The sequence below is a fragment of the Clostridium disporicum genome (assembly GCF_001405015.1).
GTDB classification, from domain to species: Bacteria; Bacillota; Clostridia; order Clostridiales; family Clostridiaceae; genus Clostridium; species Clostridium disporicum_B.
Window position 1 is genome coordinate 57,672 of sequence record NZ_CYZX01000012.1, and the last position, 49,188, is coordinate 106,859.

Annotated in this window: 46 protein-coding genes and 1 pseudogene (1 of these 47 cut by a window edge); 38 read left to right on the top strand and 9 right to left on the bottom strand. The window is 29.1% G+C overall.

The genetic code is table 11. The annotated features are described in order from the left end of the window. From ARA56_RS09540 to ARA56_RS09580, 9 genes and pseudogenes are all read left to right on the top strand, one after another. Positions 1-692, top strand: the 3' portion of a protein-coding gene (locus ARA56_RS09540) for a glycosyltransferase (RefSeq protein WP_055266100.1). Its footprint begins 319 nt before the window's first position; the window shows 692 of its 1,011 coding nt (coding positions 320-1,011); its start codon lies off the left edge, out of view; the stop codon is at positions 690-692. 19 nt (positions 693-711) lie between these two features. After that, positions 712-1,737 carry a glycosyltransferase family 2 protein gene (locus tag ARA56_RS09545; RefSeq protein ID WP_055266102.1) on the top strand — a complete coding sequence of 342 codons (1,026 nt, stop codon included), beginning with the start codon at positions 712-714 and terminating at the stop codon, positions 1,735-1,737. A gap of 8 nt (positions 1,738-1,745) precedes the next feature. Next, complete coding sequence (locus tag ARA56_RS09550; protein ID WP_055266104.1) at positions 1,746-2,762, top strand: glycosyltransferase family 2 protein; 1,017 nt, start codon at positions 1,746-1,748, stop codon at positions 2,760-2,762. Positions 2,763-2,777: 15 nt separating this feature from the next. Beyond that, a pseudogene (locus ARA56_RS09555) lies at positions 2,778-4,115 on the top strand (UDP-glucose dehydrogenase family protein). Between the two features lie 36 nt (positions 4,116-4,151). Then, a complete protein-coding gene (locus ARA56_RS09560) occupies positions 4,152-5,300 on the top strand; it encodes a CDP-glycerol glycerophosphotransferase family protein (RefSeq protein WP_055266106.1) in 1,149 nt (382 codons plus the stop codon). Between the two features lie 33 nt (positions 5,301-5,333). Beyond that, positions 5,334-6,881, top strand: coding sequence for a lipopolysaccharide biosynthesis protein (locus ARA56_RS09565; protein WP_055266108.1), 1,548 nt, complete (start codon positions 5,334-5,336; stop codon positions 6,879-6,881). A gap of 14 nt (positions 6,882-6,895) precedes the next feature. Next, positions 6,896-7,909 (top strand): acyltransferase family protein, encoded by a 1,014-nt coding sequence (locus ARA56_RS09570; protein ID WP_055266110.1) that lies wholly within the window; start codon positions 6,896-6,898, stop codon positions 7,907-7,909. Between the two features lie 9 nt (positions 7,910-7,918). After that, complete coding sequence (locus ARA56_RS09575) at positions 7,919-9,004, top strand: glycosyltransferase family 4 protein (RefSeq protein ID WP_055266112.1); 1,086 nt, start codon at positions 7,919-7,921, stop codon at positions 9,002-9,004. A gap of 228 nt (positions 9,005-9,232) precedes the next feature. Next, complete coding sequence (locus tag ARA56_RS09580; protein WP_055266114.1) at positions 9,233-11,275, top strand: right-handed parallel beta-helix repeat-containing protein; 2,043 nt, start codon at positions 9,233-9,235, stop codon at positions 11,273-11,275. A 328-nt stretch (positions 11,276-11,603) separates the two neighbouring features. Here the strand turns inward: ARA56_RS09580 and ARA56_RS09585 are convergent, their stop codons facing one another. Further along, the gene (locus ARA56_RS09585) at positions 11,604-11,903 is read right to left on the bottom strand and encodes a hypothetical protein (RefSeq protein WP_055266116.1); all 300 of its coding nucleotides are present in this window, start codon (positions 11,901-11,903) and stop codon (positions 11,604-11,606) included. Positions 11,904-12,035: 132 nt separating this feature from the next. Here ARA56_RS09585 and ARA56_RS09590 point away from each other — a divergent pair, with 132 nt between their 5' ends. The 10 genes from ARA56_RS09590 (at position 12,036) to ARA56_RS09635 (ending at position 20,003) form a co-directional block, all read left to right on the top strand. Next, positions 12,036-12,464, top strand: a complete 429-nt coding sequence (locus tag ARA56_RS09590; protein ID WP_278336516.1) for a DnaB-like helicase C-terminal domain-containing protein — start codon at positions 12,036-12,038, stop codon at positions 12,462-12,464. 226 nt (positions 12,465-12,690) lie between these two features. After that, the gene (locus tag ARA56_RS09595) at positions 12,691-13,920 is read left to right on the top strand and encodes a nucleotidyltransferase domain-containing protein (RefSeq protein ID WP_055266120.1); all 1,230 of its coding nucleotides are present in this window, start codon (positions 12,691-12,693) and stop codon (positions 13,918-13,920) included. 24 nt (positions 13,921-13,944) lie between these two features. Beyond that, complete coding sequence (locus tag ARA56_RS09600) at positions 13,945-15,036, top strand: nucleotidyltransferase domain-containing protein (RefSeq protein WP_055266122.1); 1,092 nt, start codon at positions 13,945-13,947, stop codon at positions 15,034-15,036. A 183-nt stretch (positions 15,037-15,219) separates the two neighbouring features. Next, complete coding sequence (locus ARA56_RS09605; RefSeq protein ID WP_055266124.1) at positions 15,220-15,819, top strand: YdcF family protein; 600 nt, start codon at positions 15,220-15,222, stop codon at positions 15,817-15,819. A gap of 266 nt (positions 15,820-16,085) precedes the next feature. Then, positions 16,086-16,343: a hypothetical protein gene (locus ARA56_RS09610; RefSeq protein WP_055266126.1), complete on the top strand. Its 258-nt coding sequence runs from the start codon at positions 16,086-16,088 to the stop codon at positions 16,341-16,343. A gap of 577 nt (positions 16,344-16,920) precedes the next feature. Next, a complete protein-coding gene (locus ARA56_RS09615) occupies positions 16,921-17,835 on the top strand; it encodes a phosphoenolpyruvate carboxykinase (ATP) (RefSeq protein ID WP_055266128.1) in 915 nt (304 codons plus the stop codon). Between the two features lie 24 nt (positions 17,836-17,859). Then, the gene (locus ARA56_RS09620; RefSeq protein WP_070205683.1) at positions 17,860-18,156 is read left to right on the top strand and encodes a lasso peptide biosynthesis PqqD family chaperone; all 297 of its coding nucleotides are present in this window, start codon (positions 17,860-17,862) and stop codon (positions 18,154-18,156) included. A gap of 78 nt (positions 18,157-18,234) precedes the next feature. Beyond that, entirely contained in the window at positions 18,235-18,693 is a 459-nt protein-coding gene (locus ARA56_RS09625; RefSeq protein ID WP_055266131.1) for a lasso peptide biosynthesis B2 protein, read from the top strand. Between the two features lie 33 nt (positions 18,694-18,726). Then, a complete protein-coding gene (locus tag ARA56_RS09630; protein ID WP_055266133.1) occupies positions 18,727-19,668 on the top strand; it encodes a hypothetical protein in 942 nt (313 codons plus the stop codon). Between the two features lie 62 nt (positions 19,669-19,730). Beyond that, complete coding sequence (locus ARA56_RS09635; protein WP_055266135.1) at positions 19,731-20,003, top strand: hypothetical protein; 273 nt, start codon at positions 19,731-19,733, stop codon at positions 20,001-20,003. Positions 20,004-20,681: 678 nt separating this feature from the next. On the opposite strand, the gene ARA56_RS09640 is transcribed toward ARA56_RS09635, so the two are convergent. Next, positions 20,682-22,406, bottom strand: coding sequence for an ABC transporter ATP-binding protein (locus ARA56_RS09640; protein ID WP_055266137.1), 1,725 nt, complete (start codon positions 22,404-22,406; stop codon positions 20,682-20,684). Between the two features lie 176 nt (positions 22,407-22,582). On the opposite strand from ARA56_RS09640, the gene ARA56_RS09645 reads away from it, so the two are divergent. Continuing rightward, on the top strand, positions 22,583-23,533 hold the full coding sequence (locus ARA56_RS09645) for a metallophosphoesterase (RefSeq protein WP_055266139.1): 951 nt from the start codon (positions 22,583-22,585) through the stop codon (positions 23,531-23,533). A gap of 90 nt (positions 23,534-23,623) precedes the next feature. Here ARA56_RS09645 and ARA56_RS16670 read toward each other — a convergent pair whose 3' ends face one another. Both ARA56_RS16670 and ARA56_RS09650 read right to left on the bottom strand, forming a co-directional pair. After that, the gene (locus tag ARA56_RS16670; protein ID WP_156334262.1) at positions 23,624-23,788 is read right to left on the bottom strand and encodes a hypothetical protein; all 165 of its coding nucleotides are present in this window, start codon (positions 23,786-23,788) and stop codon (positions 23,624-23,626) included. Between the two features lie 222 nt (positions 23,789-24,010). Beyond that, entirely contained in the window at positions 24,011-24,268 is a 258-nt protein-coding gene (locus tag ARA56_RS09650) for a hypothetical protein (RefSeq protein WP_055266141.1), read from the bottom strand. 167 nt (positions 24,269-24,435) lie between these two features. On the opposite strand from ARA56_RS09650, the gene ARA56_RS09655 reads away from it, so the two are divergent. The 4 genes from ARA56_RS09655 (at position 24,436) to manA (ending at position 27,859) form a co-directional block, all read left to right on the top strand. Then, positions 24,436-25,242, top strand: coding sequence for an HAD-IIB family hydrolase (locus ARA56_RS09655; RefSeq protein WP_055266143.1), 807 nt, complete (start codon positions 24,436-24,438; stop codon positions 25,240-25,242). Positions 25,243-25,360: 118 nt separating this feature from the next. Beyond that, complete coding sequence (locus ARA56_RS09660) at positions 25,361-26,185, top strand: HAD-IIB family hydrolase (RefSeq protein WP_055266145.1); 825 nt, start codon at positions 25,361-25,363, stop codon at positions 26,183-26,185. Between the two features lie 55 nt (positions 26,186-26,240). Then, positions 26,241-26,876: a YczE/YyaS/YitT family protein gene (locus tag ARA56_RS09665; RefSeq protein ID WP_055266147.1), complete on the top strand. Its 636-nt coding sequence runs from the start codon at positions 26,241-26,243 to the stop codon at positions 26,874-26,876. 47 nt (positions 26,877-26,923) lie between these two features. Continuing rightward, entirely contained in the window at positions 26,924-27,859 is a 936-nt protein-coding gene (gene manA, locus ARA56_RS09670; RefSeq protein ID WP_055266149.1) for a mannose-6-phosphate isomerase, class I, read from the top strand. A gap of 87 nt (positions 27,860-27,946) precedes the next feature. Here the strand turns inward: manA and ARA56_RS09675 are convergent, their stop codons facing one another. Beyond that, positions 27,947-28,582 (bottom strand): hypothetical protein, encoded by a 636-nt coding sequence (locus tag ARA56_RS09675; protein ID WP_055266151.1) that lies wholly within the window; start codon positions 28,580-28,582, stop codon positions 27,947-27,949. Between the two features lie 90 nt (positions 28,583-28,672). Next, a complete protein-coding gene (locus ARA56_RS09680) occupies positions 28,673-29,479 on the bottom strand; it encodes a Cof-type HAD-IIB family hydrolase (protein ID WP_055266153.1) in 807 nt (268 codons plus the stop codon). 509 nt (positions 29,480-29,988) lie between these two features. Between ARA56_RS09680 and ARA56_RS09685 the strand changes: the two genes are divergently transcribed. Next, a complete protein-coding gene (locus ARA56_RS09685; protein WP_055266155.1) occupies positions 29,989-31,584 on the top strand; it encodes a peptide chain release factor 3 in 1,596 nt (531 codons plus the stop codon). Between the two features lie 741 nt (positions 31,585-32,325). On the opposite strand, the gene ARA56_RS09690 is transcribed toward ARA56_RS09685, so the two are convergent. Beyond that, positions 32,326-32,751 (bottom strand): RbsD/FucU family protein, encoded by a 426-nt coding sequence (locus tag ARA56_RS09690; RefSeq protein ID WP_055266157.1) that lies wholly within the window; start codon positions 32,749-32,751, stop codon positions 32,326-32,328. 183 nt (positions 32,752-32,934) lie between these two features. Between ARA56_RS09690 and ARA56_RS09695 the strand changes: the two genes are divergently transcribed. From ARA56_RS09695 to ARA56_RS09710, 4 genes are all read left to right on the top strand, one after another. Further along, positions 32,935-34,422 carry a sugar ABC transporter ATP-binding protein gene (locus tag ARA56_RS09695; protein ID WP_055266159.1) on the top strand — a complete coding sequence of 496 codons (1,488 nt, stop codon included), beginning with the start codon at positions 32,935-32,937 and terminating at the stop codon, positions 34,420-34,422. 16 nt (positions 34,423-34,438) lie between these two features. After that, positions 34,439-35,491, top strand: a complete 1,053-nt coding sequence (locus ARA56_RS09700) for an ABC transporter permease (protein ID WP_055266161.1) — start codon at positions 34,439-34,441, stop codon at positions 35,489-35,491. Between the two features lie 45 nt (positions 35,492-35,536). After that, complete coding sequence (locus ARA56_RS09705) at positions 35,537-36,673, top strand: ABC transporter substrate-binding protein (protein ID WP_055266163.1); 1,137 nt, start codon at positions 35,537-35,539, stop codon at positions 36,671-36,673. A 614-nt stretch (positions 36,674-37,287) separates the two neighbouring features. Further along, positions 37,288-37,644: a four helix bundle protein gene (locus ARA56_RS09710; protein ID WP_070205687.1), complete on the top strand. Its 357-nt coding sequence runs from the start codon at positions 37,288-37,290 to the stop codon at positions 37,642-37,644. A 194-nt stretch (positions 37,645-37,838) separates the two neighbouring features. Here ARA56_RS09710 and ARA56_RS09715 read toward each other — a convergent pair whose 3' ends face one another. Then, positions 37,839-39,617, bottom strand: a complete 1,779-nt coding sequence (locus ARA56_RS09715) for an L-fucose isomerase (protein WP_055266167.1) — start codon at positions 39,615-39,617, stop codon at positions 37,839-37,841. Between the two features lie 214 nt (positions 39,618-39,831). On the opposite strand from ARA56_RS09715, the gene ARA56_RS09720 reads away from it, so the two are divergent. Together ARA56_RS09720 and ARA56_RS09725 are read left to right on the top strand one after the other, a co-directional pair. Next, the gene (locus ARA56_RS09720) at positions 39,832-41,259 is read left to right on the top strand and encodes a rhamnulokinase (protein ID WP_055266169.1); all 1,428 of its coding nucleotides are present in this window, start codon (positions 39,832-39,834) and stop codon (positions 41,257-41,259) included. Between the two features lie 124 nt (positions 41,260-41,383). Beyond that, positions 41,384-42,163, top strand: a complete 780-nt coding sequence (locus ARA56_RS09725) for a DeoR/GlpR family DNA-binding transcription regulator (RefSeq protein ID WP_055266171.1) — start codon at positions 41,384-41,386, stop codon at positions 42,161-42,163. A gap of 177 nt (positions 42,164-42,340) precedes the next feature. On the opposite strand, the gene ARA56_RS09730 is transcribed toward ARA56_RS09725, so the two are convergent. Then, on the bottom strand, positions 42,341-42,442 hold the full coding sequence (locus tag ARA56_RS09730; RefSeq protein WP_055266173.1) for a putative holin-like toxin: 102 nt from the start codon (positions 42,440-42,442) through the stop codon (positions 42,341-42,343). Between the two features lie 563 nt (positions 42,443-43,005). On the opposite strand from ARA56_RS09730, the gene ARA56_RS09735 reads away from it, so the two are divergent. The 7 genes from ARA56_RS09735 to ARA56_RS17150 all read left to right on the top strand — a co-directional run. Further along, positions 43,006-43,785, top strand: a complete 780-nt coding sequence (locus ARA56_RS09735; protein ID WP_055266175.1) for a class II aldolase/adducin family protein — start codon at positions 43,006-43,008, stop codon at positions 43,783-43,785. Positions 43,786-43,791: 6 nt separating this feature from the next. Beyond that, on the top strand, positions 43,792-45,453 hold the full coding sequence (locus ARA56_RS09740) for a propanediol/glycerol family dehydratase large subunit (protein ID WP_055266177.1): 1,662 nt from the start codon (positions 43,792-43,794) through the stop codon (positions 45,451-45,453). A 16-nt stretch (positions 45,454-45,469) separates the two neighbouring features. Further along, entirely contained in the window at positions 45,470-46,105 is a 636-nt protein-coding gene (locus tag ARA56_RS09745; RefSeq protein ID WP_055266179.1) for a propanediol/glycerol family dehydratase medium subunit, read from the top strand. Continuing rightward, positions 46,102-46,491 carry a diol dehydratase small subunit gene (locus ARA56_RS09750; protein ID WP_055266181.1) on the top strand — a complete coding sequence of 130 codons (390 nt, stop codon included), beginning with the start codon at positions 46,102-46,104 and terminating at the stop codon, positions 46,489-46,491. Before ARA56_RS09745 ends, ARA56_RS09750 begins: the two co-directional genes overlap by 4 nt. A gap of 254 nt (positions 46,492-46,745) precedes the next feature. Then, on the top strand, positions 46,746-48,407 hold the full coding sequence (locus ARA56_RS09755) for a diol dehydratase reactivase subunit alpha (protein WP_242855913.1): 1,662 nt from the start codon (positions 46,746-46,748) through the stop codon (positions 48,405-48,407). Positions 48,408-48,666: 259 nt separating this feature from the next. After that, the gene (locus tag ARA56_RS09760; protein ID WP_055266185.1) at positions 48,667-49,035 is read left to right on the top strand and encodes a hypothetical protein; all 369 of its coding nucleotides are present in this window, start codon (positions 48,667-48,669) and stop codon (positions 49,033-49,035) included. After that, on the top strand, positions 49,028-49,188 hold a 161-nt coding region (locus ARA56_RS17150), incomplete at its 3' end, for a heme-binding protein (RefSeq protein ID WP_148315764.1). The genes ARA56_RS09760 and ARA56_RS17150, both read left to right, overlap by 8 nt.

Genomic DNA, 49,188 nt, shown 5'->3' on the forward strand with positions numbered 1-49,188 from the left:
CGAATAAAAAAGAAGTCGAAGTGGCAATGTGCGGATATAATGAAATAAATACTAGAGATAATAGTAAATTTATTGTTACAACGAACTTAGAGAATAATAAAGTTTATAATAAAGATGAAATAAAAGATAATATAATAAAAACTTTTACTAAAAGCAAAAATTATGGTTTCTTTTCTTTGTGTAATAAAATTTATTTAAGAGAATGGATATTAGATAAAAATATATTAATGGATGAAAAAAGATTTCATGGTGAAGACTGGCTATTCAACATAAATGTATTTTTAAATTTAAATTCCTTTATATGCACAGACAAAATTTTATATAATTACATTCATGTAAATAATGAAAGCTTAATGGTTAAGTATAGGGAAAATCAGTTTGATTTATTTTTAGATGGAAGACTAAAAGTTTTAGAGTTAATACCAAATGAATTAATTGATTATGAAAATTTCAATAGAAATTTTGTAATAGAGTTTTCATCATACATTCTAAATACGTACAAAAACGTTAAGGATAATAAAAAAAGAAGAGAATTATTAAAAAATGTTATTAATAATAATGAAGTTCTAAAAGCATCTAAAGAAGCCAGTGGATTGCCAATACATTTTAAAACAACAACATTCTTTATAAGAAATAATATGAAATGGTTAGCTTTACCTACATATAAATTTATGAGTATGTTAATAAATTAAGCTTATAAAGGAGAAGTATATGAAAGTAAGTGTGATTATTCCTGTATATAATAGTGAAAAGTATTTAGATAGATGCTTAAATTCTTTAATAAAACAATCATATTCAGATATAGAAGTAATTATAATTGATAATGGATCTAAAGATAATAGTATTAATATAATAAAAGAATATTCTAAAAATGATAATAGAATTAAGATGTATACTTGCAATACTAGTGGGGCATCATCGGCTAGAAATTTAGGTTTAAATAATGCAAGTGGAGAATATGCATTATTTGTTGATTCTGATGATTATATAAGTGAAGATTATGTAGAGAAAATGATTAGCTATGTAAAAAGTAAAAAGACTATGGTTTTATGTAACAATCAAGAAATATGGGAAGATAGAATTGATGAAAGACAGCTATTTGAAAATGTAGATGATGAAATATTATCTAAAGAAGAAGTAATTAAAGAAATAGCTAGTGGTAAGGCAGGATTGGTATGTAGTAAGCTTATTGATTTAAGTATAGTAAAGGAAAATAATATACAGTTTGATACTAATGTAAAGTTAAGTGAAGATTTATTGTTCTTTTTAGAAATAGCTAAATATACCGAAGAGTTTATTCATATAAATGAAAGTTTATATTTTTATGACAGAAGAAATGAAAATAGTATAACTAGAAGATATTTAGAAAATGCATGGGAAAATCAGATATATGTATTAAATAAAGTTGAGCAGATATTATCACAGCTAAATATTAAGGAAGAGGATAAAGATTTAATATTATGTAACAAACTGAAAAATTGTATTAATTTTTCTATTATAAATGAGTTAGATGATATTAATTTCAAGAATTTTAAACATAAGGTAAGAAATATTAAAGAAATACTAAATAAAAAAATAAATGTGGAAAAAATTGAGAAAAAGAGTTATAATAGTTTTCAAGAGAGAGTAATATTATCGGGAATAAAAGCTTATAGCAAGAGCATGTGGATTATCCAATTGCTTTTTATTTTTAAAGTTTTAATTCCAATAAAATACAAAATTGAAACTATAAGGTAGGTGAGAAAGTGAAACCTTTAGTAAGTGTAATAGTACCTGTATATAATGTTGAAAAATATCTTAATAAATGTGTTGATTCAATAATAAATCAAACTTTAAAAGATATTGAAATAATATTAGTGAATGATGGTTCAACTGATAACTGTCCATCAATTATTGATGAATATGCTAAAAGTGATAATAGAATAATAGCCATACATAAAGAAAATGGAGGACAAGGCTCTGCTAGAAATGCAGGATTAGATATTGCTAGGGGAGAGTATATAGGATTCGTTGATTCAGATGACTGGATAGATTTAAATATGTATGAAGAGCTATACGAATCTTTGCTTAATAATAATGCAGATATAGCTATATGTAGTAGACAGGTTTATTATGAAGATTACTCTATAAAATATAGTATTAAGGTAAACAATCATGTGTATAAAAATATAGATAAGAATATTATAAATTATATTACAAGTGATATGATTTATCCTAATGCCTTACTGGTTACTAATAAATTATATAAAGCAAAATTAATTAAATATAAATTGATAAATTTTGAAAATATTAAAGAAATTGGGAGTGAAGATACTTTATTTAATTATAAATTATTATTAGATACTAAAAAAATAGTATCTAATAATAAAGTAAACTATAATCAATTATTCAGAAATGGATCTACAATGAGAACCTATAATAAGGGATATCTACTAAGGTTATCTAACTTAATAGATAAAATTATTGAGATATCTGATGATTATAGAGTGGCAACGATTTTTTATATTCATTTTATGGGTAGATATTCAAAACTTATAATAGAATTTTCAAAGAATAAACAAAAAGATTTGATTTATGAATATAAAGATGCAATGGAGAAAAAGACATTTATAGAATGTACTAAAAATGTTTTAGTTAATAAAGATAAAATACTAAATAAACTAGGGTATAGGAGTAATGGAATAATAATAATGAAAATTAAAGCATTATTATTGCTACTTAGATGTTATGGTATAAGAGCAAAATTAGAGCAAATGATTTAAAAGAGGTGAATGAAAGTGAATATAGTTATAGCAGGTACTGGATATGTTGGATTAGTTACAGGAGCATGTCTTTCAGAAATAGGACATAAAGTAACGTGTATAGATATAGATTAAAAAAAAGTTGAAATAATGAAACAAGGAATTTCACCTATATATGAACCAGGGCTAGATGAATTATTAAGTAAAAATTATAAAAAAGGTAGATTAAATTTTACAAGTGATTATAAGAATGCATATAAAAATGCAGATATTATTTTTATTGGTGTTGGAACCCCTGAAAGAGAAGATGGATCTGCTAATTTAGATTATGTGTTTAGTGTATGTAAACAGATTGCAAATAATATAAAAAATGATTGTTTAGTCGTAGTGAAATCAACAGTACCAATTGGAACTAATGATAAAGTAGAAGAGTTTTTAAAAGAGAATTTGATTAATGATGTGAATGTTGAAGTTGCATCAAATCCAGAATTCTTATCTCAAGGAACAGCAGTAACAGATACGTTATATGCATCAAGAATAGTTATAGGTGTAGAGTCAAAAAATGCCGAAAATATATTAAGACAAGTATACGAAAAATTTGGACAACCTATAATAGTTACAAATAGAAGAAGTGCTGAAATGATTAAATATGCCTCTAATGACTTTTTAGCTTTAAAGATTTCATTCATAAATGAAATGGCAAATTTTTGTGAAATAGTTGGAGCAGATATCCAGGAAGTTGCAAGAGGGATGAGTTATGACTCAAGAATAGGAAGTAAATTTTTAAATGCTGGTTTAGGCTACGGTGGTTCTTGTTTTCCTAAAGATACAAAAGCTCTTCATTGGCTATCAAATGATCATGGATATGAGATTAAAACTATTAAAGCAGCCATTGAAGTAAATGAAAATCAGAAGTTTAAACTTTTTAGGAAAGCAAAGCAACTCTTTGGATCTTTGAAAGGAAAGAGAGTAGCTATACTTGGATTGACTTTTAAACCAGGAACTGATGATTTAAGAGAAGCACCGTCAATACCTAATATAAGGAGACTATTAGATGAAGGATGTGAGGTTATTGCATATGACCCGATTGGAATTAATAATTTTAAGAAATTGTTTGGAGATAAGATTTTATATGCAGATACAATTAGGGATTCATTAATAAATTCTGATATGGTTTTTATTTTTACAGAATGGAAAGAAATAAAAGAGTTCGATTTATTTGAATATGTGAATTTAATGAATACACCAATAGTATTTGATGGAAGGAATTGCTATAGTATTTCTCAGGTAAAAAATTATAATATTAACTATTATTCTATAGGAAGAGAAGAAGTATTAAACCTTGAAAAGGCTGATGTTACTATAACTGTATAAGAAGATAATTATAGAATAAATTTTAAAGAGGGTTTTATGAGAATTATTAAATATGGAATTGATATTAGTAAAATAATATTATGCAAAGCAATTTCAATTGTAATGAAAGTTAATAGGAATAATAGAGATATATGGTTAATTGGGGAACGAAAAGATGAAGCAAAGGATAATGGATACCATCTATTTAAATATGTAAGAGAAAAACATCCAGAACAGAAAATATATTATGTAATAGACAAAAATTCAAATGACATTAGGAAAATAGAAAAATATAATAATATAATATATCATGGAACATTTAAACATTATTTATATTACGTATTAGCAACAAAATTAATTTGTGCACATCAATCAAGTACTATACCAGATTCTCCTGTTTGTTGGAAATTGGGACAATATGGATTTTTAAAAAAGAAAAAAATATATATAAAACATGGAATAATAAAGGAAAAAATAAAGTCTCATATGTATGAAAACACTAAATTTGATATGATAATTTGTGGTGCAAAACCAGAATATGATTTTGTTAAATCTGAATTGGGATATCCAGAAGAAAATGTTAAATATTTAGGATTATGTAGATTTGATAATTTACATAATTTCAAAGTTAAAAATCAAATATTGGTTATGCCAACATGGAGAGCTTGGTTTGGTAGTACATGGGGTAAAGAAAGTGATGATGATTTCTTAAAGTCAGAGTATTTTAAAAACTATGAGGATTTAATTACAAGTAGAGAGCTAGAGAAATATTTAAAAAAAAATGGTGTAAATTTAATATTCTATCCTCATTATGAAATGCAAAGATACTTGAAATATTTTACTACCAATAGTGAGCGAATAATTATTGCAGATTCAAAACAATATGATGTTCAGACCTTATTGAAGGAATCTAAATTGTTAATTACAGATTATTCAAGTATAGCTTTTGATTTTGCTTATATGAAAAAGCCTATTATATATTATCAATTTGACAAGGATGAATATGATAAAAGGCATTATTCAAAAGGATATTTCGATTATAAAAGAGATGGGTTTGGTCCTGTAACTAGCAATGTAGATGAACTTGTTAGAAATATAAAAGTAATAGATAATGAAGAAAAATATATATATAAGGTTAGTAAATTTTTTGAAATTTATGATAACCAAAATTGTATGAGAACATATAAGGAAGTATGCAGCTTATAAATAAATATGCTGTATTATAGTTGAGGATTAATTATGAGAACAAAAAATTCAATGATAAATATGTTAATAAGCATACTTGCTCAAATTGTAACAGTGCTTTTAGGATTTGTATCTAGAAAAGTTTTTATTAATAGTTTAGGAACTGAGTATTTAGGTCTAAATGGCTTTCTGACAAATGTTTTGTCATTGTTAGGATTAGTAGAAGGTGGAATAGGAACAAGTATAGTTTATAATCTATATAAACCATTGGCGGATAGAGATGAAGAAAAAGTTATAGCATTAGTACAATTATATAAAAAGTTGTATTTTTATATAGCCATAGGAGTTATGGCATTAAGTTTATGTTTATATCCATTTTTAGGAGCATTTATTAAAGATGGAGAGAACTTATCGTATGTTCCACTTGTATATTTTATATTTGTGGCAAGAAATGTTATTAGTTATTTTAATGCACATAAATGGTCTTTAATAAATGCTGACCAAAAAGGATATTTATTAGCTCGTGTTAGTATAATATTTAATATAGTAACAACAATTACAAAAATAGTAGTATTAAAAAGTACTAACAATTATATATTATTTTTAGTTATTGATATATTAATTTTTACAATACAAAATATTTATAATGGAAGAATTGTTGTTAAAAGATATCCGTATATAAATACAAAGAAAAAATATAAGGTTGATAAAGATATTGAAGATAACTTAGTTACAAATGTAAAGGCTTTATTTTGGCATAATATAGGGGGGTACTGTGTATATGGTACTGATAATATACTAATTTCTTCATTAATAAGCATTAAAACTGTAGGATTATATTCAAATTATACAATGATAATAGATCAGTTAGGTAATTTGGTGAATCCTATTATTAATTCTATTGGAGATAGCGTTGGGAATCTAATTGCTAGTGAAGATTCAGACAAAAGTTATATAGTATTTAAAGTGGCATACTTAGTTAATTTCTGGGTTTACTCATTTGCTGTAATATTTCTATATAATTTAGTTGAACCATTCATTACTTGGTACTTTGGCAAGGGATTATTATTAGATAGGCTAACTTTTATAGTGGTATTAATAAATTTTTATATTAAGGGATTAAGGGGAAGTATAGCAATATTCAAAAACAAAGGTGGAATTTTTACTCAAGATAAGTATATCCCAATTATTGAATCAATAATTAACTTAGGAGCATCATTAATATTAGTTAAATATTTAGGATTAGCAGGAGTATTTATTGGAACTACTATAAGCTCGATAGCAATTCCACTTTGGAATAGACCAAGATTAGTTTATAAATATATATTTAATAAGGATTTTAAAGAATATATGCATAGATATGTGGTTTACGCTTTGCTAACTTTAGCAACGGGAATTTTTACAAGTTACTTTGCTTCATTATTTAGTCAAATAACTTTTTTAACTTTAGTTATTAGGGGAATGATATGTGTAATAATTCCTAATAGTATTTATTTAGCTGTTTTTTATAAGACAGAAGAATTTAAATACTTATTAGGAATAATAAATCCAATTATAATAAAAGCAAAAAGTAAATTTAACACTGTATCAAATAATGTATAGAGGTTATTTAGAAAATGGATAGGTATTTAAGTAATAAAATAAAAAATATATCATTAGTTTTGACTTTTTTAGTTGTAATTTTACATGCATATAATTTAGAAGATTCAGAAACTGTTTTATCAATAAACTTTCTTATTCAAAATGTTATTTCATATGGAATATGTACGATAGCGGTGCCTATGTTTTTCATGATATCAGGATATCTATTCTTTTATAAGTTTAACCCAACATTACAGGAATGGATTAATAAATATAAGAAAAGATTTAAATCATTAATGATTCCATTTGTGATATGGTGTGTAGGATGGATGGTAGTTTTATATTTAGTTCAGTTAACTCCGTTTGGACAAACTTTTTTTAGTAATATGATTGTGAGTAAATTTACTTTGAAGCAATTATTTGACTATACATTTAAATATCCAATTCCCTTTCAATTATGGTATATATCAGATTTAATAAAATTAGTTATAATATCACCAGTTATTTATTATATAATTAAATTAATAGGGAAAATATATGCTCCAATAATAATAGTATTATGGTTTATTAATATTGTTAAATTTCCAGTAACATTTTTCTCTTTAGGATGCTACTTAGCTATATACTATTCTAAATTAGATTTTAAAGTAAAAAAAAGTATAACAATATTTATTATGATAGAATTTCTTTTAATGTGTTTAATTAGAAGTTTAATTCCAGTTACAATGGTTAATGTTTCAGAAATAATATTAAATATAATAAGAATTATTGGGATATTAAGTATATGGTTTGGATATGATTTATTAAACAAAAATGAAAGTAATATATTTAGATTTTCAGAGTATGGGATATTTGTATACTTTTTTCATGAACCACTTCAAAGTTTTTTGTATAGAATTATTTTTAAGTTTATGAGTAGGTCGAATTTAACTGAAATTATTTTATATATAATTATACCGATTATAACTATAAGTATATGTATTATTACAGGAATAATATTGAAAAGATATTCACAAAAAATATATTATATTTTAACTGGAGGACGATAGGAATTTATTATGAAAATTGCATTTTTTACTATTAATATAGACCAGATAGGCGGAATTGAGTCAGTTATAACAAGTTTATCTAATTATTTTATTAATAAGTTAAATTATCAGGTTGACGTTATATCTTTATTTGGAAAGGAAAAAGATATAATGAACAGAAAACTAACAGAAAAAGTAAATAGAATATATCTGAATATGGATTATTTAGAAGAAAAAGATAGATTTAGCCAATTGATAAATTCTTATAAATATGGAAAACAACTAAAAGAATATTTAGGTAATATACAGTATGATTTTATAATAGGAACTCATTTTAATACTAATATGATTTGTATATTAAATAAGAAGGATATTAAAGGAAAAATAATAGGAAGTGAACACTCAGAATATTATCAAGCTGGAAGATTAACTAGACTAATTAGAGCGCTTTATTATAGAAAATTAGATAAATTCATAGTGTTAACTAATGAACAAAAAGAGTTATATGGACGATATTTAAAAAATGTAAAGGTAATTAATAATCCAATATCATTTAAAAGTAATGAAATATCGAATTGTGAAAATAAAAGAATTATAACAGCTGGAAGACTATCACATGAAAAAGGATTTGACAGAATAATAGATATATTTAGTGTAATTTCAAAAAAATATAGCGATTGGGTTTTAGATATATTTGGAGAAGGACAACAGAAAGAATTATTACAGAAAAAGATAAAAGATTACAACTTAGAAGATAAAATAAGAATTTTGCCTTTTACAAATGATATAAAACAAGAGTTTTTAAAATCAGGTATATACGTGTTACCATCTAGAAATGAAGCATTTTCATTAGTATTATTAGAAGCAATGGAATGTGGTTTGCCTTCAGTTAGTTTTGACACATCTGGACCAAAAGAAATAATAACAAATAATGTTGATGGGATTATTATAAAAAATGATGATCTTAACAAATTTATAGAAGAATTGGAACAGGTAATTATGGATATAGATATTAGAAAAAAGTATGGGAGAGAGGCTAAGAAACAAGTAAAGAGGTTTTATATAGAAAATATAGCTAAAGAGTGGAATGGTTTATTTGAAGAAGTATTATTTTAGAATATTGGAGTGGATAATATAATGATAATTAGATTTATATGATTATGTATAGCAGCATCATATAATATTAATTTAGGATATAAATTTGTTTTGTTTACTTTGAAAATTAGAAAGAGTATTATTGAAATCAAACAAAATTAAAATGGAATATTATTACTAGAAAGCTATTCAAAAATAAAAGTTAGAATAGCTTTTATTAATTTATTTGTTAATTAAGGAGTGAAGGTTTTGAGAATAAAAAAAAGATATATATTAATAATAGGAATTATAGTAATAGCAGCATTGTGGGCTAAGAGTAAGGTTAATTTTGCAAGTGAAAATGTTGATTATATAATAGAACTTGATAGATTTGGGATTGAAAATAATAATTCTAATGCTACGCAAACTACAGAAGGAATAAATAAAGCATTAGAATATGCTAAAAACGAAGGATATGAAACAGTAAAATTACCAGAAGGTCATTATGCAATAGATACTTCGGTTATAAATTCAATAGTTTTATCAGATGGAGAAAATGAATGGACACATAGCAGACAAGGTATTGTTATGCAAAGTGATATAGAACTAATATTAACAGATGTAATATTAGAAATGATTCCAACAGATGATCCGTATTATTCTATTTTCACTATAAGTAACTGTGATAATAGTAAAGTTACTGGAGGAACTATATTAGGAGATAGGGAAGAACATAATTATGGAATGAGAATAAATAATGATGGTAATGAATTAGAATCAGGAAGCATTGATGATAATACAGGACTTCCAATTGATGATGATACGAAAGTTAGAACAAAAGATTTTATTGATAATTTTAATGGACAGAGTTTTCCAGAGAACTTTGTATTATCAGTATTAGAAAATACAACTAGAAATACTGTTGATGGAGGCGTTAGATATATTTATTGTTATGATGAGAATGAAAAGTATTTAGGTATGGCAGAAGGAGGGAATGGATTTTTATCAAGGACAATATTGTTACCTAATACATCTAAAATTAAGGTTGCTTTTAAAGATGAAACGAGATTAGATGCAAAATACTATATGACTACAGAAGATATATATCCTACCCATGAATTTGGTACAGGTATAACTATTACTGATTCAAACAACATTGAAATAAATGGTGTAACGATAAAAAATACCATAGGAGATTGTATAGGGACTATAGCTCCACCTATAAATGTAACAGTTGATAATTTAAATATTATAGACTGTACCTTAGAAAATGCAAGGAGACAAGGTATATCTTTTGTTGCTACAGGAGAAAATTATTTAATTAAAGGTTGTAATATAGGAAGAATAAATGGAACAGACCCGCAATGTGGAATAGATATAGAACATTATGATTATGTTAAAAATGTCGTTATTGAAGAAAGTAATTTTTATGATAATAAAAAATGGGACATAATTAATTATAATGGATGGGATATAGAGATTAAAAACTCAAATTTCACAGGAGGAATAGGTTCAACTTATGGATATAATATGGATATCCATGATAATAAATTTGTTTATAGTGATGAAGAATGGTTAGATAAAACCTTTAAAGGTACACTTTTTGCTCTAAATACTGATAATAAAGAAGGGTATTTTAAAATTTATAATAATGAAATAGAGGGCTATAATGCAGCCGGTGGAAACAGAACATCTACTTTGAGTAAATCAGAGTTTAAAAATAATATTGTAAAAAATAGCATTATGGTTATTGGAGTTAATGCAGAAGGAAATTATTATGAAGATTCAACTGTAAGATATAGTTTATATGATTATGAGTATAAAGATGAAAGGTTTTTAAATTGCATTATAGGTGGAGAAAACAATGGAGATAATAGTCGAATAAGATATTACACTAATTTTGAAATGAATAATTGTGAATTTATGAGTGGAAGTCCGACAATTAAAGATACTGTTCTTACTAACTGTAAAATATACAATAGTGATAAGAGCTTCTGTAAGATATGGAGTGGAAAGTATACATTAAATAATTGTGAAATAACAACAGAATATACAACTAATATTCCATTTATAGAAAGCCAAGGAGTAGATGCAACTTATAATAATTGTAATATGAATTTATCAGCAACTCCATTTGTTGGATTAAATTATGGTAATTTTGTGATGAAAAACTCTACTATTAAATTTAATGATAGTTATAAAGGAAATGATGAAAAGATAGATTTCTTTACTAATGTTTATGGGACAAGTAATTTTGAAAACAATAGTTTTGATACAAGCTTAATTAATAGAACTATAATTTTGCCAAATTAAGTTATTACTAATTAAGATAAAATTATATTAATAAGGGAAGAGGGATAATGGAGGGAAATAGGAATAAAAGATAATATTAAATTACGGCCTAAAAACAACTATTATCCAAAGAATATATTTATTAAATTAATAGTAAGAGTTTTGTATTTTTTAGAATCTTACCGTATCTACAGAAATCGTTCTTAAGATGATAAAATAGATTTTATAAAATCTACGTTTAATTAAGTAAGAAAAAATAGATTAAGTGATTCATTAGAAGAAGAGCACATTAAAAAGAATAAAATAAATTTTAAAAGAAAACATTGCAATAATATGCAGTGTTTTTTATTTACTCCTTTTTATTATCATCAAAACTTATATCCTTAGAAATCATTGAAGGAGTTAAACCGCAAAACTCATCATCTTCATTATTTTCATAATCTTTTAAATAGTTTTCTTTAGTAAGCTCTGCCAAGTTATATGAATGAGTATATGAATCCTGATCATTATATTTAAAGTAAGCCCAATTATTATAAAATTTTATTACTTCAATTATGTCGTCTTTAATTAGTATACCTAATGGTTTAGAGATTAATTTAGGTTTGTCCGTAATAAGTGCAAAGGTTGTTGTAACTTTGTATAGAGACATAACGGGTTCCTCCTTAGTTTTTTTATTTATCAAATATAATTTTTTTAATACATAATATGAGGAAATGTTATCTAATGTTACTGTGGGATTTAGTGAATATCAATTACATGTTTAGACGAATTTGTTGATTATATTAATAAATATGTAAATTATGATGATAGAGAATTGATGACAAACAGGATTGGAAGAATAACTGGGAAGTTTAAGGATTTAGCTTTAGAGGAAGACATTTGTGTAGTATTAGTAGCTCAAGCCAATAGAGGTGTAGATAAAAAAAGTGGGGAAATACTTCTAGATAGATTAAGTACAAGTGATATTCAAGACAGTGTTAGGATTGAACAAGATAGTGACCAAGTCATTGGATTATATAGAGATTTAAAGCTTGATGATAAAGCTTATAGAGATTTTATGCTTAAAAAAGGTAAGATAGATTATTATTCAATGGATGCGGATAAAAATCCTAACTGCATAAATGCTATTATAATGAAAAATAGACACGGGGAAATAGGAACTAGTGCGTTGAAGTGGGAAGGTAAATGTTCAATGGTAAGTAATTTTTAATGATATTAAATAGAAAGAAAATTAGGAAGTTGTTAGATTTGGGTATGGTAATTATATATCCAAATCTTTTTTTATATCAGTATTTAGTAACTAAAAATTTAATTGAAAGAGTTATAAGCTTATAAATAAAAAATGTAGAAATATGACTTATTGAAAACAATGTAAATGAATAAAAAAACTGGTATAATATGTAAATAAGAGTTATGTATGGTATGGGGGGGAAAGTATGAATAATACACAAAAACAAATCATATACATGTTAAGTGCGGCAATTAGAAAGAAAAATGTTAAGTTTAGAAGTGATGAAAAGATAAATTGGAATGAAGTATTAGAAGAATCAGAAGCTCATAAAGTAACACCGCTTATATATTCAAGCATAAATAGAGCAGAAGCATTAAATATAATGGATGAAAGTACATTAAATACATTAAAAAAGAATGTATTTAAATCTAGTATTACACAGTCATCACATATAAAAAATGTAGCTTCAGTTCTAGAAAGGTTTAATAATGCAGGAATTCCTATAATAGTTTTAAAGGGGTTAGTGGTTAGAGATTATTATCCAATACCTGACCTTAGAACTATGTGTGATGCAGATGTACTTGTTCATGAAGAGGATTTAGAAAAAGTAAGCGCTCTTATGATTTCTTTGGGCTTTAATCAAATTAAGGAAAAGGATGATCATGGCGCACATATAGTTTTTTATAAAGGTAGTACTGTGTTTGAAGTTCATTGGACTTTAATAAATGATAGGTTCTTCAAAGGCGATAAGTCATTCGAAGACAAACTATGGGATGATGCTATGGATGTTACTGTTGGTGGAGTAAAAACTAAATCACTTTCATTAGAAGATTTAGCAGTTCATTTATGTACACATATGGCAGTTCACCTTGCTTATAGTGGATTTGGAGTAAGACAATTAACAGATTTAGTAGTATTAGTTGAGAAAAAAGGTCACTTGATAGATTGGAAAGCATTCTTAAATAAATCAAAGGAATGTGGAGTATATACTTTTGCTATAGCTATTTTTAATATATGTAACAGGCTATTTGATATGGAAATGCCTAAAGAGATAAAAGGTGAAAAGAATATAAAAAATAAATATATTGAACAGCTTATACAAGATATATTTGATAGTGGAGTTCATGGTAAGAAGAGCAATGATAGAGTTTTTGCAGCAGAATTTGCATTTGATCAGGGAGAAGGTGCAGCAGATGGAAGTGTAAGCATAATTAAAAAGTTCATGAAATTATTATTTCCACCAATAAGACAAATGAGCGATAAATATAACTACGCAAAGAAATTTATACTTTTAGCTCCAATAGCTTGGATACATCACTTAATAGAGGGTATTTTAAATAAGGACTATAATTTTAGCAGTAAGATGAAGATGGCTACATCAACTGTATCTGTAGCTAATAAGAGGAATAAATTACTAAAAGAATTAGAATTATAAAATTTAGTGAATGAGAGGTTAATAATGGAAGATATACAAAATCAGTTTGTAAGGATACTTTCAGATTCACTTAAAGAAGAAAAACCTAGTATATATACAGATATTAAATGGGAACAAGTATTAGAGTTAATAGAGAGGTATAAAGTAGAAGGAATAGTATACGAAAATATAAAAAATAATGATTTGACAACAATAGTATCAGAAGAGATACTAAATAGATTAAAAATAAAGGTAAATCTAATTGAGGAAGACCAAAAGAAAGTTATAGTACAACTAGATAAAATATCAAAAGCTTTTAATAATAATGAGATTTCATTTATTGTTTTAGGAAATCTAGCTACTAAAGAATTATATTATTATCCAGAAATGAGAGAATGTAATAAGATTGAACTGCTAATCCAAGAGGAAGATACTGAAAGTGTTAAAGCATTGTTGTTTGCATCAAATTATAAAATATTAGAAGAAAATAAAGATGAATATAAAATTACTTTTATTGACGATAAAGAAAGTGAATTAATTATTTATTATCATTTATGCAATAAAAATGACGAAAATAAAGAATTAATCATATATGAAAGAACGGTATGGAAAAGAGCTATAAAATTAGAATTAGGACAAACTGAAGTACTTTCTTTAGATTATGAAGATTTTGCTGTAAGACTATGTATGCAGATAGAAGATAATATATATAAGGGCACAAATGATTTTAAAGAACTATGTGATTTAGCCATGTTAGTGCAAATTAAAGGTAAATTAGTAAATTGGGATAGCTTTTTAATGAAAGCTGGAATGTATGGAGCAGAAAAATCTAGTTTAATAATATTTATATTATGTAACAAGCTTCTTAAAGTAGATATTCCAAAAGACTTTGATATTAAAAAGATAAATAATAAAAAATATGTTGATGCGTTAATAAATGAAATATTTAATGATAGTTTTAATAAAGAAAGTAAGGAAGAAATAGCAGCTATGGTTTGCACAGATAAAGAGATAGAAGAAAGCAATAATTTAATTATAAAGTATGTAATGAAAACAATAAATAAAACTAAAGAGTGGATAAACGAATTAAATTCCCCAGTAACTAGAGAAAAACTATTAGAATGGATGGAAATATAGGTGTGAATAAATATTCACAGATCAAAAGTAGACTATGTCGAATCCAGAAGACTGCTAAGCAGTGACTAGGATAGTGTGCTTTGCTACAATTAAAAGAGTATAAAATTGGTAAAAAAGCTGCGATTTTTTGTAGCTTTTCCTGTTATAAAAATAATAAATAATATTAGGACTAGGAGAAATATAATGAAGATAAGTAAAAATAAAAAAATAATTATTTTAGCAATGATAGTTTTAATAGCTATTATATTAGTTGCTAATTTAGGAAATTTTCTTATAGTAAATGATGAATTGCATAAAGCAGATGCAATAGTAGTATTTAGTGGAGATAATGGTCCAAGAACAGAGAAAGGTGTTGAACTTTTAAAAGAAGGATTAGGAGATTACTTAATATTATCAGGCGGAATAGTTTATGATGATGTAACTATGGCAGAGCTTATGAAAAATCATGCCATTAAACTAGGGGTTCCAAAAGAAAAGATACTAATAGATGACAAAGCATCAACAACACATGAAAATGCTGAATTTACTAAGGAAATTATAGAAGAAAATAACTTTAAATCAATAATAGTAGTTACTTCAGAATACCATTCAAGAAGATCAAAATTAGCTATGGAAAAAGTCTTAAAAAATACTTCAATAGATGGACAACAGGTTAAAGTTATGATTGCTCACGCAACAGAAGAAAAGTTTACAACAAAATGGTGGACAAGTGGAAATAGTATATTGATTCTTATAAGTGAGTATTTAAAACTTATGGGATATTGGACAAAAGGTTATATATAAGAAGCTTTAATAGAAGAATTAATTATATTTAAAAAATATAAAAAATATTAAGTTTTAAAATCTATAAGAAATGAATAAATGTGAATATATGTAGAAATAAAAAGGAATTTATGATATAAAAATACAAGAAAGTATTTACAAATTATGGTAAAATATAAATACCGGTTGATCAACGGAATTAAAACTTACTAACTACTTTACGGTACCAAAATTAGAGTATGGGGTGGTTTTAAAAAAATTTTGTTTATAGATAGGAGGGAATAATAATGAAAAAGAATTGGAATAATCCAGAATTAAAGAATTTATCATTAAGATGTACTAGTAGCGAGGGATGTCCTTATGAAAATGAAGTAAATGCTACACCATCAACTTTACTTCCAGAAATTATTTGGGGAGATGGTAAGTTAGGATGTACTCATTGGAATAATGATTTAAAAGGATGCGAACACCCTAATTACGGAATAAAAAGAATATGTTGGCCATGCCCTCCAGTTAAGGTTTGTCCACCAACAAATCCATCATAATTGATTTAAAATTGTAAATTTAAGGTTAATTATTTAAAACTTAGCCTGTCAACAATATATTGACAGGTGTTATTCTTTATATTTAAATATGTGAAATATTGTTGTTACAAATCATTAAATGGTAAAGAGTAAAATTAATAAATAATTTTTTATAGATCTTTAAAGGGGTTTTGATTGAAGAGAAATTAAAGTATAAACATTATTTTACATAATATGAAAAACAAGAATATAATAAAGTGTTAAAAGAAAATAAGATTAGAGAGTTAGAAAATTTAAGATGAAAAAGAATTGGAATAATCCATAATTAAATAATACTGAAGAAGGAAAAGTATTAGCAACGGCAATAGAAGAAAAGAAACATGGAAGTGATATCATCATAAACCAGAAAATCCATGTCAAGACAAACCATTAGTTAAACCAGTACAATCAATAGCTGGATTAGAGGAGGGGAATCCAATACAAACATTCCTTAAAACTTGGTTATATTAAATATCAATTTACCACTTTAAATGGCATATTGATATTTGAAAAAATGATATATATAACAAAGGTATATTTAATTTAAGTGAGGGGTACTATGTACAATTATATAGTTTACGGATTAAAGATTAAATCAGATATTGAAATTAAAGAGTTTATGAAAAATGAAGATGAAAATAATGACATAAATATTGTTTTAGGACAAACATCTCAGGATATTAAGGATATGATATGTGAAGGAATACGAAGTTTTTATTCTAAGACAAAAATATGGTTCCATATAGATAATATTGCTACCTATTACATAACTGATGGTAAAACTATATTAGTTGAGCCTTGTGAAAATCCAGATGAAACATTACTTAGAGTTTATTTAATGTGTAGCTGTTTAGGTTTTATAATGCTTCAAAGAGAACAAGTAGCGATTCATGGAGGAGTTATAAACATTGACGGTAATGCTGTAATATTTACAGGGGATAGAGGTGCAGGTAAATCAACTTTAACAACAGCTTTAAGAAATAAGGGATATCAATTTATTTCTGATGATGTAGCTGCTACTTATTTTGATAAAGTACCTTATGTGTATCCAGGTTTTCCATATCAAAAGTTATGTGATGATGCTATGGATAGTCTTGGATATAAGAGAGAAGGGTTATCAACAATCAATGGAGAAGATAAGGTAAAATATGTAGTTCCAGCTTTTGATAGTTTTTATGATAAATCAGCTCCGTTAACATCAATAGTTAAGCTAGAGGTAGGAGATGTTGATAAGGTAACTATAGATAAAGTAATAGGTCAAGAAAAGTTAATATTAATAATGAAGAATGTATATAGGCAAGAATTTTTAGGATTTATGGGAGGTATGACTCCTGTATTTATAAAAAAATGCATTGATATTGCAAAAAATATAACATGTTATAAGGTTACAAGACCTAAAGAAGGTTTTACAGTAAATGAACAAATAAATCTTATTGAAGATACTTTTATTAATATAGAAGAAAAAGCAATTTAATTAATATGAGAGGATGGATTAGATATGAATTTTAAATTAGTAAAGGAAATAGAATTAGAAACTAAAATAAGTAAAAATTTTGATATTGATGATACAGATCTTGATGGAGAAAAGGTAATGATGAACCTTGATAAAGGACAATATTTTATGATGAATGAAGTAGGAAGTAGAATATGGGAAATTATCGAAACTCCAATACACGTTAAGGGAATAGTTGAAAAACTACGTGAAGAATATGATGTTGATGAACAAACATGCACTGACAAGGTTTTAGAATTCTTAAAAAGTTTAAATGAGGCTGATTTAATAAAAGTGAGTTAATGTTTAAATAATGGAATCAACGTTGTTAATACAGTTGATTTTCTACATATAAAATTTGTAAATATATGGAGAAAACATATGAATAAAGTAAAAATATTATTAAAAAAGTGCAGGACATTTATAAATTTAGATAGTAAATTGAAAATTGAATATGGTAAGGCTTTTATATATACAGGTTGTGCCAGAGCATTTATTCTTTTTGTTCCTTTTAATAAGCTTAGAAAGCGTATGGGGAAGGTCAAGGAAGAATCACCAGAAGAAGTAGATAAAAATATATATAAAGAAGCAGTAGATGTATCAGAGATTGTAAGTATAGTTTCAAGACATACGCCATGGGAGAGTAAATGCTTGGTGCAAGCACTCACTGCTCAAAAGTTATTAAAAGAAAAAGAAATATCTACAACACTTTACCTGGGTGTAAAAAAAGATAGGAATAACAATATGCTGGCGCACGCATGGCTAAGGTGTGGAGAATATTATGTAACTGGCGGAACTAACAAAGATGGATATGCTGTTGTAGCTAAGTTTGCTAATTAGTAATTAAATTATGAAAATATAAAGAGAGTTTATATGGAAGAGAATAAAATGAAATATTATTACAAAGTTTATGGATTAAATATAGAGTCAGAAATTAAAATACAAGAACTCGTTATTTTAAATGATGAAAATAAAGCTAATATAGATGTAACTATATATATTGATAAGATGCCGGAAAGTATAAATACTGCAAAGAATCAAGGAATACTAGAAGGTTTTAGAAAAAATGAAATGTGGTTCTATATTAAGGGTATTGCAACATATTATATAAGAAATGGACAAGAGATAGTAGTTGAGCCATATAGAGATATTGAAGATCATTATATAAAAACATATATACTTGGAAGTGCCTTTGGATTGTTGCTAATACAAAAAAATATTGTGGCGATTCATGGAGGAGCAGTAGTATTTAATGATAAAGCTATAATCTGCACAGGGGACACTGGAGCAGGTAAATCTACATTAACTTCAGCATTAAGACTAAATGGAGCAAAGCTTGTAGCAGATGATGTTTCAGCTATAGATATAAAGGATGAAATTATGGTTTATCCAGCATATCCACAACAAAAGCTATGCGGAGATGCAGTAAGAAAGCTTGGATATGATACAGGGAATTTTATAAGAATAGATGAAGGAAGAGATAAATATGCAATTCCATCAAAATCAGATTTTATAAATAAACCTATAAAATTATCAGCAATATTTGAAATTATGGTAGGAGATGTTGAAGACGTTGAAATAAAAGAACTTAGAGGCTCAGAAAAGATGAATACTATAATGAAAAATATATATAGAGGATATGTAAATCAATTAGCAGGTTTAGATAGAGAATATTTAAAAAAATGCTTAAAGGTAACTAAAGATATTAATGTATATAGAATGATTAGACCAAAAGATAAATTCATAGTTAATGAACAAATAGAAATCATAAAAGAAAAATTATTTAAAGAATATAGTAAATGTATTTCATTATAAGTATTAAACTTTAAGTACTTATAATTGATATAAAAATTATTGAATTTATGGAGGTAATAATAATGAAAAAATGGAATAATCCAAAGTTAATGATTTTAGGAGTAGAAAATACTAAAGAAGGTGTATGTGATTGTGGTGCAACTATTTATAGAACACCAAACAATGAGCATTATTGTCATAGAGATAATCTTTGGCATCGAAATAACTGTACCAGCTTACAACAAGGACATTTCCAAAGTGGTAGCAACTGCCCAACAGGAGGAAATCATGAGTGGGCAGGACAAGCTCACAAATCAAATTGTTGCTGTGGAACAAAGGTATCAAATCCATCATAATTAGAAGCTAAAATAGTGTAATACATCTTAGATTAATAGCTTTGTCAGCTATGATTTTAGATGTATTTTTTATAGTAGAAAGTATAAAAATTTTGACTTTTAAATTATGTAATATCTATAGTTTAAAGAAGATATTAGAATTGTTTTAAAAGAATCTCTGAAATTTCAGAGATTTTTATTTTATAAATTAATATTTAATGTATAACACGAATATATATAATAACTCTACTAAAGAAAATAGTGACATTTACTGTTTTAAAGAATATGGAGTTGATATATTTTTCATTTAATAAAATTATGTGAATTAGCTACAAAATATGTATTTGAAAACTATGGTAGCAGGATTGTGTCTGTTAAAGATATTAATATAAATAACTATAAAAATTAGTTTGATGTTATGCTAAAAGAAGGGTTAATAAAGCTATGAGATAAATTGAATAAACCTATTTTATATAAATATTCAAAAGAACAAATAGATATGGAAGAGTTTTATGTAATTGATAAAAACACTATATATGTTTTAAAATGTTAGTATTTAATTACCCAGTGGGCCAAGAAAATTTCCATATGTAAAATTAGTTGTAAATTAGAATATGAAAAAGCCGATAAATAGTTTAACTTTACATTAAAGATATTTATTGGCCTTTTATTATTTTATAGAAATTATTACTTTTATGATTAGACCATTTCACTTGCAACTTCTAAAATACTTTCTCTGCTGACTTCATTGATGTATCCTTTTTTGAGCTTAATAATTCTATTACATATATTAAGAGCTGAAGGTCTATGAGTTATTATTATGCAGGTTGGCTTATCTTCTAGTGACCTTATTGATTTTAGTACGCTTACTTCTGTTTCAGGGTCTAGAGCTGATGTGGCTTCATCTAATATTAATATTGGTCTCTTTCTTAAGAATGACCTTGCTATAGCAATTCTTTGAGCTTGTCCTTCTGATACACCAATGCCTCTCTCACCAACAAGTGTTTGAAGTCCATCTTCAAGCTCATCAATAAAGTCTAGTACACAAGCATTTTTTAAAGCTTGTCTCATTTCATCAATTGTTGCATCTGGATTACCATATCTAAGGTTGTCTTCAATAGTTCCTGAGAATAAGGTATTACCTTGAGGAACATAAGAAATCAACTCTCTGTAATCTCTAGTAAGTTCTTTACTGATATCTCCTTCAGTAAGTAAAACTTTACCACTTGTTGGGCTAATAAGTGCTAATATCATTCTTATAATTGTTGTTTTTCCTTCACCTGATGGACCTACAAAGGCTATTGTTTCTCCTGATTCTATAGTCAAGTTTATATCATTTATTATAGTAGTATTTTCTTTATACCCAAAAGAAACATTCTCAAATATAATATCAGGATTAGAAAATTCATTTGAAGCGTTAATTTTTGATACTTTTTCAAGTGGAATAGCTTCTATTTCCATAAGTCTTTCAGTAGCTGCAATAGTTGATATTAGTCCAGGTATCATACTAGCTAATGATGAGAATGGAGATTGTACCTTATTGTATAATTGAAGCATACCTGTAAATGTACCGTAGGTAGTTACCCCTTTAGCTATATTTAAAACTCCCCATCCAAAGATTGTGAAGTAAGCTAATGATGAGCAGAAGCTCATTGACATTGAAGTCATAACTGAAAGTTTAGTATTTTTCATACCTATTTTATATTTTTCATTTTGTATTCCTATTAATTTGTTAAGGTTTATATTTTCCATACAGAAGGTTTTTACAATCATAATGTTTTGTATTGATTCTTGCATAAATGATCTGTATTTAACATCTATTTCTTGTGATTCTTTATAAAGAGCTTTTAGCTTACTACTAAAAATTCTACCTATTAATATTAAGAATGGTCCGATAAATACTGCAGCTAATGCTATGGATGGAGCCCAATTAATAAGTGTATAAAAAGATCCAACTAAGGTTATAGTTAAGGATACAAGACTAGGGATTGTCCCAAGCAATGCAGAACTAATATTTCCTACATCAGATGTTACTCTTGTAAGTAAGCTAACAGAGTGAAATTTACTTTGTTCAAGCCAATCTGAATATTCTATATGTTTATATATTTTTCTTTGTATACCTTGGTTTAACTTCATAGATGAATGAGTACTCATAAATGATGTTACTGGACTTGATAACATTGAAAATAAACTTATACAAACCATAATAACTAACCATTTAATAACTTCTTGACTATTTCCGCCAATAGCTGAATCTATAAGTGATTTTGAAACAACTACATTATATATTCCTATAATTGCAAAGATAGCATTAACTATTATTGAAAATATTAAATAAGGTATTACAGGTTTTGCGTGAGAAAGTATCCATTTAATTTTTATCCAAAGTTCTTTTGTCGGTTTAAGCTTTTTTAAGTTTTCCATCAATATGCCTCCGTTTTTATGAAATTTTTCTGTAGTTAATGAATATATATTGAATTTCACAAAACTATTTAGAAAAATATTTAAAATATGTAATAATATGGTATCATAAAGAAGTGAGTTCTTCAAGGGAAACTATGAAAACAACAATTTTATATAAAGATTAAGAAAATAAGGAGATGATTAAAGTAAGAATTAAAGTTATTGTTTTAATATCAATAGTTGCACTTACTGCAGGAATTATTATTTATAATATTTATAATAATAATCAAATAAGTGTTGTTACAGAAGAGATTAAAATAGAGAACTTACCAGAAGAATTTGATGGATTTACTATTTTACAATTAGCAGATCTTCATAGTAAAAGCTTTGGAGAAAATCAAGAAGATCTTATAAATATAATTAATGAACAGAATTTTGATATGATAGCTATTTGTGGTGATATGCAAGATAATGATGAAGAAGGATATGAGATTTTTATTACATTATTAGAAGGGATTAATAATAAGGAGTATGTTTTTTATACACCTGGAAATCATGGACCATTTCCTTTTGAAAATGATATTGGTTTTACTAATTTTTTAAGTAGTGACTTTAATGGAAGACATAGAAGAGTATATAATAATGAAAAAACTTTAAGTGAAGCAGGGGAGAGACTTAAAAGTTTAGGAGTTAAACTTCTAAATGAAGCATATGAAATAAAAAGAGGAGATAGTTCTCTTTGGGTATCAGAGCTTTTGTATAAGGAACAATTAGATGTAATAACTAATAATGAATATGATAATAATGCTATAAACATAGCTGTAACTCATTATCCAATGGAAAGTGTATTTGATGATGAGAACTATAGGCAACACTTATCACAATACGAACTGGTATTGGCAGCACATTATCATGGTGGACAGTGGAGAATACCAGGGATAGGAGCGTTGTTTATACCAGATATAAATAAAGCAGCATATTTTCCATCACAAGATAGAGTAAGTGGGCTAACAGAAGTAGGGGGAATAAGACAATATGTAACAAGGGGATTAGGAGCAGGAGGAACCTATGAATTTATGCGATTTAGATTTTTTAACAGGCCTGAAATTAACTTGATTACATTAATAAAAAATTATGATAAAGAATAAAAGTAAAATGGCAAGTCAAAGATATAAATAATCTTTAACTTGCCATTTGCTTTTTTTATAATTAGAGAAGATATTTATTATTTGAATTAATTAAAATCTTTTATTTTGCTTAGCATGCTCTTCTATTTTCTTTTCATCAGTATAACTATAAGCAGATGTTGGGTTGTTTACATTGCTCATAGAAGTAGGAAATTTAATTCCAGCAGATGTTATAGTTCCATCAGTTCTATTTTGTTTATTATTTGATTTTGCCAATAGAGACACCTCCATATTTTTAATCTGACGATTACCAATTATAGTTTGTAATCTGTCATCTGTTATTCTTAACTTATCATTTGAAATTTGTAACTAGCATATTGTCATTTTTAATTTGTTACTTAGCATTTACTATGTTTTATTATAAATTTGTCATTTGCCATTAGGCATCTGAAGTTTGCAATCTGTCACTTATCATCTATAACATATTGTTCTGGAAAATTATTGTCTTGGATTTAAATCTAATTCATCATCTAAATAAGGTCCTTCTGTATAGTCAAATTCTGGACAAGCTATGTTGTTACATACTATTGGATCTTTTAATGGATTAGGTAGTTTTGTTTCACTTCCATCAGGAGCTTTACTAACTAATTCATGTTCTTCAGGTTTGTACCAAGTTCTTGCTCTTGGAAGATAGTCTCGGTTTTTATCATAAGATTTTTCAATTTCAGCATTTTCTTTTGTTATCTTAGAACTCATAAAAATCCCTCCTAACTGAATTTTTTAAGTTAAATTTATATAAGATTTACTAATATTAATTAACTTAATATTAAGTATCCTATAAACTTAGTATTGCTAAGTGATAAGATTTAATTCATGGCAATTGGAGAAAATAAATATGGTATAATGTTAAGCGAGGTGATTTTATGAGAATATTATTAGCTAGTGACCTTGATAAAACTTTGATATTTGATAATAAGATTTCAGAAGAGAATAAGGATGCTATTAGAAGATTTAAAGAAGCAGGAGGAGTTTTTGCTATCTCAACTGGAAGACCTTACAATGGCGTTGAAAAGGTTATAGAAGAATTAAGAGTTGAGCCGGATTATTTAATTTTAAATAATGGAGCATTAATTATTACAGGTGGTGAGGAAATAGTTCATAGAGAATTTATTCCTTTTAATGTAGTAAAAAATATATTTAATGATATGGACAATGATGAAGTTGTAATTTCTGTAGAGACTGGCTTTAGAACTTATCCAATAGATTTAAAGAGCAAAGGTGCTGAAGCAGCTTTTATATCTGATATAGATTCTACTTTTAAAAATTTAGAGTTAATTGATAAACTAGATGAAGTTTCTGAAGAAGATAAAGAAAAGATTGCTGCAATATCATTATTTTTACCAAGAGTAGATATTAATGAAGTTCAAACTGCTTGTGATTATGTAAATGATAACTATGGAAATTATGTTATTGCATATAGAAATACAAGATTTATTGATATTGTACCTGCAGGATGTTCAAAAGGTTCTGGAGTTAAATGGGTAAGCGATGAAGAAAATATTGATATTAAGGATGTTTACGTTATAGGTGATTCATGGAATGATGATTCTATGTTTGAAATAACAGATAAATCTTTTACATTTACTTATGCAGAAGAAGAATTGAAAGAAAAGACAAATTACATAGTTGAAACAGTAGCAGAGTGCATTGATAAATATATTTTAAAATAAATTATAAACATATTTAAGATAATAAATTATACTAAATTAGGATGATATTAAAATAATATATAAAAATTATTAATACTAATGTTTAAATTAAAAAATGCAAGGGATGAGGATTAAATTTATGAGAAAAATGTTGGCAAGTGACCTTGATGGTACGCTTTTATTTAAAGGAAAGGTATCTGATGAAAATAAAGAAGCTTTAAAAAAGTTTAAAACACATGGGGGGATTTTTTCTCTTTCAACAGGAAGAGCTTATAATGAAATAGAATCAGTAATTAAGGATATGGATATAAAACCAGATTATTTCATATTAAATAATGGAGCGTTAATTCTTGATGGTAATGCTGATATAATTCATATAAGCAACTTAGATTATAAAGCGATTAAAGAGATAATATCTTATTTGAAGAAATATACTGATATGGTGTCTATTCAAACAGGATTTAAGTCTTATTTTATAGTTTCAAAATTAACAAAATTAAAAATAAAAATTAGAATTATAATTAAAAACTTTACATATGGTTTAAAGTATAAAGATGAAAGAACTTATGTAAGAAACCTTGATGATATACAAAATGCTAAAAATGAAACATTTACGTTGATGGCTGCTAATTTGAAAGGATATCCAATAGAGAAGATTCAGGAAATTGCCGATTATATAAATGATAATTACGGTGATTATGTTGAATGTTATAGAAATACAATATTTTTAGATATAGTTCCAAAAGGTTGCTCTAAAGGATATGGAGTTAAGAGAGTTGGTGAAATTGCAAATTTAAATATGGACAATGTATATACTATAGGTGATTCTTGGAATGACGATTCAATGTTCCAAGTTACTAAAAATTCATTTACATTTACTTATGCAGAAGAAGGTTTACAGAAAAAAACTACTCATGTAGTTGAAACTGTAGCTCAGTGTATAGACAAATATATATTGATATAATACCCCTTTAAATAGTATTATGTATGTGGGTGAATTATTATAAGGGGATGGACAAATGAAAAAAATAAAAAGATACGCAACATTTTTACTAGGCATAATTATTTTAACGTTAGGCGTAGCGTTAATTGCAAAGGCTGATATCGGAAATGGGTCATTTGACTCAATAAATTTTGGTTTACAGTCAAAGTTTGGAGGGAACCTAAGCTTTTGGGTTGCAGTGAGCTCTTTAATAGCGCTTATAATTGCATCTATAGTAAATAAAAAGATTCCTAATATATTTAGTTTTATAACTGCATATATAGTTGGAGTATTTATTGAAATATGGATTAAGATAACAGAACCAATAGTTATCAATAGTTTAGTTTCTAAGTATTTAGTATTTTTATTAGCAATTGTAATTCTTGCAATTGGAATATCAATATATTTACTAGCTAAATTGCCACCAAATGCAATAGATTATCTAGTACTTACACTTTCTGAAACATATAAGATAAAGCTAGGAACTATAAAGTTAATAGTAGATTTTATATGTATAGTCCTTGCATTAATTGTAAAAGGACCAATAGGAATAGGAACTATATTAGCAACTGTATTGCTAGGACCTATGATAAATATAGTTCAAAAGCCTATAGAAAATATTTTTGTAGGTAAAGAAGAAATTGTAATAAATGAAGAAAAGCTTGCGAGCTAATTTGTAAAGAAAACTTTAAATTACTATAGTAAAAGGGGTGTTTATATATGTATCCAATTAGATTTGAAAACATATATTTTGAAAAGATTTGGGGAGGAAGAGACTTCGAGAACTTTAGAGACAACTTACCAGAAGGAGAAATCGGTGAAACTTGGGATGTAAGTTGTCATGAAAATGGAACTGGAGTAGTAGCTAATGGAGAGTTAAAAGGGAAGACTTTCTTAGAAATAATAGAAGAGTTTGGACATGATTTAGTAGGAACAAAGGTAAGTACAGAAAAGTTCCCACTATTAGTTAAGTTAATAAACTCAAAAGAAAAGCTATCAGTTCAAGTTCATCCAGGAGATGAGTATGCAAAAACTCATGAAAATTCTTTAGGAAAAACTGAAAGCTGGTATGTTGTTGATGCAAAACCAGGTGCAAAGTTAATAGTAGGAACAAAGAATTGTGATAAAGCAACTTTTGCTAAAGCAATTGAAGAAGGTAGAAGCGAAGATTACCTTAATATAATTGAAGTTAAAAAAGGAGATTTCTTCTTAATAAATAGTGGACTTGTGCATGCTATCTGTGAAGGGTTAGTAATTGCAGAAATTCAACAAAACTCAGATATTACTTATAGAGTTTACGACTACGGAAGACCAAGAGAAATTCACGTAGAAAAATCATTAGATGTAATAGACTTTGATTTAGAAGCAATAAACCTTTCAAATAATGAAGTACAAGAATTTGATGGATTCAAGAAGGTTGAATTCTGTGATAGCGAGTACTTTGGAGTTGAAAAGTTTGATATATCTACTGAGTGGTCTGATGAGAGCAATAAAGAGAAATTCTTTATCTTAACTTGTGTTGAAGGTTCAGGAGTAATTGAAGGTGAAAACTTCTCTGAAAAAATTAAAAAAGGAGATAGCTTCTTAATTCCAGCTGCTTTAGGAAAATACACTGTAAAAGGTAAAGTTGAAGTATTAAAGAGCTATCCAAATTAATTATAATTACCATATAAAAAATGGAATTCGTATTTGAATTCCATTTTTTTGTTATTAATACTACAGAACATCTGAATTATGAGTAGATTATGTATCTGAATTAGAATTTAGTTCAGAATCAGAAAAATCCTCTGGATTTGGTACAGATTCAGAATCATCAGATGGTACGTCTTCTGGTGTAGTTTCAGGAGTCTCTGGAACCTCAGGAATAACTGGTTCTTCAGGTTTAGGAGCTTCAGGCTCTTGAGGTTTTTCTGTAGGGATGTCTACAGGCTCATCAGGAGCTGGATCAGTTGGTGGAGTTACAATCGGTGGAGCAGGTGTTTCAGAACCCTGATTACCATTTCCAGTATTTCCATTGCCAGAACTATTATTTATGTTGCCGTTATAACCTTCTTCATAAGTATTATCGTAATCATCTTCGTAATTATCATTATAACCTTCATCTGGTGTTACATAGTCCTCAGAAGTATCTATAATTTCATCATTAACTTCTTCTTCTGATTCAATTTCCGTATCTATTTCGATTTCATAAAGTGGGTCTTCTTCTTTCTCTATAACATAATCTTTAAGAGTATTCTTGATAGGAGGTCGTTCTTTAATTGATGCTGATTCATTTCTATCAATACTAGCTTGAATGGCATCTATAGAAAAAGTTAAGATTAATGCCAATATTAAGACTACTATTATTATATTTTGTGTTTTTTTTGAATTTAAGTTCATTATCTATGCCTTCCTTTATTATATTTATGCAAATATACAATTCTACATAAATATGGTGAAATCCTCTTTATATTTTAAAGAATAAGAGAATTATGTAAGATATTGTTCTAAGAAATAAGCTACTCCATCTTCATCGTTATTTTTAGTAATGAAATTAGCAATTTCTTTTATTTCATCATAAGCATTACCCATGGCTACTCCTGTACCGCACATTTTTATCATATCTACGTCATTAGGGGCATCGCCAAATGAAACTACATCATTTATATTTATATTAAGTATTTTGCAAAGATTAGATATTGCAAATCCTTTTCCACAGTCCTTATTTAAGAACTCAAATATTTTAGGTAGTGAGTGAATTGCATTATAATTTTCTAAATACTGTGAAGGAATAAGAGGAATAATTTCATCAATCTTATCTTCATCAGCTACAAACATTATTTTAAATAAATTATCAAAACTATCTAAATCATTAGAAGTATCTACATAGTGGACTTTTAAAGGTAAATCGTTATTATCACCATTATCAAAATCATTATGCTTTTCAGAGGCAATAGAAAAATCATGACTAAAAGCTTCTATAGCAACATTAAATGATTTGCCTAAATCAAATATTTCTTTACATATATTTGTATCCATATAGTTTGAATAAATAGGTGAGAAGTCTTTTATAGAATATATAGAAGCACCGTTGTTGCAAATTACAAAATCATCATCTGAAAAAATACCTATATCATTTATATAGTGAATTACTGCATTTAAAGGACGACCAGTTGAAATTACAATTCTAGTACCATTATCAGAGAATTTTTTTAAGATATCCTTTGTATATTGAGATACTGTATGATCACTTCTAAGTAAAGTACCATCCATATCTATAGCTATTAGTTTAAACATCATATACCCTCATAAATTTATTAATACTTTTATTCTACAATATAATAGTTTTAATGATTATCAGTTTATGAAAAAGAGATATTAATAGATGAAATTATTTTATATGAAGAAAACTAATCATTAACATATGTTAATAAAGGTAAGTTAAAATTTAATTAAAAATATAATTATTTAAAGTAATATTATTATGATAAATGTAAAATTCTTTAGGTTTGTAATATTAATAAAAACAGTATATAATGATTAAGTTATAATAAAAAATATAATAATTAAAATAGTAATATTTGATTATTTAATATGAAATATCTTCTGTATTATAGTGGAAGATGTAACTTTCAATTACAAAATATAAAATTTTGATTATTAGTTATGAAACATAATATTTAATTAGGAAACACACTACTCATATAAATTTGTAGGTGTAAGTTCGATTGACTAAATTAAAATTTAGAATCTCACTTAAGAAATTTTTATAAGAAATTTACATATATTTTTAGGAGGATAAAACTTTGGCTGATTTAATTAATGAGATAAAAAAGAGAAGAACCTTTGCGATAATCTCTCACCCTGATGCTGGTAAAACTACATTAACTGAAAAGTTCCTATTATACGGAGGAGCTATAAGACTTGCTGGATCTGTTAAGGCTAGAAAAGCTGCAAGTCATGCTGTTTCTGACTGGATGGAAATAGAAAAGCAAAGAGGTATCTCTGTTACTTCTTCTGTTATGCAATTTAATTATTCTGGACATTGTATAAATATACTTGATACTCCAGGACACCAAGACTTCTCAGAGGATACATATAGAACACTTATGGCTGCTGACTCTGCAGTAATGGTTGTTGACGCTGCTAAAGGGGTCGAAGATCAAACTAGAAAGTTATTCCACGTTTGTTCTTTAAGAGAAATGCCAATATTTACATTCATCAATAAGATGGATAGAGAAGCTCAAGATCCATTCCAATTATTAGAGGATATTGAATCAGAACTTGGAATTAAGACATATCCAATGAACTGGCCAATAGGTTCAGGTAAAGAATTCAAAGGTGTTTATGATAGACAAAACCAAAGAATCATAGCATTCAATGGTGGAAACCATGGTTCTACAGAAGTTGAAGCTATTGAAGGTTCTGTAGATGATGAAAAATTCAGAGAAATATTAGGATCAGCTCTTCACGATAAGCTAATGGAAGATATAGAACTTCTTGATATAGCTGGAGACGAGCTAGATATGGATAAGGTTAGAGAAGGTGGATTAACTCCTGTATTCTTTGGATCAGCTTTAACTAACTTTGGTGTTGAGCCATTCCTAGAGCACTTCTTAGAAATGACTACATCACCACTTGCTAGAAACTCAAATATTGGAGAAATTGACCCATTTGATGATAAGTTCTCTGCTTTCGTATTTAAGATTCAAGCAAACATGAACAAGGCTCATAGAGATAGAATTGCTTTCATGAGAATATGTTCAGGTAAGTTTACAAAAGGTGAAGATGTATTCCATATGCAAGGTGGTAAGAAATTAAAGCTTGCTCAACCACAACAATTCATGGCTGAAAACAGAGAAATTGTTGAAGAAGCATATGCTGGAGATATTATCGGGGTATTTGATCCAGGTATATTCTCAATAGGAGATACTTTATGTTCACCATCAAAGAAGTTCAAGTTTGAAGGAATTCCAACTTTCGCTCCTGAACACTTTGCAAGAGTTAGACCAGTAGATACAATGAAGAGAAAACAATTCGTTAAAGGTGTTACTCAAATAGCTCAAGAAGGGGCTATCCAAGTATTCAGAGAAAACCACATCGGTATGGAAGAAATAATCGTTGGGGTTGTAGGGGTACTACAATTTGAAGTTCTTGAATACAGACTTAAGAGCGAATACAACGTTGATATTAAGATGGAAAGACTTCCATTCAGATATGTTAGATGGATTGAAAATGAAGATATTGATGTAGATAAATTAAACTTAACTTCTGATGCTAAGAGAGTTAAGGACTTTAAGGATAGAAACATCCTAATATTCCAAAATGACTGGGGGATTAACTGGGCTCTAGACCATAACAAAGGACTTGTGCTTTCTGGTGTAGGAAAGAGTGACGATTAGTCAGCTTTGCTAAGGGGAATAGAGTTGCTTCGCAACTGTCCAATAGTGCCTACGGCAGAGCGATAGTCAGCTAGCGCTGAGGAGAAAGGTCACCTTCGGTGAGGAGAAAAGTGCCTTCGGCAAGTGAAAGTTCACCTTCGGTGAAGGGAAAAGATTGGCTAGCGACAATGGGGAAAGGTCAGCTTTGCTAAGGGGAATAGAGTTGATTCGCAACTGTCCAATAGTGCCTACGGCAGAGCAATAGTCAGCTAGCGCTGAGGAGAAAGATCACCTTCGGTGAGGAGAAAAGTGCCTTCGGCAAGTGAAAAGCCACCTTCGGTGAAGGGAAAAGATTGTCTTGAGACGATAGAGAAAAGTTTTCTTTACGGAAAAGGTGAAACTTAACCTAATAAGGTTAAAATATTAATAAAAGTCACATGCGTGATTCTATATGGATCAGCATGTGACTTTTTTGAGTTATGTTTTAAATATTAAGCTTTATACTGTTTTAATTAGTAAAACACATGGTATTAAATAAGTGACCAAATGATGTTTTGGTTATAATTCATAGTAGGTTTTTAATTCAATTCATACTTAGTATGGCTTTCTCTTTTGCGTAGCAGACCCTTGTCAGTTGATGAAGTCAAGATTTTCACTTCTGCGTAGTAGAGTTTTCCCTTCGATGAAGTCGACTTTTCATTTTTGACAAAGTCAAGCCTTTTCCCTCTGCGTTAGCAGGCCTTTCACTTCACGCTTGAGCGACTAACATACTCCTTTTGTTAGTATAACGTTTGCATAAAGTGCCTTTTCTGATGTTGCTACTACAGCGTAAGCTTCTTTAGCTTTTTCGTAGAAATCGAATCTTGGTAGAAATCCAAATGAAGTAAATTTATCGAAGTTATTATTTATTATTGTTTCGTATGTATCCCAAATTGTTGGTACTACATCATCTCCAGGGACAACACTCATAAGTGATACTGGTTTTTCTGAATATGTGTCTAGTGGAAATAGTTTTAATATCGCTTCTAAAATTTCTGGAACATTATGTCCGTCTAATCTAACGACTCTTTGTCCACAAGTGTTAGATGGGAAGTTTCCATCTGCAATAACTATAGTATCTCCATGCCCCATTTCCATTAATATTTTTAATAATTCTGGTGAAAGTATTGAAGGTATTCCTTTTAACATATAAATCTCTCCTTTATTCTGTTGGTATTTAAATATAATTTTACTAAATAATTATAAATTTTTCAATATTATGAAAAATTTATATTGTAAAATATGGTAAAGATAGGTATAATGAAATCGTAAACAATAAAAAACAAAAAAAAACAACAAGAACAAACAATAATAAGGGGGAGGAGTGATTAAATGAACAATGAAGTAGTATTAACAATGAAGAATATAGACAAGAAGTTTTTAGGTGTACATGCTTTAAAAAGTTGTTCATTAACTCTTAGAAAAGGAGAGGTTAATGCATTAGCCGGTGAGAATGGAGCTGGAAAGTCTACTTTGATGAAAATCCTTACTGGAATTTATCAAAGAGATGAAGGTGAAATCACTTATAATGGTAAAAAAATAGTTTTTAATAATCCAAGAGAAGCTCAAGAGGCTGGTATTGCAATTGTTCACCAAGAATTAAACTTAATGAACCATTTAACAGCAGCTCAAAATATTTTTATTGGAAGAGAATCAGAAGGTTTCTTTTTAAATGATGCACTTTTAAATAAGAAGACAGAGGAACTTTTTAAAGAGTTAAAGCTAAATATTAAACCTACAGAAATAGTTGGCAATCTTTCAGTTGGTAAACAACAAATGATTGAAATTGCAAAGGCTATTTCTTTTAAATCTAACATACTTATTTTGGATGAACCTACAGCTGCATTAACTGAAGCTGAAACTAAAGAGTTATTTAGAATAATGGAGGACTTAAAAAATAAGGGAGTTGCAATGGTTTACATATCTCATAGAATGGATGAGATATTCAAAATTACAGATAGAATTACTGTAATGAGGGATGGTGAATTCATAAAGGAACTAAAAACTAAAGAAACAGAAATGAGCGAAATAATCAAATTGATGGTAGGCCGTAATATTACTTCTAATAAAAAAGAAAAAAGTAATGTTAAAGATGGTGCTGAAGTAGTTTTAGAGGTTAATAACTTAAACTCAAAGGACGTTAAAGATGTTTCATTTAACTTAAAACGTGGTGAGATTTTAGGGTTTGCAGGATTAATGGGAGCAGGTAGAACTGAAACTGCTAGATTAATATTTGGTGCTGACCATAGAAAATCTGGAGTTATAAAGGTAAATGGAAAAGAAATTAATATAAAGGATACTTCGGATGCAGTAAATGCAGGTATAGGATATCTTTCAGAAGATAGAAAGAGATATGGATTAGCCTTAGGACTTTCAGTATCGGATAACTCAGTGTTAGCTAATCTTGAAAATTTTTCAAAAGGAATAATAGTTGATGATAAAAGGATTGAAGATATAAGTCAACAGTTTGTAGAAAAAATAAAAACTAAAACACCATCTGTTAAACAATTAGTAAAAAATTTATCAGGTGGGAACCAACAAAAAGTTGTAATTGCAAAGTGGTTAATTAAAGATGCAGATATATTAATATTTGATGAGCCTACACGTGGAATTGACGTAGGTGCAAAGAGTGAAATTTATAATTTAATGAATGAACTTGTTGAAGCAGGAAAATCAATAATAATGATTTCTTCAGAGCTTCCAGAAATATTACGTATGAGTGATAGAATAGCGGTTATGTGCGAAGGTAAGCTTACAAAGATACTTGATATCAAAGAGGCAAATCAAGAAGTTATTATGAAATATGCTACGCAAAGATAATGAGGGAGGATAAAAAATGGATAATAAAAATGGTTTAATTGAAAAAATAAAAGGTCAAGGATTACAAAAATTATTTTCTTTAATAGCTTTAGTAGTGTTAATTCTTGTATTCTCATTATTAGGACAAAACTTCTTTAGTAAAGAAAGCTTTGTAAATATATTAGATTCATCATACTATATAGGATTTATGGCTATTGGTGTTACTTTTGTAATTATTACTGGAGGAATGGACCTTTCAATAGGAACAGTAATGATGTGTTCAGCATTATTAGGTGGTGTTGCTTATAACGTATGGGGTTGGTCTATAGGAATGGCATTAGCTTTAATTGTAGTTGTAGCTACTCTTTTTGGATTAGTTAATGGAATACTTATTGCAAAATTAAAGTTACCTCCATTTATAGCAACAATGGGAACAATGTTAATATCTCAAGGTTTAGGGTCAATTATAGCTAAGGTTCAAACACAACGTTATCCTACAGCTTATGAAGAAGCAGGATGGTTTAAATCAGTATTCTTCAAAACTGAAGGTGGCTTCCCAATGGGAATTATATTCCTGGCGATATTCTTTATAGTGGCATTTATAATATTAAACAAAACTCGTATAGGAAGATATGCTTTTGCTATAGGTAGTAATGAAGAAGCAGTTAGACTTTCAGGTGTAAATGTAGATAAGTGGAAGATAATGGTTTATGTAATAAGTGGATTCTTCGCAGGACTTGGAGGAATAATGTATGCTGCAACATATACAACTATTATACCTGGTACAGGTAATGGTATAGAATTACAAGCAATTGCAGCGGTAGTTATTGGAGGAACATCACTAGCTGGTGGAATAGGATCAATAACTGGAACAATAATTGGTGTTTACGTAATGAGCGTTCTTAAAAATGGATTAATGTCTATGAATCTTCAAGGGCAATGGCAAGTATTCTTTACAGGTGTAGTTGTTATTTGTGCTGTATTAATAGATATATATAGAAACAAAAAGGCTAACGAAGTTAAGAAAGACAAAAAAGAAAGTAAAAAGGTTAGAGAAGTGAAATCAACTAGTGGTGCTTTGAAGCAGTAAAATGCTGAAAATATATTTATAAGGTAAAAATGGGAGGGTATATTTATGAGGAAAATCAAAAAAATTGTTAGCCTTGCAGTTACTATTGCATTAGTAGGAAGTTTAGCAGGGTGTGGATCATCAAACTCATCAGGATCATCAGGAACTTCTGAAGGAGGAGATACATCTACTTCAAGTGGAGACAAACCTTATGTAGCAGTAGTTTCTAAAGGATTCCAACATCAATTCTGGCAAGTAGTTAAAAAAGGTGCAGACCAAGCGGCTGCAGATTTAGGAGTTACTATTACTTTTGAAGGACCAGCTTCAGAAAGTGATATAAACGATCAAGTTAACATGATAAATTCAGCTTTATCTAAAAAACCAAGTGCATTAGCTTTAGCAGCACTTGATACACAAGCTGTATCATCACAATTAGCAGAAGCTCAAAAACAAGGAATTCCAGTAGTAGGATTTGACTCAGGTGTTCCAGGAGCTCCAGAAGGACAAGTTGCAGCAAATGCAGCAACAGACAACTATAATGCAGCTACAATACCAGCAGACAAATTATTGGAAGTTGAAACAATAGTAGAAAAGATTAAGGGAGCTACAGCAGCATCTCCAGTTGCTATAGGAGTAGTTTCTCAAGATGCTACAAGTGCTTCACTTATAGACAGAACTAAAGGATTTATAGACAGAGCATTTGAAAAATGCGAAGAATTAGTAGGAGCTGGAAATGTAGAAGTTGTAGGACATGATTCTTACAACAAAAAAGCTACAGGAGAAGCAATAGTTAAGATAGTTGTAAACGTTCCTCCAACAACTTCAGCTACAGACGTTCAAAACTCTGCACAAGCTGTACTAGCAACAGAAAACCTAATTGCTATATATGGATCTAACCAAGGTGGAGTAGATGGTATATTAGCAGCTTCTAACGACGGAAGCGACTTCAACAAAGAAAACGGTAAATATAAAGATATAGTTGCTGTTGGATTTGACTCAGGAAAAGGGCAAAAGACTGCAGTTGAAAAAGGTTGGTTCTTAGGATCAGTTACTCAAGATCCATACCAAATCGGTTACCAAGCTGTTGCTTTAGCTGTTAAAGCTATGAATGGTGAAAAAGTATCAGATGTTGATACAGGTGCTAAATGGTACGATCAATCTAACTTCAATGATGAAGATATAAACCAATTATTATATGACTAAAATTTAATTAAATAAAGAAAGAATACTGTTTTTTATGGGCAGTATTCTTTTTTTATGAGAGAGGGAGAGGTTTTGCTGGCGCAAAAGAGCAGTAGTCGCTGAAGCGAGGGCAATAGTTTTGCTGACGCAAAAGTCCAGAAGTCGCTGAAGCGAGACCAATAGTTTTGCTGCGCAAAAGTCCAGGAGTCGCTGACGCGAGTGCAATAGTTTTGCTGACGCAAAAGTGCCATAGTCAGATTGTTGAGAGCGGTGAGTGATTGGGTTAAAGAGGATAAGTCATTTTTGAGTAACAAGATTGGATTTATGAAGTAAAGAGAGGTTTTGCTGGCGCAAAAGAGCGGTAGTCGCTATCGCGAGGGCAATAGTTTTGCTACGCAAAAGTCCTATAGTCAGCTATCGCTGAGAGCGTTAGGTGATAGGGCAAAGGAGCTATAAATTATTTTTTAGCAATAAGGTTGGATTTTGGTAAGATGGACAAGTTTTGGGAGTGTAAAAGAGCAGATATTTTACTGACACAAAAGTCTGAGATAAATAAATTCTATAATTGTGTTTATTACATTATTAATATGGAGAGAGTTATTTATAATAGGAGTATTTGTTTAGGATGTGGTTTTATGAATTCAGAGATTTTAGAGTTAAGTAGAAGTATTGCTACTGATTCTATCTATATTTGTAGAGAATTAATTAAATTGAGAGAATACTCAATTGCTGATCAATTAAAAAGGTCTTGTACTAGTGTAGGAGCTAACATAGGTGAAGCTATGTATGCTGAAAGTAAGAGGGATTTTATACATAAGTTGAATATTTCAATTAAAGAATGTAGTGAAAGTATTTTTTGGATAAGAACTATTAAAGATAATAGCATAATTGAAGATGAGATCATAATTAAAAGATTATATAATAATTGTTTTAGCATTAAAAGGTTACTATGGGCTACTATAAAAACAACAAAGAAAACCCTCAGTAAATAATAAAACTGAGGGTTAAAAATATTAAGATAATTATTAGCAAATGTATTATTAATAGTTATAAATGAGCCAAAGCCACATTGAATATTTGCGATAGTGAATATTGCGCATTTGCGAAGCAAATCTCTTGGACTGCTGCAGGCACATTTGAACTCGACGAAGTCGACATCTTGGACATTTGCGACAGCAAATCTATTTTATTTATATAAAGGGCCAAAGTTTTGACAGAATCTAAAGTCTGCAGATTCTAAGTCTTTAGTTCCAAACATTCCAGCAGTACTTGGTCTGAAGATTTTTTCTTCTGGTACGTTGTGCATAGCAACTGGAATTCTTAACATTGAAGCCATAGTTATTAGGTCAGCCCCGATGTGGCCGTATGATATAGCACCGTGATTAGCTCCCCAGTTATTCATTACTGAGTAAACATCTTTGAATGCACCTTCTCCAGTTAGGTTTGGAGCAAACCAAGTTGTTGGCCATGATGAATCTGTTCTATTATCTATAGTTTGGTGAACTTCTGGATCTAATTCAACAGTATATCCTTCAGCAATTTGAAGAACTGGTCCTAATCCATCAACTAAACATATTCTTGACATTGTCATTGGCATTCCAGCTTTTGATAAGAATTTAGAAGAGTATCCGCCTCCTCTGAAGTATTCGTGAACTGCTGGCCACCATGTTGTAGCTTCTAAGCAATCATTAACTTCAGCTTCTGTGATTTCCCAGAATGGTTTTAATGCTGGATTTCCTTCTTTATCAGTTTGTCTTCCAGTAGCATCTATAGTAGTAGCCCCTGAGTTTATTAAGTGGATAATACCGTTAGCAGCACGTCCAGTTAATTCTTTTCCTGTAACTCTCTTAACTGCATCTGGAGACCAGTAAGTTCTTACGTCTGAGAATAATTGAGCTGTATTTGTTAAAAGGTGACCAAATAACATTGCAACACCGTTTAATGAATCGTTTTCTGTAGCTAATACATAAGCTTCTCTTATACCATTCCAGTCAAATGAAGAGCAAAGTATAGCTTCCATAAAGTCACCATTTGGCATATGGTCTGTCCAGTGTCTTTGACCTTGGAATCCACCAGCTATAGCATTGTGACCTTCTGATTCTTCAATAAATCCTAATTCAGCAAGTCTTGGGTTTCCAACCATTAAGTCTTTTGCAATAAGAGTCATCTTAACAACAGTTTCCCAAATTTTATCTTTTTCTTCTCTAGTTCTTTGATTTTCAGGAGCATTTTTATCTGTTCCTTCTTTGCAGTTTTCTTTAACCCATGCTAAAGCTTTTTCGTATTCAACTGGGTCATATATTTCTCTATCAAGTCTTCTGTTGATTTCACTCATATCAACATATTCATTTCTCATTCCAAGATATTTTTGGAAGAACTTTTGATCAACAATTGAACCTGCAATACCCATTGAAACAGATCCAATTGAAAGGTATGATCTTCCTTTCATTTGAGCAACAGCTAATCCAGCTTTTGCAAATCTTAATAATTTTTCTTTAACATCTTCAGGTATTTCTGTCATGTTAGCATCTTGAACATCTCTTCCATATATACCGAAAGCAGGTAATCCAAATTGGCTATGTCCAGAAAGAGCAGCAGCTAAGTAAACAGCACCAGGTCTTTCAGTACCATTGAATCCCCAGATAGCCTTTGGTCTATGTGGATCCATATCTATAGTTTCACTACCATAACACCAGCAAGGAGTTACAGTAAGAGTTAAGCCTACGCCTTCTTTTGCAAATTTATCTGCACATCTAGCTGCTTCAGCAACTCCACCTATTGTAGAGTCTGCAATAACACATTCTACAGCTTCACCGTTTGGATATCTTAATGTAGAAGAGTATAAATCAGCAACTTGCTTTGCCATATTCATAGTTTGTTCTTCTAATGATTCTCTAACACCTAATCTTCTACCATCAATAGTAGGTCTAATACCTATCTTTGGATATTTAGTATTTAATCCCATAATTCTAACCCTCCCATATTTAAAACATATACATTCTAAACGTATACATATTTTACAATAATTAGTTTACAACAAAAAAATGGACAAGTCAATCAAAACCAAAATAAACACAGAAAAAAACATGTAAAAAATATTGTTTATGTTGTTTTTATGTTGTATTATATAAATGCACAGGTAAATATTTACATAAAGTTAAGCGGGGGTATATGAATTTATGAGCAATTTTTTAGCATTTGATTTTGGAGCATCTTCAGGAAGAGCTATTTTGGTTAAGATTGAAAAGGACTACATTGATATGAAGGAGATACATAGATTTCCTAATGAACCAGTTTTCTTAGGAGATAAATATGTTTGGGATTTTCCTAGATTATTAAATGAAACTAAGACAGCTCTTAAAAAAGTAGTAGCATCAGGGACAAAAATAACTTCTATTGGAATAGATACATGGGGAGTTGATTATGGTCTTTTAGATAAGGATAATAATTTAATTGGGATGCCTATGCATTATAGAGATGAAAGAAATTATGAAGGCGTAAAAGAGGTTGAAAAGAAAATTGATTTAGAAAGGCTTTATTTAAGAACTGGTATTTCGAATAATACTTTTAATACAGCATTCCAACTCGTTGGTGATAGATTAAAAAGAAATACGATTTTAGAGAATGCAGATTCTTTATTATTTATGCCAGACCTTTTTGCATATTATTTAACTAATGAAAAGAAAAATGAATTTACAATAGCATCAACTTCAGGACTTTTAGATATGAAAAATAGAACTTGGGATAAGGAACTAATAAATGCATTAGGAATTCCTGAAAATATCTTTAATGAGATAATTGAGCCAGGAGAAACTTATGGATATTTAACAGATGAAGTAATGGATGAAACAGGAATGGATAGAGTTCCTGTAATAGCAATTGGTGGACATGATACTGCATCAGCTGTGGCAGGTACTCCATTTAAGAATAAAGGTAATGCATTTTTAAGCTCTGGAACATGGTCACTTCTAGGGTTAGAAATAGATTCACCGATAATTAGTGAAGAAACATTTAAAGCATCATTAACTAATGAAGGTGGAGTAGGAAATAAGATAAGGTTATTAAAAAATATAAATGGTACATGGTTACTTCAACAATTAAGAAAGAACTGGTGTGAATTCCATGAGGAAATAGGGTTCCCAGATATAATTAGAGAAGCTAAAAAGTATGAAGATTGTACATTTAAAGTTAATACAAATGACCCAAGACTTATGAATACAAAGAATATGATTAAATCAATTAAAGAATATTGTATAGAACATGGACAAGGTGAACCTACAGAGTTAGGGGAAATAGCTATGGCTATATATAATGGATTGACTAGTGAGTACAAAGCTACAATAGAAGAATTAGAAGAGATTTCAGGAAGAGAGATTCCAGGTATCAACGTTGTTGGTGGAGGAATCCAAGATAAATTTTTATGTGAGTTAACAATGAAGAGAACAGGAAAAACTTTAATAGCAGGGCCTATTGAAGCTGCTGTATTAGGAAATGTTATGATACAAGCTATAGCAAATAATGAGATAGAATCTATTGAAGAAGGTAGAGAACTTATCTTTAATGCATTTAGCTGTGAAGTATATTCTCAAGAGGTTGTATTAGAGTAAATTGTAACTATCAGAACAGTTAAAAACAATAACAGTCTAACTAATACTATATCAAAATTTGAAAAATATACTTTAAATTTACAAAAATTCAGGTATAATTTAAAGATAGAATAAAGAAAAGGTTGTGAAGTTAGTGTTAGCAATAGTTAGAAGACAAAAGATTGTTGACATCATCCAGGATAAAAAGAAGGTTTTAGTGCAGGAATTGGCTGCTAATTTTTCTGTGACTGAAGAAACTATTCGTCGTGATTTAGAAAAGTTAGAAGAGCAAGGAATACTAAAAAGAACTTATGGTGGTGCGATAATTAATCAAGGCACTAATGTAGATATGCCAGTAGATATGAGGGAAATATCTAATAAAGAAGGTAAGATGAAGATTGCTGAACAAGTTTCCCAAAGCATACAAGAAGGTGATACATTAATGCTAGACTCATCTTCAACTGCTTTCTATGTTGCAAAATGTATAAAGAAAAGCAAGAAGAGAGTTACCATAATTACAAATTCATTAAAGGTATTAATTGAGTTACAGGATACTAAAGATGTAAATCTTATATTAGCAGGTGGAAGCTTTAGAGAAAGTGCTAAATCATTTGTTGGAAAGTGGTCTGAAAGTGTAATTCAAAATTATTATGTAAATAAAGCTATAATATGCTGTAAAGGTATGGATATAAATAGAGGAGTAATGGATTCTAACGAACAAGAAGCTGAAGTTAAGAAGCTTATGGCAGGATCTGCGGATAAGGTATTCTTAGTTGTGGATTCTATGAAGTTTGATAGAAGCTCCTTCGTAAATATAGTTGATTTTGATCAGATAGACTATTTATATACGGATGAACCATTGTCAAAGAAATGGGAAAAAGTATTAAGAGAAAATGATGTTAAAGTAAATATTTGCAAAGAGTAATAAATTACTAGGTTTAAATTTTATAAAAATTTGATATAATATAAGTAATAAATGAAGATAATAAAAAAATAGGGTGTTGGTAGCACCCTATAATATACAACTTAGTTGCTTAGGCAACTAGTATCACTAAAGTTTTATTAGTAAAAAACAGTAGCTTCCGAATTGCGTGTGGGGCTACTATTTTTTTGATATTTTATCTATAAGTAGTACTATGAATGTCAATAGTGCTATTAAAAATAATCCACCAGTAAATAGCAACATTAAAACGTCATTACTCATTATGTATCACCTCCTTCAAAAGAGGTAAGTGATACCAGTAGCCCACAATCAACTGTAAATTGTACTTTTGAATTATAGCATAATTAAATTTGAAAATCTATTATTTTAATAGAGCACAATAAAAATGCATTTATGGCAGATTTGTTTCTGTTGTAAATGCATTTTTTTGTTTAAAAAGGATTAACAATATGGTTATTAATCATATTAATTTGGGTTTAGGTTGAATTTATAAAGTAAATATTTTGGAAGTGTTTAAAGTTTTATGTTGAATTTGTATCAAAAACAACATATTAAACAAAAATTATCAATTTGCAACATAAAATGTGTTTTAAATGCCTTAAAAATAAGGAAAAGTCTACTTTTGAGAAGAGAAAAACTGTTCTTAAGTGGTTTGTATTTTAAAGAAAACTAAATTTTAACAATAATAAATAAAGAAAATATCTCACCTAATATTGACTATGGATACTTATATTGGTAAAATAAAGATAAACAAAGATAAAAACAAGCATAAATACAGATAAACAGAAATAAAATCAAATAAAGGTTAATTGGGAGGGGAATTTATGTTTTCAGAATATGAAATCAAAAAACAAATTTGTGAAATAGGTAAGAGAATATACCAAAACGGCTTTGTAGCTGCTAATGATGGTAATATCTCAGTAAGAATTAATGATAAGGAAGTACTTTGTACACCAACAGGAGTTTCAAAAGGGTATATGACTCCAGATATGATTTGTAAGGTTGATATGAATGGTAATGTACTTCAAGCTAATGGAAAGTTTAAGCCATCTTCAGAAGTAAAGATGCATTTAAGAGTATATAAAGAAAGACCAGACGTAAAATCAGTAGTACACGCTCATCCACCTTATGGTACAAGCTATGCTATAGCAGGGATTCCACTAGATAAGCCAATAATGCCAGAAGCAGTTATAGCTTTAGGAGCAGTTCCAATAGCTGAATATGGTACTCCATCAACAGAAGAAATTCCAGATGCAGTAGCTAAGTATTTACAATGCTATGATGCAGTTCTTTTAGAAAACCATGGTGCATTAACTTACGGACCAGACTTAATGGCAGCATACTTCAAAATGGAATCTTTAGAATTCTATGCTAAGTTAATGTTTATCTCTAGCCAAATCGGACAACCTCAAGTATTAGACAACACTCAAGTTGATAAGTTAATAGATATAAGAAAAGCAATGAACTTAACAGGAAAACATCCAGCTTTATGCCAAAAAGGTGGAGCATGCACATGCAAAGCTAATAATGAAGAACCAGCAGTTGATGAAGATCTTATAGCTAAAATTGCTAAAGAAGTTACTTCTAAGATTTTAGGTAAATAGTGAAAAATGAGATCAAAGAGATTTGAAGCTTTAGGAAAAAGACCTATAAATCAGGATGTTTTCATGGAAGAATGGCCTGAAAAAGGGTTTGTAGCGATGAGAAGTCCTTATGATCCAGAACCTTCGATAAAAATAGAAGGAAATGTGATAACTGAGCTTGATGGAAAGAAGAGAGAAGATTTTGACTTTCTTGATTATTTCATAGCTGATTATGCTATAGATAAGGAAATGGCAAAGGAAGCTATGGAGTTAGACTCATTATTATTTGCAAGACTTCTTGTTGATACAGTAACTCCAAGAGAGGCCATCATAAGGATAGTAAAAGGTTTTACACCAGCTAAGATATTAGAAATAGTTAATCATCTTAATGTTGTTGAAATGATGATGGCTATGCAAAAGGTTAGAGCGAGGAAAACTCCTGCTAACCAAGCACATATAACTAATTTAAAGGACAATCCTTTACTTATAGCAGCAGATGCAGCTGAAGGTGCATTAAGAGGCTTTAGGGAAGAGGAAACAACAGTTGGGATAGTTAGATATGCACCTTTTAATGCAATAGCTTTATTCATAGGTTCTCAAATAGGTAAAAAGGGAGTTTTAACTCAATGTGCCGTCGAAGAAGCTACCGAATTAGAGCTTGGGATGAGAGGATTTACAACATATGCAGAGACAATGTCTGTATATGGTACAGAAAATGTATTTATAGATGGAGATGATACTCCATATTCAAAGGCATTTTTAAATGCAGCATATGCTTCAAGAGGATTAAAAACTAGGTTTACTTCAGGTACTGGTTCAGAAGTTTTAATGGGTGATGCAGATAAAAAATCAATGCTTTACCTAGAAACAAGATGTTTGATGGTTACTAAGGGAGCTGGGTCACAAGGAATACAAAATGGTTCAGTATCTACTATAGGGGTTACCTCATCGGTACCATCAGGTATAAGAGCAGTATTAGGTGAAAATCTTATAGCAGCAATGCTTGATTTAGAAGTGGCATCATCAAATGACCAAACATTCTCTCATAGTGATATAAGAAGAACAGCAAGGTTATTGATGCAATTCTTACCTGGAACAGACTTTATATTCTCAGGATATAGTGGAACACCTAACTATGACAATATGTTTGCAGGTTCAAACTTCGATGCTGAAGATTTTGATGATTACAACGTACTTCAAAGAGATTTAAGAGTTGATGGTGGATTAAGACCAGTTAAAGAAGAGGAAGTTATAAAGGTTAGACTAAAGGCAGCAAAGGTAATTCAAGATTTATTTAGAGAACTTGATTTAGCAGTTGTTAAAGATGAAGAAGTTATAGCTGCAGCTTATGCACATGGAAGCAATGATGTTCCAGATAGAGATGTTATAAAGGATTTTGAAGCTATCGAACAATTAATGAAAAAAGGTATTACAGGTATTGATATAGTAAGAGCTCTAGTAAATGCAGGGCATAGAGATGTGGCAAGTGACATATTGGAAATGCTTAAGCAAAGGGTTTCAGGGGATTATCTCCAAACATCAGCAATACTTGATGAAGAATTCAATGTAATATCTGCAATTAATAATAAAAATGATTATCTTGGACCTGGCACTGGATATAGATTAGACGGTGAAGAATGGGAAAAGGTTAAAAAATTAAATAATATTATAGATAGAAACTCCTATTAGGGTTAGGAGGTATGAGATGGACCAAAGTGTATTAGTAGAGAGAATTACACAATTAGTAATAGAAGAATTAAAAAATAATAATAAGGTATCTTTAGATAATCTATTCCAAAGGGCTATTGAAGAAAAGGAAGCAGAGATTGGTGATGGTAAGGATGAGGTCGTAATAGGTATTAGTCCAACATTTAATCAAGAAGTAAAGCAAACTTTATCTGGAGCAAATCACAAAGATGTAATTAAAGAAATAGTTGCTGGAATTGAAGAAGAAGGCTTAAAAGCTAGAGTTATTAAAGTTTTTACAAGTGCAGATGTTGCTTTTATAGGAAAAGAAGCAGCTACACTTAGTGGCTCAGGTATAGGAATAGGTCTTCAAGCCAAAGGAACAGCAGTAATTCATCAAAAGGATTTATATCCATTAAGTAACTTAGAATTATTTCCACAAGCACCACTTATAGATTTAAAGACATATAGGAATATAGGCAAGAATGCAGCAAAGTATGCAAAGCTTGATAATCCAATACCTATAAGAGTAAAAAGTGATTGTATGAGCAGACCAAAATTTCAAGTAAAGGCAGCTCTTTTTCATATAAAAGATACTGAAAAAGTAGTAAGAGGAGCTAAATCAATAGAAATATCATTGGAGGAGCTTATATGAAATATCCATTAAGTAAAAGTGACATAGATATAAAGAGTAAAAGTGGAAAATCAATAGACCAAATAACTATTGATGAAGTTGTTAATGGAAGAGTAACAGGTGAAGATATAAAGATATCTAAGGAAACATTAAGGCTTCAAGGTGAAATAGCAAGGCAAGAAGGTAGAACTCAATTAGGAGAAAATTTTGAGAGAGCTTCTGAACTTGTTGATATACCAGATGAAGAGTTACTAATTATCTATAACATGTTAAGGCCTAACAGAAGTACAAAGGAAGAACTTCTTAATAAGGCAAAAGAAATAAGAGACAAGTATAATGCTATAGCTTGTAGTAATCTTATTATGGATGCTGTAAATGTATACAGTAAGAGAGGGATATTAAAATAGGAAAAATAATATGTGGTGTAGATATTGGTAATTCATCAACAGAAGTTACTATTTGTGAGATATATGAGAGTTTAAAAAATATAAAGTATATAAGTTCAAATCGGGTAAAAACAACAGGGGTAAAAGGAACTATAGATAATGTAACAGGTGTTAGAGTTTGTATACAGGGAGCTTTAGATAAAGCAAACTTAAGAGTTAATGATATTGACCTTATAAAGATAAATGAAGCATCACCAGTTATAGGTGAAAGTGCCATGGAGACAATATCAGAAACGATAATAACAGATTCTGCAATGATAGGACATAATCCAGATACTCCAGGTGGTTTTGGGGTAGCTTTTGGAGAAACAATAAAACTAGAAACATTAAGTGGAAAATACTGTGGACAAAATCATATGAACTTATGGAATGATGTGGATAAAAATAGTAATTTACCAAGTTATGGAGTTTATGAATTTGATAAAGTAAAAGCTGATGATTCTAATAAGGAATATATCGTAGTTATTGATGAAAATTTTAATTATGATAATTCTTCAAAGTTAATAAATAAATTAGTTGAAAATGGTGTGAATATAACAGGGGTTATATTAAAAGAAGATGAAGGTGTGCTTCTAAATAATAGGTTAGATAAAAAAATACCAGTTATAGATGAGGTGCAAAAGATAGAAAAAGTTCCTATAGGGAGAAAAGCTGCCATTGAAGTTGCAAAGCCAGGAAAAACCTTAAAGGTTTTATGTAATCCATATGGAATTGCAGGTATCTTTGGTTTAAATCCAGAGGAAACTAAAAAAATCACACCTATAGCTAAAGGGTTAATTGGACTTAGATCTGGTGTAGTTATTAGGACTCCATCAGGTGAAGTAAAAGAGCAGAAGGTTAAGGCTGGAAAGCTTAGAATAATAGGAAATAAGTCTATTGAAGAAATTGATATAAATTCTGGAGCTTACAATATCATGAGAAAATTATCACAGGTTGGTGAGATAAAGGATATTGAAGGTGAAAGAGCGACTAATATATCTTTTATGATTAAATCTATAAAAGATTCTATGGCTAAATTAACAGGTTTAGATATGGAAAAAGTTAAGATAAAGGATTTATTGGCAATAGATACAACAGTTCCTTTAGAAATTAAAGGTGGAATAGCAGGAGAAAGCTATAGAGAAAAGGCTGTTGCAATAGCAGCTATGGTTAAAACTGAAAAACTACCACTTATGAAGATTAAAGAGGAGCTTGAAGATTATTTTAAAGTAAAGGTTGAAATTAATGGAGTTGAAGCTGTTATGGCATCAATTGGAGCATTGACTACAAGAGGTACAAAACTTCCTATAGCTATTGTAGATATGGGGGGAGGGTCCACTGATGTAGCACTGTTAGATGAAAAAGGTACAGTAAAAACTATACATCTAGCAGGAGCTGGAGAACTAGTGACAATGATGATTAACCTAGAGCTTGGATTAAATGATAGAAATTTAGCTGAAGAGGTTAAAAAACATATAGTTGGTAAGGTTGAATCACTTTATACTCTTAGGTTAGAAAATGGAGAGGTAAGATTTTACGATAAACCATTAAACTCAAAGCTTTATGGAAGAGTAGTTGTAGTAAAAGATGATGAATTGCTTCCTATATATAATGACGTAACTATAGAAAGAGTTATTAAGGTAAGACGAAGAGCTAAGGAAGAGATTTTTATTAAAAATATAATTAGAGGATTAAAGATAGTAAGTGATATGGGAAATCTTTATTCAATACCTAATGTAGTTTTAGTAGGAGGATCAGCTTTAGATTTTGAGGTACCAGATATGGTATCTTTGGAACTTTCAAATTACGGAATTATAGCAGGGTCAGGAAATATAAGAAATACAGAAGGACCAAGACATGCAGTGTCAACAGGATTGGTGCTGGATTGGTTGGCGTAAGAGGTCGACTGCGTCGAGGGGAAAGGTTTGCTTTGCCAAGGTGAAGAGATTTGCTGGCGCAAATGTCCCAATGTGCCTACGGCAATCCAAAAGATTTGCTACGCAAATGTCCAAAGGTTACTTTGCTAGGATGAGAAGATTTGCTGGAGCAAATGTCTAAATGTGCCTGCGGCAGAGCGATAATTTGCTTCGAAAAGGGGAAAGATTACCTTCGGTGAGGTGAAAGTTTTTCCTTGCGGAAAAGGTGAAAGGATTTTCTTTGAAAATAGGAGTTTACCTTAAAGAGGATGATGTGAGGACAAGCATTAGAATGGATAATAATTTTTTGAAGGTTTATTCAGATAAAAATAATGTGTATTTAGGTTTTGTGTTAGATGGTCTTGAGGAACAGAATATAAGATATGAAGTTTTGGCTCTGGAGCTGATTGGTGAATTAAACCTTGCAAAGGTTCCTTTTAACATGGCTATAGAGTTGAATCAGAATAATGTAGAACTTAAATCTAGTGATTTTAAGGGGGTAGTAAATTTTAAAGTCACTATTAGTAATAAAAAAATAGCTAAGGAATTTGGGCTTGATGTAGGAAGGTATATTAAGAAAATTCCACTAAAGGGTGATTGGTATGAGTAGTTTAAAATATCTTAATCTAGATATAGCAACGAAAGTTATGAAGGAAGTTGAGAATGCTGCAAAAGAGTTAGGAACACCTATTGTAATAGCTATAGCTAATGAATGGGGACTTCCAATAGCAGTTCATTTTATGGATGGAGCACTTCCTGCAAG

Excerpts from the sequence above, each read along its gene's own strand:
- ARA56_RS09585 (WP_055266116.1), bottom strand. The coding sequence starts at position 11,903 with ATGTCTCTATACAAAGTTACAACAACCTTTGCACTTATTACGGACAAA.
- ARA56_RS09615 (WP_055266128.1), top strand. The coding sequence starts at position 16,921 with ATGTACAATTATATAGTTTACGGATTAAAGATTAAATCAGATATTGAA.
- ARA56_RS09680 (WP_055266153.1), bottom strand. The coding sequence starts at position 29,479 with ATGTTTAAACTAATAGCTATAGATATGGATGGTACTTTACTTAGAAGT.
- ARA56_RS09565 (WP_055266108.1), top strand. The coding sequence starts at position 5,334 with ATGAGAACAAAAAATTCAATGATAAATATGTTAATAAGCATACTTGCT.
- ARA56_RS09745 (WP_055266179.1), top strand. The coding sequence starts at position 45,470 with ATGGACCAAAGTGTATTAGTAGAGAGAATTACACAATTAGTAATAGAA.
- ARA56_RS09695 (WP_055266159.1), top strand. The coding sequence starts at position 32,935 with ATGAACAATGAAGTAGTATTAACAATGAAGAATATAGACAAGAAGTTT.
- ARA56_RS09690 (WP_055266157.1), bottom strand. The coding sequence starts at position 32,751 with ATGTTAAAAGGAATACCTTCAATACTTTCACCAGAATTATTAAAAATA.
- ARA56_RS09735 (WP_055266175.1), top strand. The coding sequence starts at position 43,006 with ATGTTTTCAGAATATGAAATCAAAAAACAAATTTGTGAAATAGGTAAG.
- ARA56_RS09720 (WP_055266169.1), top strand. The coding sequence starts at position 39,832 with ATGAGCAATTTTTTAGCATTTGATTTTGGAGCATCTTCAGGAAGAGCT.
- ARA56_RS09560 (WP_055266106.1), top strand. The coding sequence starts at position 4,152 with ATGAGAATTATTAAATATGGAATTGATATTAGTAAAATAATATTATGC.
- ARA56_RS09625 (WP_055266131.1), top strand. The coding sequence starts at position 18,235 with ATGAATAAAGTAAAAATATTATTAAAAAAGTGCAGGACATTTATAAAT.
- ARA56_RS09750 (WP_055266181.1), top strand. The coding sequence starts at position 46,102 with ATGAAATATCCATTAAGTAAAAGTGACATAGATATAAAGAGTAAAAGT.
- ARA56_RS09575 (WP_055266112.1), top strand. The coding sequence starts at position 7,919 with ATGAAAATTGCATTTTTTACTATTAATATAGACCAGATAGGCGGAATT.
- manA (WP_055266149.1), top strand. The coding sequence starts at position 26,924 with ATGTATCCAATTAGATTTGAAAACATATATTTTGAAAAGATTTGGGGA.
- ARA56_RS09630 (WP_055266133.1), top strand. The coding sequence starts at position 18,727 with ATGGAAGAGAATAAAATGAAATATTATTACAAAGTTTATGGATTAAAT.
- ARA56_RS09700 (WP_055266161.1), top strand. The coding sequence starts at position 34,439 with ATGGATAATAAAAATGGTTTAATTGAAAAAATAAAAGGTCAAGGATTA.
- ARA56_RS09635 (WP_055266135.1), top strand. The coding sequence starts at position 19,731 with ATGAAAAAATGGAATAATCCAAAGTTAATGATTTTAGGAGTAGAAAAT.
- ARA56_RS09675 (WP_055266151.1), bottom strand. The coding sequence starts at position 28,582 with ATGAACTTAAATTCAAAAAAAACACAAAATATAATAATAGTAGTCTTA.
- ARA56_RS09665 (WP_055266147.1), top strand. The coding sequence starts at position 26,241 with ATGAAAAAAATAAAAAGATACGCAACATTTTTACTAGGCATAATTATT.
- ARA56_RS09545 (WP_055266102.1), top strand. The coding sequence starts at position 712 with ATGAAAGTAAGTGTGATTATTCCTGTATATAATAGTGAAAAGTATTTA.
- ARA56_RS09705 (WP_055266163.1), top strand. The coding sequence starts at position 35,537 with ATGAGGAAAATCAAAAAAATTGTTAGCCTTGCAGTTACTATTGCATTA.
- ARA56_RS09595 (WP_055266120.1), top strand. The coding sequence starts at position 12,691 with ATGAATAATACACAAAAACAAATCATATACATGTTAAGTGCGGCAATT.
- ARA56_RS09640 (WP_055266137.1), bottom strand. The coding sequence starts at position 22,406 with ATGGAAAACTTAAAAAAGCTTAAACCGACAAAAGAACTTTGGATAAAA.
- ARA56_RS09740 (WP_055266177.1), top strand. The coding sequence starts at position 43,792 with ATGAGATCAAAGAGATTTGAAGCTTTAGGAAAAAGACCTATAAATCAG.
- ARA56_RS09710 (WP_070205687.1), top strand. The coding sequence starts at position 37,288 with ATGAATTCAGAGATTTTAGAGTTAAGTAGAAGTATTGCTACTGATTCT.
- ARA56_RS09570 (WP_055266110.1), top strand. The coding sequence starts at position 6,896 with ATGGATAGGTATTTAAGTAATAAAATAAAAAATATATCATTAGTTTTG.
- ARA56_RS09755 (WP_242855913.1), top strand. The coding sequence starts at position 46,746 with ATGGAGACAATATCAGAAACGATAATAACAGATTCTGCAATGATAGGA.
- ARA56_RS09610 (WP_055266126.1), top strand. The coding sequence starts at position 16,086 with ATGAAAAAGAATTGGAATAATCCAGAATTAAAGAATTTATCATTAAGA.
- ARA56_RS09655 (WP_055266143.1), top strand. The coding sequence starts at position 24,436 with ATGAGAATATTATTAGCTAGTGACCTTGATAAAACTTTGATATTTGAT.
- ARA56_RS09660 (WP_055266145.1), top strand. The coding sequence starts at position 25,361 with ATGAGAAAAATGTTGGCAAGTGACCTTGATGGTACGCTTTTATTTAAA.
- ARA56_RS09715 (WP_055266167.1), bottom strand. The coding sequence starts at position 39,617 with ATGGGATTAAATACTAAATATCCAAAGATAGGTATTAGACCTACTATT.
- ARA56_RS09600 (WP_055266122.1), top strand. The coding sequence starts at position 13,945 with ATGGAAGATATACAAAATCAGTTTGTAAGGATACTTTCAGATTCACTT.
- ARA56_RS09645 (WP_055266139.1), top strand. The coding sequence starts at position 22,583 with ATGATTAAAGTAAGAATTAAAGTTATTGTTTTAATATCAATAGTTGCA.
- ARA56_RS09730 (WP_055266173.1), bottom strand. The coding sequence starts at position 42,442 with ATGAGTAATGACGTTTTAATGTTGCTATTTACTGGTGGATTATTTTTA.
- ARA56_RS09650 (WP_055266141.1), bottom strand. The coding sequence starts at position 24,268 with ATGAGTTCTAAGATAACAAAAGAAAATGCTGAAATTGAAAAATCTTAT.
- ARA56_RS09605 (WP_055266124.1), top strand. The coding sequence starts at position 15,220 with ATGAAGATAAGTAAAAATAAAAAAATAATTATTTTAGCAATGATAGTT.
- ARA56_RS09620 (WP_070205683.1), top strand. The coding sequence starts at position 17,860 with ATGAATTTTAAATTAGTAAAGGAAATAGAATTAGAAACTAAAATAAGT.